The organism is Sphingomonas sp. Leaf33, assembly GCF_001421785.1.
Classification (GTDB): Bacteria; Pseudomonadota; Alphaproteobacteria; order Sphingomonadales; family Sphingomonadaceae; genus Sphingomonas.
Genome location: NZ_LMLB01000001.1, coordinates 188,793 through 243,808, shown reverse-complemented (window position 1 = coordinate 243,808; position 55,016 = coordinate 188,793). Strand labels below are relative to the sequence as shown.

Annotated in this window: 58 protein-coding genes and 1 tRNA gene; 31 read left to right on the top strand and 28 right to left on the bottom strand. The window is 68.3% G+C overall.

The genetic code is table 11. The features are described from left to right. The first annotated feature begins 23 nt into the window (after nucleotides 1-23). Nucleotides 24-623 (top strand): ankyrin repeat domain-containing protein, encoded by a 600-nt coding sequence (locus ASE86_RS01250; RefSeq protein ID WP_056421706.1) that lies wholly within the window; start codon nucleotides 24-26, stop codon nucleotides 621-623. Nucleotides 624-701: 78 nt separating this feature from the next. On the opposite strand, the gene ASE86_RS01245 is transcribed toward ASE86_RS01250, so the two are convergent. From ASE86_RS01245 to ASE86_RS01195, 11 genes are all read right to left on the bottom strand, one after another. Then, nucleotides 702-1,208: an MmcB family DNA repair protein gene (locus ASE86_RS01245; protein ID WP_056421705.1), complete on the bottom strand. Its 507-nt coding sequence runs from the start codon at nucleotides 1,206-1,208 to the stop codon at nucleotides 702-704. A 37-nt stretch (nucleotides 1,209-1,245) separates the two neighbouring features. After that, nucleotides 1,246-1,923: a cell wall hydrolase gene (locus ASE86_RS01240; protein ID WP_082441590.1), complete on the bottom strand. Its 678-nt coding sequence runs from the start codon at nucleotides 1,921-1,923 to the stop codon at nucleotides 1,246-1,248. Nucleotides 1,924-2,101: 178 nt separating this feature from the next. Then, a complete protein-coding gene (locus ASE86_RS01235; RefSeq protein ID WP_056421704.1) occupies nucleotides 2,102-2,431 on the bottom strand; it encodes a DUF1491 family protein in 330 nt (109 codons plus the stop codon). Continuing rightward, a complete protein-coding gene (locus ASE86_RS01230) occupies nucleotides 2,428-2,901 on the bottom strand; it encodes a PaaI family thioesterase (protein ID WP_056421703.1) in 474 nt (157 codons plus the stop codon). Before ASE86_RS01230 ends, ASE86_RS01235 begins: the two co-directional genes overlap by 4 nt. Then, entirely contained in the window at nucleotides 2,888-3,361 is a 474-nt protein-coding gene (locus ASE86_RS01225) for a PTS sugar transporter subunit IIA (RefSeq protein WP_056421702.1), read from the bottom strand. The genes ASE86_RS01230 and ASE86_RS01225 overlap by 14 nt, the downstream gene beginning before the upstream one ends. A gap of 21 nt (nucleotides 3,362-3,382) precedes the next feature. Further along, nucleotides 3,383-3,976 (bottom strand): ribosome hibernation-promoting factor, HPF/YfiA family, encoded by a 594-nt coding sequence (gene hpf / locus ASE86_RS01220; RefSeq protein ID WP_056421701.1) that lies wholly within the window; start codon nucleotides 3,974-3,976, stop codon nucleotides 3,383-3,385. Nucleotides 3,977-4,033: 57 nt separating this feature from the next. Continuing rightward, nucleotides 4,034-4,723: a DNA polymerase III subunit epsilon gene (gene dnaQ / locus ASE86_RS01215; protein WP_056421700.1), complete on the bottom strand. Its 690-nt coding sequence runs from the start codon at nucleotides 4,721-4,723 to the stop codon at nucleotides 4,034-4,036. A 7-nt stretch (nucleotides 4,724-4,730) separates the two neighbouring features. Continuing rightward, on the bottom strand, nucleotides 4,731-5,327 hold the full coding sequence (gene coaE, locus ASE86_RS01210; RefSeq protein WP_056421699.1) for a dephospho-CoA kinase: 597 nt from the start codon (nucleotides 5,325-5,327) through the stop codon (nucleotides 4,731-4,733). Further along, on the bottom strand, nucleotides 5,324-6,187 hold the full coding sequence (gene aroE, locus ASE86_RS01205) for a shikimate dehydrogenase (protein ID WP_056421698.1): 864 nt from the start codon (nucleotides 6,185-6,187) through the stop codon (nucleotides 5,324-5,326). The genes coaE and aroE overlap by 4 nt, the downstream gene beginning before the upstream one ends. Further along, on the bottom strand, nucleotides 6,184-6,780 hold the full coding sequence (locus tag ASE86_RS01200; protein ID WP_082441588.1) for a Maf family protein: 597 nt from the start codon (nucleotides 6,778-6,780) through the stop codon (nucleotides 6,184-6,186). The genes aroE and ASE86_RS01200 overlap by 4 nt, the downstream gene beginning before the upstream one ends. Then, on the bottom strand, nucleotides 6,777-7,601 hold the full coding sequence (locus ASE86_RS01195) for a pyruvate, water dikinase regulatory protein (protein WP_056426399.1): 825 nt from the start codon (nucleotides 7,599-7,601) through the stop codon (nucleotides 6,777-6,779). Before ASE86_RS01195 ends, ASE86_RS01200 begins: the two co-directional genes overlap by 4 nt. Before the next feature lie 280 nt (nucleotides 7,602-7,881). Between ASE86_RS01195 and hemE the strand changes: the two genes are divergently transcribed. The 5 genes from hemE to ASE86_RS01170 all read left to right on the top strand — a co-directional run bounded on the left by hemE (nucleotide 7,882) and on the right by ASE86_RS01170 (nucleotide 12,034). Next, nucleotides 7,882-8,940, top strand: coding sequence for a uroporphyrinogen decarboxylase (hemE, locus tag ASE86_RS01190; protein ID WP_056421697.1), 1,059 nt, complete (start codon nucleotides 7,882-7,884; stop codon nucleotides 8,938-8,940). Beyond that, entirely contained in the window at nucleotides 8,937-9,392 is a 456-nt protein-coding gene (locus ASE86_RS01185; RefSeq protein ID WP_056421696.1) for a CopD family protein, read from the top strand. The genes hemE and ASE86_RS01185 overlap by 4 nt, the downstream gene beginning before the upstream one ends. Before the next feature lie 158 nt (nucleotides 9,393-9,550). After that, nucleotides 9,551-10,807 (top strand): transcription termination factor Rho, encoded by a 1,257-nt coding sequence (gene rho, locus ASE86_RS01180; RefSeq protein ID WP_056421695.1) that lies wholly within the window; start codon nucleotides 9,551-9,553, stop codon nucleotides 10,805-10,807. Between the two features lie 168 nt (nucleotides 10,808-10,975). Next, entirely contained in the window at nucleotides 10,976-11,332 is a 357-nt protein-coding gene (locus tag ASE86_RS01175) for a PilZ domain-containing protein (protein ID WP_082441586.1), read from the top strand. A gap of 54 nt (nucleotides 11,333-11,386) precedes the next feature. After that, nucleotides 11,387-12,034: a TerC family protein gene (locus tag ASE86_RS01170; protein WP_056421693.1), complete on the top strand. Its 648-nt coding sequence runs from the start codon at nucleotides 11,387-11,389 to the stop codon at nucleotides 12,032-12,034. 39 nt (nucleotides 12,035-12,073) lie between these two features. Here the strand turns inward: ASE86_RS01170 and ASE86_RS01165 are convergent, their stop codons facing one another. Next, a complete protein-coding gene (locus ASE86_RS01165; protein ID WP_056421692.1) occupies nucleotides 12,074-12,769 on the bottom strand; it encodes a dienelactone hydrolase family protein in 696 nt (231 codons plus the stop codon). 94 nt (nucleotides 12,770-12,863) lie between these two features. Here ASE86_RS01165 and ASE86_RS01160 point away from each other — a divergent pair, with 94 nt between their 5' ends. From ASE86_RS01160 to ASE86_RS01135, 6 genes are read left to right on the top strand one after another with little or no spacing between them, the layout of a single operon-like run. After that, complete coding sequence (locus tag ASE86_RS01160; RefSeq protein ID WP_056421691.1) at nucleotides 12,864-13,097, top strand: DUF6489 family protein; 234 nt, start codon at nucleotides 12,864-12,866, stop codon at nucleotides 13,095-13,097. Then, nucleotides 13,094-14,392 (top strand): tRNA uridine-5-carboxymethylaminomethyl(34) synthesis GTPase MnmE, encoded by a 1,299-nt coding sequence (gene mnmE / locus ASE86_RS01155; protein WP_056421690.1) that lies wholly within the window; start codon nucleotides 13,094-13,096, stop codon nucleotides 14,390-14,392. Before ASE86_RS01160 ends, mnmE begins: the two co-directional genes overlap by 4 nt. Before the next feature lie 58 nt (nucleotides 14,393-14,450). Next, nucleotides 14,451-16,289, top strand: a complete 1,839-nt coding sequence (gene mnmG, locus ASE86_RS01150; RefSeq protein ID WP_056421689.1) for a tRNA uridine-5-carboxymethylaminomethyl(34) synthesis enzyme MnmG — start codon at nucleotides 14,451-14,453, stop codon at nucleotides 16,287-16,289. Beyond that, nucleotides 16,286-16,903, top strand: coding sequence for a 16S rRNA (guanine(527)-N(7))-methyltransferase RsmG (gene rsmG / locus ASE86_RS01145; RefSeq protein WP_056421688.1), 618 nt, complete (start codon nucleotides 16,286-16,288; stop codon nucleotides 16,901-16,903). The genes mnmG and rsmG overlap by 4 nt, the downstream gene beginning before the upstream one ends. After that, on the top strand, nucleotides 16,900-17,682 hold the full coding sequence (locus tag ASE86_RS01140) for a ParA family protein (protein ID WP_056421687.1): 783 nt from the start codon (nucleotides 16,900-16,902) through the stop codon (nucleotides 17,680-17,682). Before rsmG ends, ASE86_RS01140 begins: the two co-directional genes overlap by 4 nt. Next, nucleotides 17,679-18,590, top strand: a complete 912-nt coding sequence (locus ASE86_RS01135; RefSeq protein ID WP_082441584.1) for a ParB/RepB/Spo0J family partition protein — start codon at nucleotides 17,679-17,681, stop codon at nucleotides 18,588-18,590. Before ASE86_RS01140 ends, ASE86_RS01135 begins: the two co-directional genes overlap by 4 nt. Before the next feature lie 94 nt (nucleotides 18,591-18,684). Here the strand turns inward: ASE86_RS01135 and holA are convergent, their stop codons facing one another. From holA to ASE86_RS01115, 4 genes are read right to left on the bottom strand one after another with little or no spacing between them, the layout of a single operon-like run. Next, nucleotides 18,685-19,710: a DNA polymerase III subunit delta gene (holA, locus tag ASE86_RS01130; RefSeq protein WP_056421686.1), complete on the bottom strand. Its 1,026-nt coding sequence runs from the start codon at nucleotides 19,708-19,710 to the stop codon at nucleotides 18,685-18,687. Next, nucleotides 19,707-20,201 carry an LPS assembly lipoprotein LptE gene (lptE, locus tag ASE86_RS01125; RefSeq protein WP_056421685.1) on the bottom strand — a complete coding sequence of 165 codons (495 nt, stop codon included), beginning with the start codon at nucleotides 20,199-20,201 and terminating at the stop codon, nucleotides 19,707-19,709. The genes holA and lptE overlap by 4 nt, the downstream gene beginning before the upstream one ends. Then, complete coding sequence (leuS, locus tag ASE86_RS01120) at nucleotides 20,198-22,720, bottom strand: leucine--tRNA ligase (RefSeq protein ID WP_056421684.1); 2,523 nt, start codon at nucleotides 22,718-22,720, stop codon at nucleotides 20,198-20,200. The genes lptE and leuS overlap by 4 nt, the downstream gene beginning before the upstream one ends. A 19-nt stretch (nucleotides 22,721-22,739) precedes the next feature. Next, nucleotides 22,740-23,174: a DUF3576 domain-containing protein gene (locus ASE86_RS01115; RefSeq protein ID WP_056421683.1), complete on the bottom strand. Its 435-nt coding sequence runs from the start codon at nucleotides 23,172-23,174 to the stop codon at nucleotides 22,740-22,742. Nucleotides 23,175-23,354: 180 nt separating this feature from the next. Between ASE86_RS01115 and ASE86_RS01110 the strand changes: the two genes are divergently transcribed. Further along, on the top strand, nucleotides 23,355-24,071 hold the full coding sequence (locus ASE86_RS01110) for a hypothetical protein (RefSeq protein ID WP_235523950.1): 717 nt from the start codon (nucleotides 23,355-23,357) through the stop codon (nucleotides 24,069-24,071). Nucleotides 24,072-24,250: 179 nt separating this feature from the next. On the opposite strand, the gene ASE86_RS01105 is transcribed toward ASE86_RS01110, so the two are convergent. Beyond that, on the bottom strand, nucleotides 24,251-24,790 hold the full coding sequence (locus tag ASE86_RS01105) for a thiamine phosphate synthase (RefSeq protein ID WP_056421682.1): 540 nt from the start codon (nucleotides 24,788-24,790) through the stop codon (nucleotides 24,251-24,253). 22 nt (nucleotides 24,791-24,812) lie between these two features. Between ASE86_RS01105 and ASE86_RS16385 the strand changes: the two genes are divergently transcribed. Together ASE86_RS16385 and ASE86_RS16380 are read left to right on the top strand one after the other, a co-directional pair. Then, the gene (locus ASE86_RS16385) at nucleotides 24,813-25,481 is read left to right on the top strand and encodes a YggS family pyridoxal phosphate-dependent enzyme (protein ID WP_056421681.1); all 669 of its coding nucleotides are present in this window, start codon (nucleotides 24,813-24,815) and stop codon (nucleotides 25,479-25,481) included. An 11-nt stretch (nucleotides 25,482-25,492) separates the two neighbouring features. Next, nucleotides 25,493-26,155 (top strand): HAD family hydrolase, encoded by a 663-nt coding sequence (locus tag ASE86_RS16380; RefSeq protein WP_056426392.1) that lies wholly within the window; start codon nucleotides 25,493-25,495, stop codon nucleotides 26,153-26,155. Here the strand turns inward: ASE86_RS16380 and ASE86_RS01090 are convergent. Next, nucleotides 26,144-26,947 carry a DUF72 domain-containing protein gene (locus ASE86_RS01090; protein WP_056421680.1) on the bottom strand — a complete coding sequence of 268 codons (804 nt, stop codon included), beginning with the start codon at nucleotides 26,945-26,947 and terminating at the stop codon, nucleotides 26,144-26,146. The genes ASE86_RS16380 and ASE86_RS01090 overlap by 12 nt on opposite strands. Before the next feature lie 161 nt (nucleotides 26,948-27,108). Next, nucleotides 27,109-27,183: transfer RNA gene (locus tag ASE86_RS01085), tRNA-Gly, on the bottom strand. A 148-nt stretch (nucleotides 27,184-27,331) separates the two neighbouring features. Between ASE86_RS01085 and ASE86_RS01080 the strand changes: the two genes are divergently transcribed. The 3 genes from ASE86_RS01080 to ASE86_RS01070 are packed head-to-tail and all read left to right on the top strand — an operon-like array spanning nucleotide 27,332 to nucleotide 29,267. After that, the gene (locus ASE86_RS01080; protein ID WP_235523949.1) at nucleotides 27,332-28,243 is read left to right on the top strand and encodes a tetratricopeptide repeat protein; all 912 of its coding nucleotides are present in this window, start codon (nucleotides 27,332-27,334) and stop codon (nucleotides 28,241-28,243) included. Continuing rightward, nucleotides 28,240-28,872, top strand: a complete 633-nt coding sequence (locus ASE86_RS01075; RefSeq protein ID WP_268795300.1) for an LON peptidase substrate-binding domain-containing protein — start codon at nucleotides 28,240-28,242, stop codon at nucleotides 28,870-28,872. The genes ASE86_RS01080 and ASE86_RS01075 overlap by 4 nt, the downstream gene beginning before the upstream one ends. Next, on the top strand, nucleotides 28,869-29,267 hold the full coding sequence (locus ASE86_RS01070; RefSeq protein ID WP_056421678.1) for a hypothetical protein: 399 nt from the start codon (nucleotides 28,869-28,871) through the stop codon (nucleotides 29,265-29,267). Before ASE86_RS01075 ends, ASE86_RS01070 begins: the two co-directional genes overlap by 4 nt. Here ASE86_RS01070 and ASE86_RS01065 read toward each other — a convergent pair. Continuing rightward, nucleotides 29,264-30,481, bottom strand: coding sequence for an FAD-dependent monooxygenase (locus ASE86_RS01065; protein ID WP_056421677.1), 1,218 nt, complete (start codon nucleotides 30,479-30,481; stop codon nucleotides 29,264-29,266). The genes ASE86_RS01070 and ASE86_RS01065 overlap by 4 nt on opposite strands. Before the next feature lie 10 nt (nucleotides 30,482-30,491). Continuing rightward, nucleotides 30,492-31,070: a hypothetical protein gene (locus ASE86_RS01060; protein ID WP_056421676.1), complete on the bottom strand. Its 579-nt coding sequence runs from the start codon at nucleotides 31,068-31,070 to the stop codon at nucleotides 30,492-30,494. Between the two features lie 110 nt (nucleotides 31,071-31,180). Between ASE86_RS01060 and ASE86_RS01055 the strand changes: the two genes are divergently transcribed. The 4 genes from ASE86_RS01055 to ribA all read left to right on the top strand — a co-directional run bounded on the left by ASE86_RS01055 (nucleotide 31,181) and on the right by ribA (nucleotide 36,475). Further along, on the top strand, nucleotides 31,181-33,526 hold the full coding sequence (locus ASE86_RS01055; RefSeq protein ID WP_056421675.1) for a DNA translocase FtsK: 2,346 nt from the start codon (nucleotides 31,181-31,183) through the stop codon (nucleotides 33,524-33,526). A 179-nt stretch (nucleotides 33,527-33,705) separates the two neighbouring features. After that, nucleotides 33,706-34,317, top strand: a complete 612-nt coding sequence (locus tag ASE86_RS01050) for a LolA family protein (RefSeq protein WP_056421674.1) — start codon at nucleotides 33,706-33,708, stop codon at nucleotides 34,315-34,317. A 323-nt stretch (nucleotides 34,318-34,640) separates the two neighbouring features. Continuing rightward, complete coding sequence (locus ASE86_RS16375; protein WP_056421673.1) at nucleotides 34,641-35,429, top strand: exodeoxyribonuclease III; 789 nt, start codon at nucleotides 34,641-34,643, stop codon at nucleotides 35,427-35,429. After that, nucleotides 35,426-36,475 carry a GTP cyclohydrolase II gene (gene ribA / locus ASE86_RS16370; RefSeq protein WP_056421672.1) on the top strand — a complete coding sequence of 350 codons (1,050 nt, stop codon included), beginning with the start codon at nucleotides 35,426-35,428 and terminating at the stop codon, nucleotides 36,473-36,475. The genes ASE86_RS16375 and ribA overlap by 4 nt, the downstream gene beginning before the upstream one ends. 146 nt (nucleotides 36,476-36,621) lie before the next feature. Here ribA and smc read toward each other — a convergent pair whose 3' ends face one another. The 4 genes from smc to ASE86_RS01020 form a co-directional block, all read right to left on the bottom strand. Continuing rightward, nucleotides 36,622-40,059, bottom strand: a complete 3,438-nt coding sequence (smc, locus tag ASE86_RS01035) for a chromosome segregation protein SMC (RefSeq protein WP_056421671.1) — start codon at nucleotides 40,057-40,059, stop codon at nucleotides 36,622-36,624. Between the two features lie 125 nt (nucleotides 40,060-40,184). After that, the gene (locus ASE86_RS01030; RefSeq protein ID WP_056426386.1) at nucleotides 40,185-40,931 is read right to left on the bottom strand and encodes a thioredoxin domain-containing protein; all 747 of its coding nucleotides are present in this window, start codon (nucleotides 40,929-40,931) and stop codon (nucleotides 40,185-40,187) included. Between the two features lie 25 nt (nucleotides 40,932-40,956). After that, a complete protein-coding gene (locus ASE86_RS01025) occupies nucleotides 40,957-41,628 on the bottom strand; it encodes a DsbA family protein (protein WP_056421670.1) in 672 nt (223 codons plus the stop codon). Then, on the bottom strand, nucleotides 41,628-42,158 hold the full coding sequence (locus ASE86_RS01020) for a DUF721 domain-containing protein (RefSeq protein WP_056426383.1): 531 nt from the start codon (nucleotides 42,156-42,158) through the stop codon (nucleotides 41,628-41,630). Before ASE86_RS01020 ends, ASE86_RS01025 begins: the two co-directional genes overlap by 1 nt. A gap of 28 nt (nucleotides 42,159-42,186) precedes the next feature. Between ASE86_RS01020 and ASE86_RS01015 the strand changes: the two genes are divergently transcribed. The 3 genes from ASE86_RS01015 to nudC are packed head-to-tail and all read left to right on the top strand — an operon-like array spanning nucleotide 42,187 to nucleotide 45,406. Then, nucleotides 42,187-43,215, top strand: a complete 1,029-nt coding sequence (locus tag ASE86_RS01015) for an A/G-specific adenine glycosylase (RefSeq protein ID WP_235523948.1) — start codon at nucleotides 42,187-42,189, stop codon at nucleotides 43,213-43,215. A 2-nt stretch (nucleotides 43,216-43,217) separates the two neighbouring features. After that, nucleotides 43,218-44,543, top strand: a complete 1,326-nt coding sequence (locus ASE86_RS01010; protein ID WP_056421669.1) for a serine hydrolase domain-containing protein — start codon at nucleotides 43,218-43,220, stop codon at nucleotides 44,541-44,543. After that, entirely contained in the window at nucleotides 44,540-45,406 is an 867-nt protein-coding gene (gene nudC, locus ASE86_RS01005; RefSeq protein ID WP_056421668.1) for an NAD(+) diphosphatase, read from the top strand. The genes ASE86_RS01010 and nudC overlap by 4 nt, the downstream gene beginning before the upstream one ends. Nucleotides 45,407-45,438: 32 nt before the next feature. Here the strand turns inward: nudC and ASE86_RS01000 are convergent, their stop codons facing one another. Further along, nucleotides 45,439-46,329, bottom strand: a complete 891-nt coding sequence (locus ASE86_RS01000) for a prephenate dehydratase (protein WP_056426377.1) — start codon at nucleotides 46,327-46,329, stop codon at nucleotides 45,439-45,441. Between the two features lie 91 nt (nucleotides 46,330-46,420). Here ASE86_RS01000 and ASE86_RS00995 point away from each other — a divergent pair, with 91 nt between their 5' ends. After that, complete coding sequence (locus tag ASE86_RS00995; protein WP_056421667.1) at nucleotides 46,421-47,113, top strand: c-type cytochrome; 693 nt, start codon at nucleotides 46,421-46,423, stop codon at nucleotides 47,111-47,113. Nucleotides 47,114-47,524: 411 nt separating this feature from the next. Here the strand turns inward: ASE86_RS00995 and ASE86_RS00990 are convergent, their stop codons facing one another. Continuing rightward, entirely contained in the window at nucleotides 47,525-48,400 is an 876-nt protein-coding gene (locus ASE86_RS00990) for an LOG family protein (protein ID WP_056421666.1), read from the bottom strand. Between the two features lie 25 nt (nucleotides 48,401-48,425). Beyond that, complete coding sequence (locus ASE86_RS00985) at nucleotides 48,426-49,091, bottom strand: extensin family protein (RefSeq protein WP_056426374.1); 666 nt, start codon at nucleotides 49,089-49,091, stop codon at nucleotides 48,426-48,428. Nucleotides 49,092-49,255: 164 nt separating this feature from the next. Here ASE86_RS00985 and ASE86_RS00980 point away from each other — a divergent pair, with 164 nt between their 5' ends. The 5 genes from ASE86_RS00980 to ASE86_RS15570 form a co-directional block, all read left to right on the top strand. Further along, nucleotides 49,256-50,386 carry a phosphoserine transaminase gene (locus ASE86_RS00980; RefSeq protein ID WP_056421665.1) on the top strand — a complete coding sequence of 377 codons (1,131 nt, stop codon included), beginning with the start codon at nucleotides 49,256-49,258 and terminating at the stop codon, nucleotides 50,384-50,386. Between the two features lie 118 nt (nucleotides 50,387-50,504). Beyond that, nucleotides 50,505-52,082 (top strand): phosphoglycerate dehydrogenase, encoded by a 1,578-nt coding sequence (gene serA / locus ASE86_RS00975; RefSeq protein ID WP_056421664.1) that lies wholly within the window; start codon nucleotides 50,505-50,507, stop codon nucleotides 52,080-52,082. Between the two features lie 145 nt (nucleotides 52,083-52,227). Continuing rightward, a complete protein-coding gene (locus tag ASE86_RS00970; RefSeq protein WP_056421663.1) occupies nucleotides 52,228-53,328 on the top strand; it encodes an ATP phosphoribosyltransferase regulatory subunit in 1,101 nt (366 codons plus the stop codon). A gap of 90 nt (nucleotides 53,329-53,418) precedes the next feature. Beyond that, complete coding sequence (locus ASE86_RS00965; protein WP_056421662.1) at nucleotides 53,419-54,300, top strand: Ku protein; 882 nt, start codon at nucleotides 53,419-53,421, stop codon at nucleotides 54,298-54,300. A gap of 90 nt (nucleotides 54,301-54,390) precedes the next feature. Continuing rightward, nucleotides 54,391-55,016 (top strand): DNA polymerase ligase N-terminal domain-containing protein (locus ASE86_RS15570; RefSeq protein ID WP_321162976.1); only part of this gene is annotated, 626 nt, incomplete at its 3' end.

Sequence of the window (55,016 nt, the reverse complement as noted above, 5' to 3'; positions counted from 1 at the left end):
ATCGTCCAGAGGCCCGTCTGCCCATGATCCGCCCGCTCGCCATCCTGCTTGCCGCCACCGTCGCCACCCTGCCCGCCGCCGCGCCGGCGCAGCGGATGTCCGACAGCTACGAGTTCCTGAAGGCGGTGCGCGACGCCGACGGGACCAAGGTGACGCAAATGCTCGACAAGCCGGGCTCGACGATCGTCAACACCAAGGATTCGACGAACGGCGATACCGCGCTGCACATCGTCACGCGCCGCAATGACGCCACCTATATCCGCTTCCTGCTGAGCCGTGGTGCCGCGATCAACGCGCAGGACGCGCGCGGCAACACCGCGCTGCTGCTGGCGATCAACGGCAATTGCGACGAGTGCGTCGACACCCTGCTGAAGAGCAAGGCGAACGTGAACATGGCGAACACGTCGGGCGAAACCCCGCTGATCCGCGCCGTGCAGCTGCGCAATCGCGACCTGGCCGACACGCTGCTGAAGGCCGGTGCCAACCCCGACCAGGCCGATCGCGTCGCCGGCATGACCGCGCGCGATTACGCCAAACAGGACAATCGCACGCCTGCGCTGACCAAGCTGCTGACCGACGCGCCAAAGCCCGGATCGCGCGGAGTGTCGGGGCCGAAGCTCTGAAAGTCATCTGACCCCGTCCCGCCGTCAGACGGATCGGCTATGCCGATCCGCTGCCCGCCGCGACGAGTCTTCGTCCGGCTAACGCCGGCCGACGCCGTCCGCACCGAACGCTTCAGGATCGACCAGACCCATAACCCGCCGCGCGGCACGCCGCGCCAGTGCCGTCGTGCACTTGCGCCGCGCCGTCGCCGGCATCGCGACCACCGCGGCCTCCCGCACGATCGCAGCGTCATAGCGGTCGGCGACGATGACACCGGCCCGCTCGGGCAGGAACGCTTCGCCTTCCAGCGGTGACGCATCGAATCCGGACGGTACCGCCCAGAAGAAACGGTCGCAGTGCGGCAGATACTCTGTCCACTTGGCATCGCCCAGCAGGTCGGCGCGCGAGACCTTGATCTCGACGATCACCAGTTCGCCCTTCGGCCCGATGGCCATCAGGTCGGCCCGCCGCCCGCCGTCGAGCGGGACTTCGGCGATGGCGACGATATCATGGCGCAGCAGCATCCGGCACACGCCGCGCGACACGTCGGTCGCGACCAGCCGTTCGCAGGTGTCGGATATGACAAGGGGCGCGACGGAAACCATCGCGCCCCTTTAGAACATCTCGCGAACGCTGGAAAGATCAGCGATAGAAGACGTGATTGCCGATCGCGGCGATCTTCGTCATGCGCCAGCCCGGCGAGACGCGGCGGGCGTGGAAGAACAGCGCCTTGTCGGCGGCGCCGTCCCACAGCTGGTTGGCGGCGACCTTGGCGACGGCGACCGCGGTCTGCCAGCCGTTACGCCCCTCGGCCGACGGCACCGTGCCGCCGCGGACGAACGAGAACTGGCCAGCCTGGGTCAGCACGCCGCAGACCGACTTGGGGAAGCGGCCCGACTTGGTGCGGTTGAGGATGGTCTGCGCAACCGCGAGCTGGCCGGCAAGCGGCTCACCCTTCGATTCGAAGAAGACGCCGGCGGCCAGGCAGCGCAGCTCGGCATCGTCGAGCGCACCCGACTGGTCGGCGACGGCGTCGGCCAGGCTGTCGTAATCCTCCTCGTCACTCTGGACGACGGCGGGGGCGGGTTGGGGGAGCGACTGGACCGTCTGGAGGACGGCAGGCTGGAAAGTGGCCTGGGGGGCGGCTTCGCTGTCCGGCGCGGTGGGCGTCATCGGGACCTGGGGAAGCGCCAGGGCATTGAGCGTCGAGACATGCGCGGACGGAACTTCCTGCGCGAAACCCGGCGTGGTGGTGCCCAGCAGAAATGCGGCACACAAAGAAACGGCCGCAACGGATGCGGCACGGGCGAACAGCAACATTCAACTTCGATATTATGCGGTTGGTACGCGAGACGACGGGATCGGCAGCGGCGTTGTTCGCCTGACTGGCCGAAGTCGTCCGGGTAGGCCCCCCGACTGCGTAACCGATTGGGATCGCACCCCACGCGGCACAACGCGAACTTAGGAAGCCCGCGTCTCGTTCATCGGGCCTTCAGAGTCAAACCGACGTGATCGTTTCAGCGGCGAACCGTTCGGCTGATGCGATATCCAGTTCGACGACCCATAAATCCGGATCGTTTCGTCGCCGTCGATGCCAATAGTCGTCCACATCTTGGGGGGAGCCATCGGCCGGACCACAACGGGTGAGACCCTTGCCCGTGACATCGCGCTCCCAACAAACCGGCCCCGCCCCGCGCTCCAGCGCCACGACCAGGATCGTACCGGACATCGCATCCCCCCTGGCCAGCACCATCGCCGATCCGCCGGCGGCGTGGACCCGGCGGAGCAGCGCCTTGACCTGGAAGTCCGCCGTCAGCCGCGGCGTCACGGCGCGCTGCTGCGGTAGCCGTCGAGCCCGGCGAGCGGGATGCGCGATTTCATGAAAGTGCCGGTGCCGCGCGCGACCTCCTCGCCCGATGCGTCGATCATCCGCGCCTCCGCGATCAGCACGCGGCGATGACCGCTGACCCACCGCCCCTCCGCGGTGACCGCACCCGGACCGAGCGGCCGGGTGAACAGCAGGTTGAACGCAGTCGTTAGCAGGAAGCGGTCGGTGACCAGGCTGTTCGCGGCGTAGAAGGCGGCATCGTCGAGCATCTTGAAATAGGCGGTGCCATGGACCGCACCGGCGGCGTGGAAATGCCGGGCGTCGAGCGTGAAGGCGATCCGGCTGATTCCGGCAGCCGGGATCGCCAGCCGCGATTCGAACAGCGCGTTGATCGGCGCCGAGGCATAGAGCGCTTCGAGCGACCGGTAATGTGCCTCCGCCCCGGACGGCCCGGCGTCAGGCGGCGTCACGCGTCTCGGCCGCGGTCAGTAGCGCGTAGAGTGCATCGGGCGAGCCGGCTCCGCGCAGCTTCTCGGCGAAATTGCGGTCGCGCAGCCGCCGCGACACGCGGGCCAGTGCCTTCAGATGGTCGGCGCCGGCCTCCGGCGGCGACAGCATCATGAAGACGAGATCGACCGGATGCGAATCCACCGCGTCGAAATCGATCGCCCGCGGCAGGCGGATGAAGACGCCGCGCACCGCCTCCAGCCCGTCGATCCGGGCATGGGGCACCGCGACGCCGCCGCCGAAGCCGGTGGTCCCGAGCTTTTCGCGCGCGGCGAGCGCGGCGGCGACGACCGTCTCGTCCAGCGACCACACTTTCGCCGCGGCAGCGCCAAGCGCTGCGAACAGCGCCCGCTTGTTGCCCGCCGCGACATCGGCCAGCACCGCTTGCGGAACCAGCAGGTCGCCGAGATCGGCCGTCGTCATGATGCCCCTTTCGTGTCCGGATCAGCCGGCCCGGTTGGGCTCGACCCACCCGATCGTGCCGTCGTGGCGGCGATAGACCATGTTGAAGTTGCCCGTCCCGCTGTTCTTGAACAGCAGCGCATTTGTGTTGCGCAGATCGAGCATCATCACCGCATCCGATACGCTGGCATCCGGCACGTCGACGCGCGTCTCGGCGATGATCAGCGGCGCGTCGGCGACCTCCGCTTCTTCCTCGGGACCGCCGTTGAACACGGTGTAGCCGGCGTTGTCATAGCCGTTGGCCTCCGCAAAGTCGGCGGCCTGGCCGGCGTTGCGGTCCTTCAGGCGGCGCATGTAGCGACGCAGCTGCTTCTCGATCTTGTCGGCGGCGCCGTCGAACGCCAGGCGCGCTTCGTCGCCCGACGTCTCGTGATGGCCCTTCAGCACCAGGCCCTGCATCACGTGCGCGACGATGTCGCACTTGAACCCGTGGTCGTGGGGCCCCTTGCCGAACGTCACCTGCGCTGAAATCGCGCGGGAGAAATACTTGTCGGCGATACCCTGGAGGCGGTCCTCGACGTGGGCTTTCAGCGCCTCGCCGGTGTCGACCTGATGACCCGAAACCCGGATTTCCATGAGCATCTCCTTTTTGTTTTCTGGGGTGCGGGGACCTAGGTCTGGCCCCGCTGTCCGTCAACCGAACGCAGCGCCCCCCCACAGCGGTTCCTTGACCCCGCGCATAAACTCGGCGTGTGCGGCGAGTTCTGCAGGGGTTGCGGCATGCGGCCGGGGCGGGCGCATTTCGGCACGGACGGCAGCCAGGGCGGCGGGGGCGTCAGTGACCGTATCGACCGCCAGGCCGAGGCCGATCTGACGCCCGCCGGTCAGCTCGACATAGACCTGCGCGAGCAGTTGCGCGTCGAGCAGCGCGCCGTGGACGATACGGTGGGAACGGTCGATGCCGTAGCGGACGCACAGCGCGTCCAGCGTATGCTTGGCGCCGGGATGCCGGGTCCGCGCGATCATCAGTGTATCGACCATGCGGCTGCGGCAGATCTCGGTGCGGCCGTGCTTCAGCAGTTCGCCGTTCAGGAAGGAGAAGTCGAACCCGGCGTTGTGCGCGATCAGCGGTGCGTCGCCCAGGAACTCCAGCATATCCTCGACGACATGCGCGAACAGCGGCTTGTCGGACAGGAAGCGCGCCGACAGGCCGTGCACCCGCTCCGCTTCCTCGGGCATGTCGCGCTGGGGGTTCAGATAGGCGTGATAGGTCCGTCCGGTTTCGACCCGGTTGACCAGCTCCACGCAGCCGATTTCGACCAGGCGGTCGCCCCCGGCGAAGCTGAGGCCGGTGGTTTCGGTATCGAACACGATTTCGCGCATGAAGGACTTATCCTCCTGCCGCGCCGTTCACGCAAGCGATGACGCGTGCGACCGCTGTCCGCGTCGCGTCGAGCGAAACGTCGGTCGGAATGACGAAGTCGGCGCGCGCGCGCTTCTCCGCATCCGGCCATTGTTTGGCCAGGATCGCATCGAACCGCGCCGCGCTCATTCCCGGCCGGGCGAGCACGCGCGCGCGCTGGACCTCGGGCGCGGCCGAGACGACCGCGATCCGATCCACCGCCTGCCAGCCCCCCGCCTCGAACAGCAAAGGTACGTCGAGCACGACCAGCGGCGCATCGGCGTGGGCGGCAAGGAACGCCTCACGCTCCGCGGCGACAGCGGGGTGGACGATCGCCTCCAGCGCGGCGAATTCCTCGCGGTTGCCGATCACTGCCTCGCCCAGCGCCGTGCGATTCACCCCGCTCGACCCGGTGGTACCCGGAAACCGTGCCTCGATCGCCGCGACGACTCGCCCGCCCGGCCCTTGCAGGGCGTGGACGGCGGCGTCGGCGTCGAACACCGGCACGCCGGCATCGGCGAACATCGCCGCGACTGTGGACTTGCCCATCCCGATCGAACCGGTGAGGCCGAGAATGATCGTCATGCCGTCAGCAGCGCACGCAATTCGACGTCGCGCTCGCGCGGCGGCTCGGTCCCGAAGAACAGCGCGAACGCCAGCGCCGCCTGCCCGATCAGCATCTCCAGCCCATCGACCGTCCGCAGCCCCCGCGCCCGCGCAGCAGCCAGCAGCGGCGTTTCCAGCGGCGCGTAGACCGCATCGAACACGATCGTGTCCGGATAATATGAATCCAGGTCGATCGGGACGGGCGGCTGCCCGATCATGCCCATCGACGACGCATTGAAGACGACGTGGCTATAGCGCTGATCGTCCGGCCCATCGTCGGCATTGCGGATTGGACCAACCCTGTCGAGGCCCATTCCAGAATGCGACGGAAATCCGAAAAGCTCGGCCAACGCAACCGCCTTGTCCGGCGTGCGGTTGTAGAATTCGACATCGTACAGCGACGCCAGAGCGACACCCGCCGCGCGGGCGGCCCCACCGGCGCCGATGACCTGCGCGTAGGTCGCGACATGGTTCGCATACTCTCCGATCCGCCGATCATGCCGCTTCAGCGGTTCGATGATCCCGCCGACATCGGTGTTGTAACCGATGAGCCGGCCCTCGTGCGGAACGATCGTGTTGACCGCCCCAACCCGCTCCGCGATCGGATCGACTGCATCGACCAGATCCATTACCGCCAGCTTGTGCGGCATGGTGACGTTGCACCCGCGCCAACTCGGATCATGCCGGCGCCGCTCGATGTAATCGGTCAGTATTTCCGGCGTGACATGGACCCGTCGATAGTCCCCGACGATACCCAGCGCGTCGAGCCAGAACCGGTGGATCACCGGCGATTTCGATTGCGCGATCGGGTCGCCGATCACCTCGGCGTACGGCGTCATGACATCAGCATGCCGCGCACGCGCAGGTAATCCAGCACCGGCAGCAGCGGCAGGCCGAGCACGGTGAACTGGCTGCCGTCGATCCGTGAAAACAGTTGCGCCCCCGGCCCCTCGATGCGGAAGCAGCCGACGCAGCCCGAAATCGCGGGCCATTCGACGTCGAGATAGGCGTCGATGAACGCCTCCGACACAGGCCGCACGAACAATTGCGCGGTATCGACCTCGCGCCAGACCGGGCGCCCGGCCTCGACGATCACCGCCGCGCTGTGCAGCCGGCTGCGCTTGCCCGACATCCGGCGCAGGTGATCGGCAGCGTTCTCGCGCGAGGTCGGCTTGTCGAGCATCGTCCCGTCGGCCAGTTCGACGACCGAATCCGATCCCAGCACCAGCGCGGCAGGATCGCGCGCCGACACCTTGACTGCCTTCAGTTGCGCCAGCGCATCCGCGACGTCGCGCGGCGCTGTGCCGGCGGACAGCAGCGATGCCTTGGCGGCATCCTCGTCCACGTTCGGCCGCTCGATCGCAAAGGTCACGCCGGCTGCGTCCAGCATCGCCCGGCGCGAGGCACTGCCGGAGGCCAGGATCAGTCTCATGTCTCGACCTTCGGCAGATTGCGTTCGCTGACCAGCGCGATGATCGCGGCGGCGGTTTCCTCGATCGATCGGCGTGTCACGTCGATCACCGGCCAGCCGTTGTCGGCGAACAGGCGGCGGGCATAGGCGATCTCGCGCGTCACCGCTTCCTGCTCGACATAGGCCGTCTCCGTCCGCTGGTTGAGCGACAGCAAACGGTTGCGGCGGATCTGGACCAGCCGGTCGGCACTCGTCGTCAGGCCGACGACCAGCGGTTTCTTCAGCCGGTAGAGGATCGGCGGCGGCGGGCTTTCGACGACGATCGGGATGTTCGCCGCCTTGTATCCGCGGTTGGCGAGGTAGATCGACGTCGGCGTCTTGGACGACCGGCTGACGCCCGCCAGCACGATATCCGCCTCTTCCCAATCGTCCGATGCGATCCCGTCGTCATGCGCGATCGTCCACTGAATCGCCTCGACCCGGGCAAAATACGCCGCATCGAGCATGTGCTGGCGCCCCGGCCGCGCCTTGGCTTCCTGTCCGAGCAACCCCGACAGCGCGTCGTTCACCCCGTCCAGCGGCGCCACCGCGGGCAGGCCCATCGCGCGACACCGGTCCTCCAGCATCATGCGGATGTTCGGGTTGACCAGGGTGAACAGCACGAGGCCCGGATGCTGGCCGATCTCGGCGAGCACGCGTTCCAGATGCGCTTCGTTGCGGATCATCGGCCAGAAGTGGCGCTGGGTATCGACATCGTCGAACTGCGCGAGCGCGGCCTTGGCGATATTCTCCAGCGTCTCGCCTGTCGAATCCGACAGCAGATGAAGGTGCAGACGCATCAGTGGGAGCGATCTGTGGACAACATGGGGATGGCGGATAGCGTAACTCGGGGCCGCCGCCAAACCGCCGAGAACCGGTCGATTCATCCACGGATATCCACAACGCACATCACATTTCCGCTTTCCGCGCACAGGCTGTGGATAACGGGGATGGCGGAATCGAATCGCGCAGGGATCTGAGGTTTTCGAGCGTCAATCTGTTGGCAGAGTCTGGACGCCGCAAGAAACCCCGCTACCCACGCGCCAACAACCTTCAACAACCTATATATTCTCTTCTTATTTTATGTTGGGACGTGACGTGACCGGATCAGCGCCTTCGAAACCGCTCCTTTCGGTGCTCCGTGGGGATATGCCGTCGGTGCCGCCGATGTGGCTGATGCGACAGGCAGGACGGTATCTGCCGGAGTATCGTGCGCTTCGGGCGGAGAAGGGCGGGTTCCTGGCACTCGCGACCGATCCGGAAGCGGCGACCGAAATCACACTCCAGCCGATCCGCCGCTTCGGCTTCGACGGGGCGATCCTGTTCAGCGATATCCTGATGGTGCCGTGGGCGCTGGGCCAGGACCTGTGGTTCGAAGCCGGGGAGGGGCCACGCCTTGCGCCGAAGCTGACGACCCGTGAGGCGATCGATGCGCTGGGTGAGCCGGACACGGCCAAGCTCCAGCCGATCTACGACACCTGCACCCGTGTATCCGCAGGCCTGCCGCCGGAGGTGACGTTCCTCGGTTTCGCGGGATCGCCCTGGACGGTCGCGACCTACATGATCGCAGGGCAGGGGTCGAAGGACCAGGCGGAGGCGCGGACGCTCGCCTATGCCGACCGCGGCGCGATGGCGGCGCTGGTCGATCGTATCGTCGATCTGACCGTCGAGTATCTCGCGCAGCAGATCGCGCACGGCGTCGAGGCGGTGCAGTTGTTCGACAGCTGGGCCGGCAGCCTCAGCCCGACGCAGTATGAGAATTGGGTCATCGCGCCCAACGCCCGCATCGTCGAACGCCTGCACGCACGGTGTCCGGGGACTCCGGTCATCGGCTTCCCCAAGGGATCGGGCGCGAAGCTGGTCGATTATGTCGCGGGGGTCCGGCCGGATGCGGTCGGGCTGGACGAGACGGTCGATCCCGCCTGGGCGAACGCGGTGCTGCCGACCGGCCTGCCGGTGCAGGGCAACCTCGATCCGATCGCGCTGTTCGCCGGCGGGGCGGCGCTGGACGCTGGTATCGATCGCATCCTGGACGCGCTGGCCGGACGTGCGCACGTCTTCAATCTGGGCCACGGTATCGGCCAGTTCACGCCCATCGACCATGTCCAGCGGCTGATCGATCGCGTACGGTCGCGCGCATGACCAATCTCCTCGGGGCATCCTATCTGTGGGTAAAGGCGGCGCATGTCGTCTTCGTCATCTTTTGGATGGCGGGCCTGTTCATGCTGCCGCGCTATCTGGTCTATCACCAGGAAGGGCTGGGCGACGCGGCCGAGGAAGCCCGCTGGACGAAGCGGGAAGGCGTCCTGCGCCGCATGATCCTGACGCCGTCGCTCGTCATCGTCTGGGTGCTCGGGCTGCTGCTCGCGGCCAATGCCGGATTGTTCGACGGTGTGCCCGGGCTCGGCTGGCTGCATGCCAAGCTGCTCGTGGTCGTGCTGCTCAGCGGCTATCATGGCTGGGCGGTCGGCTATGCGCGCAAGCTCGGCACTGGCCACGCCACGCTGACCGGCCGCCAGCTGCGCCTGATCAACGAGGTCCCGGCGCTCGCCGCGATCCTGATCGTCGTGCTGGTGGTGGTGAAACCGTTCTGACGGGTTGACTTGGTCCCGGCCCAATCCTAACCCGCCTCCCGAGCGCGACACCGCAGTCCAGCGGGCGCGTCTTACCTCCTCTCTCGTTCGCGCCAGCGTCGGTTCCTGACCACTCCGCGCCCGAAATCCCCCGACAGCCTCCCATCCGGACGCCACAGATGCATTTCAAAGACCTGAAGAAGAAGAGCCCCGCCGAGCTGGTCAGCATGGCCGAGGAGCTGGGTGTCGAAAGCGCATCGACCCTGCGCAAGCAGGATCTGATGTTCGCGATCCTGAAGGTGCTGGCGGAAAACGGCGAGCAGATCATGGGTCTGGGCACGATCGAGGTGCTGACCGACGGCTTCGGCTTCCTGCGCTCGCCCGAGGCGAACTATCTCGCCGGGCCGGACGACATCTACATCTCGCCCAACCAGGTGCGGAAGTACGGCCTGCGCACCGGTGACACGGTCGAGGGCGAAATCCGCGGGCCTAAGGACGGCGAACGCTATTTCGCGCTGACCAAGCTGCTGAAGGTCAATTTCGACGACCCCGACGCCGTGCGCCACCGCGTCAACTTCGACAATCTGACTCCGCTGTACCCGGAATCGAAGCTGATCCTCGATCAGCTCGACCCGACGCAGAAGGACAAGTCGGCGCGCGTCATCGATATCGTCAGCCCGCAGGGCAAGGGCCAGCGCACGCTGATCGTCGCGCCCCCGCGTGTCGGCAAGACGGTCATGCTGCAGAACATGGCCAAGGCGATCACCGACAACCATCCGGAGGTCTTCCTGCTGGTCCTGCTGATCGACGAGCGGCCGGAAGAAGTCACCGACATGCAGCGCAGCGTAAAGGGCGAGGTGGTCAGCTCGACCTTCGACGAACCCGCCACGCGCCACGTCCAGGTCGCCGAAATGGTGATCGAGAAGGCCAAGCGCCTGGTCGAGCACAAGAAGGATGTCGTCATCCTGCTCGATTCGATCACGCGTCTCGGTCGCGCCTACAACACGGTCGTGCCGAGCTCGGGCAAGGTCCTGACCGGCGGTGTCGACGCCAACGCCCTCCAGCGCCCGAAGCGCTTCTTCGGTGCGGCGCGCAATATAGAGGAGGGCGGCTCGCTCTCGATCATCGCCACCGCGCTGATCGATACCGGCAGCCGCATGGACGAAGTCATCTTCGAAGAGTTTAAGGGCACCGGCAACTCGGAAATCGTCCTCGACCGCAAGGTGGCGGACAAGCGCATCTTTCCCGCGCTGGACGTCGGCAAGTCGGGTACTCGCAAGGAAGAGCTGCTGGTCGAGAAGGACAAGCTCACCAAGATGTGGGTGCTGCGCCGCATTCTGATGCAGATGGGCACCGTCGATGCGATGGAATTCCTGCTCGACAAGATGAAGAATTCGAAGACCAACGACGATTTCTTCGACAGCATGAATCAGTAACCGCGTGCGGCCCGCGCCACACTGGCGCGGGCCTCGCACCGGTTCGGCCGGCGGGTGCAACCCGGCCGACGGCGTGGGCTTTGCCCACGCCTTTTTTGTGCCCCCCGGTCTGCGCCCATTCCACGTCGTTAAACGTGAATTAGGGTTCCGCTGCTATCCCGCGGAGCCATGGAACAGCCGTCCCGCCCGTTGAGAGCCGATCGTACCAGCGTGATGCTGACCGGCGTCCTGCATCGGCAGAACCAGTCCCACGCGACCACGCACCGAGTGGTCAATCTGTCGGCGACCGGGCTTCGTCTGTCGGGGGTCGAGGGTTTGCGGATCGGCGAGATGATTTCGGTCACGGTCGGACTGGTCGAGAATGCGCTGGCCCGGGTCGTGCGCGTCGATGGCTCTTCTGTCGCGATTGCCTTCGTCGATCCGATCGATGTCGAGATAGCGCGCAAGCGGCGTCGTGACGTCGGCGCGGTCGTGCCGCGTGCGGGCTGGCTCGGCGAAATGCAGGACGCTTACGGCAAGCACTGACCTCGCGCGTTTGACGGCTATGCTGCGCCCGCGAACCCCGCTATCGCGGGTCGCATGACCGAACTTTGGCAACATATCGTCGCGGATTTCAGCAATATCGGCTCGCCGGCCGCGCTCAGCGCGTTCCTGCAGGTGCTGCTGATCGACGTCATGCTGGCGGGCGACAATGCAATCGTCGTCGGCGCGCTCGCCGCAGGCCTGCCCGCCGATCAGCGCAAGAAGGTCATCCTGATCGGCATCATCGCCGCGCTGGTGTTGCGGATCATCTTTGCGCTGGCGGTGACGCAGCTGATGCAGGTGGTCGGGCTGATCTTTGCCGGCGGCCTGTTGCTGCTGTGGGTATCGTGGAAGATGTGGCGTGAGCTGCGCCAGGACGGCGGCCACGCCGACGAACTGGGCAATCTGAAGCCCGCCAAGAGCTTTGCCGGCGCGGCTTGGGCGGTCGCCGTCGCCGACGTGTCGATGAGCCTGGACAACGTCCTGGCGGTGGCAGGGGCAGCACGCGAGCATCCCGGCATCCTGGTCATCGGCCTGCTGCTGTCGGTCGCGCTGATGGGCCTCGCCGCCAACATCATCGCCAAGTATATCGAGCGCTTCCGCTGGATCGCCTATGTCGGCCTGCTCGTCATCCTCTACGTCGCCGGCAAGATGATCTACGAAGGGTTCGTCGACCCGCAGGTGGGTCTGGGGACCTTGTTCTGAACGACACAGGGGCGGCCTTCGGGACCGCCCCTTTTCGTATCAGCCGAGGTGTTCTGCGAAGAACGCCTTGGTCGCGGCATCGGCCCGGTCGGCGGCTTCGGGCGAGCGGCGGTCACCCATCTCGGTCGCGAAGCCATGGTCCTCGCCCGGATAGTCGCGCAAGCTGACCTTGGGGTGATCGTCCAGCCCCTCGTGCATCTTTGCCTGGGTCTCCTTGTCGACGAAGCCGTCGTCGCCGGCGATGTGCAGCAGCAGCGGGTGCGCGATCGCCTGCGCCTCGTGCAGCAGGTCGGGGATGCCCACCGCATAGTATCCGACGCTGGCATCCACATCGGTACGCGCCGCGGTCATGTACGCGAGCCGCCCGCCCAGGCAGTAGCCGACGCACCCGACCTTGCCGCCTTCGACTTCCGAGCGCGCCCAGCGGATCGTCGCTTCGATGTCGCGGATACCGGCATCCTGGTTGAACTTGCCCATCAGCCCCAGCGCCTGCTGCATCTCGTCCTCGACGTCCGGGTCGAGCTGGATGCCCGGCTCGATCCGCCAGAACAGGTCGGGCGCCACCGCCAGATAGCCGTCCTCGGCCAGGCGATCACACTTCCGGCGGATGCCGGGGTTCACGCCGAAGATTTCCTGGATGACCACGATGGCCGCGCGCGGCGTGCCGGCGGGGCGGGCGACATAGGCGGCAAACTGGCCGTCACTGTCCAGCGTGGGGATCGTCGTATCGCTCATTCGAAGGGCTCCAGTCAGGGAAGGATTGCAGACCACCGCGCAACGCGCGCATAGCGTGGTGACTAGCGGAACGCCGGCATGGGGGAAAAGGCGCATGAAGATCAACGTCGAGATCGATTGTACGCCGCACGAGGCGCGCGCCGCGATGGGCCTGCCCGACCTGACGCCGCTGCACGACCGCTATGTCTCGATGATGCTCGAGACGATGCAGGGCGGGGTGCCGCCCGAGATGATCGAGACGATGATGAAGAGCTGGGCGCCGATGGGCGAGGCCGGCATGGCCTTCTGGCGGCAGATGTTCGAGGCGGGCACCAAGAGCGGGGGATGACCGACACGATCTTTGCGCTGTCGAGCGGGTCGCCGCCGGCCGCGCTGGCGGTGATCCGGATCAGCGGCCCGCAGGCGTTCGCCGCGGTGCGGGCGCTGACCGGCGGTGCATCGCTCCACCCGCGCCGCGCGAGCCTGCGCCGGCTGCGCGATCCGTCGAGCGACGAAGCGATCGACCGCGCACTCGTTATCCTGTTTCCCGGGCCGCAGACCGCGACCGGCGAGGATCTGGCCGAACTCCACGTCCACGGCAGCCGCGCGGTCGTCCGGCGGATGGAAGCGGTCCTGAGCGCGCAGCCGGGTTTGCGCGCTGCCCAGGCGGGGGAATTCACCCGCCGGGCACTCGAAAACGGTCGGATCGACCTGACCGAAGCCGAAGGGCTCGCCGACCTGCTGGCGGCGGAGACGGAGGGCCAGCGCCGCGCGGCTCTGCGTGCTGCCGAGGGACATCTGCGCCAGCGGATCGAGGCGTGGAACGACACGCTGCTCGGCCTGTCGGCGATGATCGAGGCGGCGATCGACCATAGCGACGAACCGGATGCGGTGGACGAGGACGGGATCACCGCGACCGTGCGGGCCGGGGCGGGGCAGTTGGCCGACGCCATCGCCGCGATGCTGGCACAGCCGCCGGCCGAGCGCCTCCGCGACGGCATCCGCGTCGTGCTGGCGGGGCCGCCCAACAGCGGCAAGTCCACACTCCTCAACCGCATGGTTGGACGTGATGCCGCGATCGTCTCGCCGATCGCCGGCACGACGCGCGATCGCATAGAGGCGCCCGTGGTCCGTGACGGTATCGCGTGGCTGTTGACCGATACTGCTGGCCTGGCCGAGGCGACCGACGATCCCATCGAGGCGATCGGTATCGCTCGCACGCACGAAAGCGTTGCAGCGGCCGATATCGTGCTGTGGCTCGGCGACGCGAATCCGGTCGGTATCGCGAGCGATGTTATCCTGGTCCACCCGCGCGGCGACGTGCCGGGCAGGGCGGTCGTACCGCCGGGGCGCGTCGCAGTGTCGGCACTGGCGGACGATGGCGATGCGGCGCTGTGGGGCGCGTTGACAGCGCGGGCGAAGGAGTTGCTGCCATCCGGCGACGTGCCGACGCTCAATCAGCGACAGCGACAGCTATGCGGGACTGCACATCAATCATTGTGCGTCGCAGCAGGGATTGGCGATCCGCTTGTGATCGCGGAAGAATTTCGCCTCGCGCGCGCCGCGTTCGACGCCATCACCGGGCGTTCGCATGTCGAGGACGTGCTGGACGCGCTGTTCGGACGGTTCTGCATCGGAAAGTGACGTTCCACGTGGAACGCCACTTTGACCTTTACCGGGTGGCGGCATACATCGCGGGTCTGTGAACAGTTTCGATGTCATCGTGATCGGCGGCGGACACGCCGGAACCGAAGCGGCTGCCGCGGCGGCGCGGCGGGGTGCGCGTGTCGCGCTCGTCACTTTCGACGCCACGCGGATCGGCGCGATGTCATGCAATCCCGCGATCGGCGGGATCGGCAAAGGGCATCTCGTGCGCGAAGTCGATGCCTTCGATGGCCTGATCGCACGCGCGGCGGATGCGGCGGCGATCCACTACCGGATGCTGAACCGCAGCAAGGGCGTGGCCGTGCAGGGCCCGCGCATCCAGGCCGACCGCAAGCTGTACGCCGCCGCGATCCAGCACGCGATTGCAGGCGAGCCGAACATCACGATCGTCGAGGGCGAGGCGGATGCGCTGGTCTGCACGAATGGCATTATCGCCGGCATCGATCTGGCGGGTGGACGCAGGCTGGCGGCTCCGGCGGTGGTGCTCGCGACGGGCACGTTCCTGGGCGGGCGTATCTTCCGCGGCGAAATGCGCGCCGAGGGCGGCCGGGTGCACGAACGCGCCGCCACGCGACTAGGCGAGCAGTTGCGCGCGCTTGGCCTGCCGCTTGGGCGACTGAAGACGGGGACACCGCCGCGGCTGGATGGCCGCACGATCGATTGGGCGCGGCTGGACGAGCAGGCGAGCGACGTCGAGGTCTGGACGATGTCGCCGATGACGCGTGGCCCCCGGCTGCCGCAGATCGCGTGCGGGGTGACACGGACCACATCCGAAACGCACGACATTATCCGCGGCGGGCTCGATCGCTCGCCATTGTTCAGCGGTGAGATCGAAGGCGGCGGCCCGCGGTACTGCCCGTCGATCGAGGACAAGGTCCACCGCTTCGGCGACCGGGACGGACATCAGGTGTTCCTCGAACCCGAAGGGCTCGACGATGCCTTGGTCTATCCCAACGGGATTTCGACCTCGCTGCCCGATGATGTCCAGACCGCGCTGATCGCATCGATCCCGGGTCTGGAGCACTGTCGCATCGTCGAGCCCGGCTACGCGGTCGAATATGACTATCTCGATCCGCGCGCCTTGGGCACCGACCTGCAACTGCGCGCGATGCCGGGGCTGTTCTGTGCCGGCCAGATCAACGGCACGACCGGCTATGAGGAAGCGGCAGGGCAGGGGCTGGTCGCCGGGCTGAATGCCGCGGCGGTGGCGTGCGACCTGTCGCCGGTGCTGCTGGATCGGGCCGACAGTTATCTGGGCGTCATGATCGACGACCTGACCTTGCAGGGTGTTACCGAGCCCTACCGAATGCTGACTGCCCGCGCCGAGCATCGCCTGTGGCTGCGCGCCGACAATGCCGGGACACGGCTGTCGGGGATCGCAGACGCCGCCGGCTGTCTCTCGCCCGATCGGTTGGCCCATGTCGCGCATCGCCGGGATACGCGGGCGACGGTCGATTCAGCGCTGGCGGTGGTTGCGACGTCGGACGACATGCGACGGCGCGGCGCCATCGTCGGTGCGGATGGCGCGCGGCGACCCTTGCGCGACTGGCTGCGCTTTCCCGGTGTGGGTCGCGCGCACGTGCTGGATGCCGACACCGCCTATGACGACGCGGCTGTCGAGGAAGCGATCGAGGATGCGCGCTACGCGCCCTATCTCGAACGCCAGGCGCAGGACGTGGCCGAGCGCCGCCGTGCCGCCTCGACCCCGTTGCCGCCGGCGCTCGACTATCGATCGGTGCCGGGGCTTTCGAACGAGATGATCGAACGCTTGTCGTCCGCACGTCCGGAAACGCTCGACGCAGCGTCGCGCATCCGCGGCATCTCACCCGCGGCTCTGTCGGCCATCCTGCTTCACGTGAAACGGCAGGCGGCATGACCGAGGAGGAGGCCAAAGGCTGGCTGAGCGAGCGTTTTGACGCTGCCGGTGTCGCGCGGGTCGAGCGTTATGTGGCGCTTTTGCTGCAGGAAGCGGAGCGGCAGAACCTGATCTCGGCGGCGACGATTCCTTCGCTCTGGGCTCGCCATATCGTCGACTCCGCGCAACTGCTCAACCATGCACCGGATGACTGGCGCCACTGGGTGGACATCGGCGCAGGCGCAGGATTGCCGGGCGTGGTGGTCGCAGCGCTCACCGGACGGCAAGTGACGCTCATCGAGCCACGTAGGCTCCGCGTCGCATTTCTCGAACGCTGTGCAGACAGCCTGGGTCTCGACCGGATGGACGTTGTCCACGCCAAGGCCGAGCGTGTCGAGGGGATCGGTATCGCCGACGTGGTGTCGGCGCGCGCGGTCGCCAAGCTCGACGCACTGCTCGCGGCATCGCAGGGCTTTGCCGGCAAGGCGACGACCTTCGTCCTGCCCAAGGGCGAAAGCGCACATTCGGAAGTGGCGGCTGCCCGGCCGACGTGGCATGGTCGGTTCCACGTGAAACACAGCATCGTCGATCCGGTGTCCGGTATCGTCGTCGCCAGCGGAGTTGCCGCGCGATGAAAGTCATCGCTATCGCCAATCAGAAGGGTGGGGTGGGAAAGACCACTACGGCGATCAACGTCGGGACGGCGCTTGCCGCGACCGGCTCGCGCGTACTGCTGATCGATCTCGATCCGCAGGGCAATGCCTCCACCGGCCTCGGGATCGGCCGCAACGACCGCCACACCTCCAGCTACGACCTGCTTGCTGGCGAAGGTACGCTCGCGGATGCGGCGATGCCGACGCAGGTGCCACGGCTCGATATCGTCCCCGCTACGGTTGACCTGTCGGGTGCCGAGATCGAGCTGATCGATTTCGAGGCGCGCACGCATCGGCTGGATCGCACCGTCCAGCGTAGCGAGGAGCAGTGGGACGTTGTCCTGATCGACTGCCCGCCGTCGCTCGGCCTGCTGACGATCAACGCGATGGTCGCCGCACACGCGCTGCTGGTGCCGCTGCAGTGCGAATTCTTCGCATTGGAAGGGTTGAGCCAGTTGCTCAGCACGGTCGAGCGCATCCGTTCGCGGTTCAATCCGGGCCTGTCGATCCTGGGCGTCGTGCTGACCATGTTCGATCGCCGCAACCGCCTGACCGACCAGGTGTCGGACGACGTGCGTGCGGTGCTGGGCAAGGTCGTGTTCGACACCGTCATCCCGCGCAACGTCCGCCTGTCCGAGGCACCCAGCCATGGGTTGCCGGCGCTGATCTATGACCACCGCTGCTCGGGCTCGCAGGCCTATATCGCGCTCGCCCGCGAACTCATCCTCCGCCTCCCCAATGTCGCCAAGGCCGCCGCATGATCGACGACACGCCCTCCGCCGCCCGCAAGCCCCGCTCGGGTCTCGGCCGCGGCCTGAGCGCGCTGCTCGGCGATGCCGTCGTCGAAGCACCGGTGAGCGGCGAGGGCGGGGCGGTCGTGTCCGGCGTGCGGACGTTGCCGGTCAGCGCGATGAAGCCGCACCCCGGCCAGCCGCGTCGGCATTTCGACGAGGACAAGCTGGAGGAACTTTCGCGCTCGATCAAGCAGCGCGGGCTGATCCAGCCGATCGTGGTGCGTCCGCACGGCCACGACTATCAGATCGTCGCGGGCGAGCGCCGGTGGCGTGCCGCCCAGCGCGCGCGGCTCCACGAAGTCCCGGTCATCGTTCGCGAACTGAGCGACGCCGACACGATGGAAATCGCGCTGGTCGAAAACATCCAGCGCGCCGACCTGAACGCGATCGAGGAGGCCGAGGCCTATCGCCGCCTGATCGACCAGTTCGGCCACACCCAGGAAGCGCTTGGCAAGCTGGTCGACAAGTCGCGCAGTCATGTGTCGAACCTGCTGCGCCTGCTCGACCTGCCCGAGGGCGTGCGGACGATGGTCGTTCAGGGCGATCTCGAAATGGGCCATGCCCGCGCGCTGATCGGCGCGCCCGATCCGGTCGCCCTTGCGCGGCGCGTGGTCGACGAAGGCCTGTCGGTCCGCGAAACGGAGAAGCTCGCCCGTTCGGTCAAGCCCGACGCGCGCAAGGGGAAGGTCGGCGCTACCGCGCAGGCTGGGCCGCCGGACGCCGACATCATGGCGCTCGAACGCCAGCTCGGCGACCTGCTCGGCCTGGGCATCCGCATCGCGCATAGTGAGAAGGGCGGCACGCTGACGCTGACCTACTCGACGCTCGACCAGCTCGACATGGTCTGCCAGCGACTGAGCGGCGAGCGAATCTAGGCCCGTCCGTGCTCCCGCGCAGGCGGGAGCCCAGAGCCGCAAGCGATGCACTTTGTAACCCTGGGGCTCCCGCCTGCGCGGGAGCGCTATGGTATCAGCGCCGCTTGGCCGCCCGTGCGATCGACAGCACGTCATGCTGCGCCGTGACCGCCGCCGGATTGCCGCCGGTCAACAGCCCCCGCTCGGCCCGGCGTACGCGCGACACCGCGGCGGCGATTTGCGGCGTGGTCCAGCGCCGCAGCGCGGTGATCGTCGCGCCGCGCTCCTTCCAGAACACGCGGTGCCGCTCCACGACCGCGTCAGGTGAGTCGCCGCGGTCCACGTCCCCGCGCATATCCGCGAGCGATATCAATCGCTTGGCCAGCCCACGCAGCATGGGGATGGTCATGCCCGCGGCATCGACGCCCATCAGTTCGCGGCCCAGCGTGGCGGCGTCGCCATCGATCGCCGCGGTGATCGCCGTCGCCATTTCGCTCTCGGCGATGTTGGCGCCGATCTGCGCGAGATCGTCCTCGCCGGCGTCGCGCGGCCGGTCGGGCGCGGCGTCCAGATACAGCGCCAGCTTCTCGATCTCGCGCGTCAGCACCGCGCGGTCGCCGCCGCTCGCCTCGAACAGCGCGGCGGCCGTGTCGCCGGTCAGGCGAACGCCGTGTTCGCGCGCGATGCCTGTGGCCAGCCGCGCGGCGTTCATCCCCTCGGGCTGGTAGCACGCGAGCGCCATCGCCGCGGGGTTGGACACAACGCCCTTGACCAGCTTGCCCGTGGCCTTGGCGCTCGGCGCGATCGCGACGACGGGGTTGCCCGCCGAGGACGCCGACAGCAGCAGTTCGACCGCCTCCACCGATTCCTCGCCCATCGCGGTCACGCGGATGTAGCGGTTGCCGCCGAACAGCGAGATCGACGCGGCTTCGTCCGCCAGCCGCCCCGGATTGGCCTTCAGCGCGGCGCCGTCCAGGTCGATGCGCTCGGCATCCGCCCCCATCGCGCGCCCCAGGCGGGCGGCATATTCCATCGCGCCGGCCTCGTCGGGGCCGTGGAGCAGGAACAAGCGCGGGCCGGTGGCGCCGCGCTTTGCGGCATCGTCGATCGCCGCGGCCATCCCGGCGGCGGTGGCCTTCACTGCGCCTGGGACCGCTGGGCGTAGAGCGCGATGCGGGCGACGATCTTGTCGGCGAGGATGGACGACAGCCGCTCCAGCGCGCTCTGTTCGGCGGCGATCGTGGCGTATTCGGACCCGACGACATCGACGCCGGCGTCGGAGCCCGCGGTATCGTCGACGACGGTCAGGCCGGTCGACAGATCGACCAGTTGATAGCGCGCGCGCAAGGTTCGCCGCTCGCGCGTGATCGAATCGTCGCGCCGGACGCCCAGGCCGATGATCGAGTCGTCGAGCGCGATGTCGAGGCGGTAGCGTGGCGACGATCCCTCGACCGCTGCCAGCCGGTCTTTCAGCGCGCTGCCGACCAGCCAGCCGGACTGCCCCGCGATCGGCGTGATCTGCACCTGCGACAGGACGCTGCGTGCCGGGCTGGCCGCTCCGCCGTACAGCGGGCGCAACCCGCAGCCGGCAAGCGTCAGGGCCAGGGCGAGCGAGGCGGCGATGCGCTTCATGCGACGATGTTCACCAGACGGTCGGGCACGACGATGACCTTTTTCGGGGACGCGCCTTCCAGAATGCGCTGAACGCCGGCCGATGCAAGCGCTGCGGCTTCCAACGCGTCCTTGGCCGATCCCTTGGGCACGGTCAGCGTATCGCGCAGCTTGCCGTTGACCTGCACCGCGATGGTCACCGAATCGTCGACCAGCAGCGCCGGATCGACCTCGGGCCACGCCGCGTCGGCGACCAGGCCGTCCTGGCCCAGTACAGCCCAGGCCTCCTCCGCCATATGCGGGATCATCGGTGCGACCAGCAGAACGAGCGTCGCCACGGCTTGCGCGCGCGATGCCGACGGCTTGGCCTTTTCGATCGCGCTGGTCAGTTCGTACAGCTTGGCGACGGCTTTGTTGAACGCCAGCGCCTCGACATCCTCGGCGACGCCGGCGATCGTCCGGTGGAGCTTGCGGTCGAGATCGGCGTCTGTCCCTTCGGCCGCCTCGACGCCTTCGACCAGCCGCCACACGCGCTGGACGAAGCGCCATGCGCCCTCGATGCCCGCTTCGCTCCACGGCAGGTCGCGCTCGGGTGGTGAATCCGACAGCATGAACCAGCGCACCGCGTCCGCGCCGTAGCGATCGACGATCGGCGACGGGTCGACGGTGTTCTTCTTCGACTTGGACATCTTCTCGACGCGGCCGACGCTCACCGGCTCGCCGGTCGCGATCACCTTACCGTCCGCGACCTGCTCGGGCGCCAGCCAGGTGCCGGCGGGGTCTTTGTACGTCTCGTGCGTCACCATGCCTTGGGTGAACAGGCCGGCGAAGGGCTCCGCCACGTCGATCTTGCCGATCCGGCGCAGCGCACGCGTCCAGAAGCGCGCGTAGAGCAGGTGGAGGATCGCGTGCTCGACCCCGCCGATATATTGCCCGACCGGCAGCCAGCTCTCGGCCACCGCCTTGTCGAACGGCTTGTCGTCGGGCTGGCTGGCGAAGCGGATGAAATACCAGCTCGAATTGACGAAGGTGTCGAGCGTGTCGGTTTCGCGCCGCGCGTCGGCGCCGCACGACGGGCAGGCGACATGCTTCCACGTCGGATGGCGATCGAGCGGGTTGCCCGGCACGTCGAACGTTACGTCCTCGGGCAGCACGACCGGCAGCTGGTCCTTCGGCACCGGCACCACGCCGCAGGCGTCGCAGTGGATGACCGGGATCGGCGTGCCCCAATAGCGCTGGCGGCTGACGCCCCAGTCGCGCAGGCGCCACACCGTCGTGCCCTTGCCCCAGAAACCCTCTTCGGCGCGGCTGATGACGGCACGCTTGGCGTCGGCGACGTCCAGCCCGTCCAGGACGTCCGAATTCACCAGGCGGCCGGGGCCGGTGTACGCCTCATCGCTCGCGAAGACCGGATCGGTCATATCGCCTTCGGCAACGACCCGGCGCACGTCCAGGCCGTACTTGCGCGCGAAATCCAGGTCGCGCTGGTCGTGCGCCGGCACGCCCATCACCGCGCCGGTGCCGTAATCCATCAGCACGAAATTCGTGATGTAGACCGGCAGGGTCCAGTCCGGGTCGAACGGGTGGCGTACGGTCAGGCGCGTGTCGAACCCGAGCTTTTCCTGCGTTTCCAGTTCCGCCGCGGTCGTGCCGCCAGCCTTGCACCGTTCGATGAACGCGGCGGCATCCGGATCGACCGCGGCCAGTTCCTGCGCGATCGGATGATCGGCGGCAACCGCGACGAAGCTCGCGCCGAAGATCGTGTCCGGCCGCGTCGAATAGACCGCGATCCGCCGCTCGTCCGCAATCGGCGATGCCGGACCGACGGCATCGTTCACGGTGAAATCGAACGTCAGTCCTTCGGACTTGCCGATCCAGTTTTCCTGCATCAGCCGCACCTTGTCGGGCCAATGCTCCAGCGTTCCCAGGCCGTCGAGCAATTCGTCGGCGAAGTCGGTGATCTTCAGGAACCACTGGTTCAGCTTGCGCTTCTCGACCAGCGCGCCCGATCGCCAGCCGCGACCGTCGATGACCTGTTCGTTGGCCAGCACGGTCATGTCGACCGGGTCCCAGTTGACCGCCGATTCCTTGCGATACACCAGGCCCGCCGCCAGCAGGTCGAGGAACAGCGCCTGTTCGTGCCCGTAGTATGTCGGATCGCAGGTCGCGAACTCGCGGCTCCAGTCCAGCGCGAAGCCCAGCCGCTTCAGCTGCGCCTTCATCGCGGCGATATTGTCGTAGGTCCAGGCGCCCGGATGCACGCCCTTTTCCATCGCGGCGTTCTCGGCGGGCATCCCGAACGCGTCCCAACCCATCGGATGGAGCACTTCGTGCCCGGTCATCCGGCGGAAGCGCGCCAGCACGTCGCCCATCGTGTAGTTGCGGACGTGCCCCATGTGGATCTTCCCCGACGGATAGGGGAACATCTCCAGGACGTAGCTCTTAGGCTTTGCGCTCGAATCGTCCGCGGCGAAGGTGCCGCGCTCGTCCCACGCCGACTGCCACTTGGCGTCGGCGACGGACGCGTTGAACCGCGACACTGACACTGTCGAACCCTCTTTAGTTGGCGATCGCGCCGCGACGCAGGTCGCGCGCACGCGTCAGGATGATGTCTTCCAGCTTCTGGACGCTTGCGGCGAGCACGGGCGCTGCGACCCACTGGCCGCCCTGGTTGGTCTGGCGGAGCATCGCCACACGCACGGCGTCGGCGCGCAGGTCCTGGTCCAGGATCGACACGGTGATCTTCACCCGCTCGGTCTGGCTGGTCGGATTCGTGTACCAGTCGGTCACGATGACGCCGCCGTTCGAATCGGTCTGAAGGAGGGGCATGAAGCTCAGCGTGTCGAGCGACGCACGCCACAGATAGCTGTTCACGCCGATCGTCGTCACCTTCGACGCGGCCAGATCGGCGTTGGGACGATCGCCACCCCGGCCGCAACCGGCAAGCGCGATCAGGGTCAGGCTCACGAGGGCGATACGCGAACGCGAAATCATGGGGCAGTCCTCAATGGGTACGACAAAGGCGTCAGGCGACACGCCTCTATAGACCTCAGGCGCCACGCCGCAAGCACGGCCAATCTGTGGATATGCTGCAACACTCAGACATAAAAGATTCTCGGCGGTGGAACATCGGGGCCATTGCATGGTAGCGCACGCATCAGGAGTGGGACTCACATGATCGCGATGCGCATCATTGCCGGTACCGGGCTCGTCGCAGCGATCGCTGCGGCGTGTGCCGTGGCGCCTGCGATCGGTGCCGAGGACGGTCGGGTCGCCCCGCGCCGGATCATTCCTTCGGTCGAGGGCCTGGGGTCCTTCACGCCGGCCTCGGGCGATCCGCGCCTTGCCGCCGCCCTTGCGCGCGCCGGCATTTCGACCAACGGGTTCCGTTTCACGCCGTCGAGCGCCGGTCGTCCCGGCTCGCGTGCGGTGACGGTTGCGGTCCAGGTGCAGTCGAGCCGTACCGCGGCCGCGGTCGGTGCGGACCGCGTGGCATCGAACCTGTCGTCGGCGTCGGCCGCACCGATCGCCTATAACCTGGGCGTGGCAGTCGGCTGGAAGCGCTTCGCGATCTCGGGCGACCTCGCCAAGATCGACCTCGCCGGTCAGCCGGGCAGCCGCCAAGTCGCCGACCTGGGCCTCAGCTACACCGGCAAGTCGTTCTCCGGCCGGGTGAAGGCGGAAGCGGCCAAGCCCGCCGCGGACCAGCCGCGCCTGGTCGCCGACGCGCCGAGCTACTCGCTCGACTTGGGCGGCGCCTATTCGATCGCGCGCAACCTCGATCTGACGGCGGGCGTCCGCTACAAGACCGAACGCGATCGCCTGCCGCAGTTCAACGAACAGCGCCGCGACAGCCAGTCGGTCTACGTCGGGACGGCGTTCAGGTTCTGAGGTTTGCTCAGCGATTTAGCGGCACGCTAAATCGCGTCTCGAAGCGAACCCCGGCCGGCATCGCGCCAGCGATGACCGACGACGCGAATTCACTTCGCGTCGCGCGTCCCGAAGTTCTCGAAATCCTTCACGGTGCTCCCGCCTCCGCGGGAGCACGACTCGTAGATTGCACTCGCAGCTCAACGCCGGCGTTTCACCCAGGCATCGATCCCGGCCCACCCCCAGACTCCCATCGCCCGCAGTCGCCGTACCCGCCGCGCATCCATCCCGCCCAGCGCGATCACCGGCACGCGAGCCCCCCGCATCAGCAGCCCGAATCGAACGACCCCCAGCCCCCGCGCGCCGACATGCGACCGCGTCGCGAACACCGGCGACACGAACACCGCGTCCACACCCGCGCGCACCGCCGCGACGATCTCCGCGCGATCATGCGCCGCCGCCGTCCGCAGCCCGCGTGAAGCCCGCCCGTTATGCACCCCGCCGCTGCCGACCAGCCCACCGGCCCCCAGCACCACCAGCCCGCGCGCCCGCGCGATCCGCTCGACCCGCGCAAGCACCGCGCGCCGCTCGACCAGCGGTAACCCATAATGCCGCACCACCACACCGGCGCCGCGCGGCAACCGCGCCAGCGCATTCCACAGAGCGTCGCCCATCCGCTCGTCGGTCATCATCCAGACACGGGGCAGGCAGACACGGGGCAGGGGGTGGCGGCGGCGCATCGGCGCTTCTATAGCGCGCGCCATGCCCAACGACGATCCCGCGAGCCGCCTGGCCGCGATCCACGCGACCATTGCCCATGGCTGCAAGCTGGCCGGGCGCGCGCCTGCCGATGTCACGCTGATCGCAGTGTCGAAGATGCACGACGCCGACGCAATCCGCCCGCTGATCGCGGCAGGACAGCGCGTGTTCGGCGAGAACCGCGTGCAGGAGGCCGCCGAGAAATGGCCCGCGCTGCGCGAGGAGACGCCGGGCATCGCGCTGCACCTGGTCGGACAGCTCCAGTCGAACAAGGCGACCGACGCGGTCGCGTTGTTCGATGCGATTCATTCGGTCGATCGCCCGTCGCTGGTCGGCGCGCTGGCCCGTGCGATGGACGCGCAGGATCGCCGGATCCCGTGCTTCGTCCAGGTCAACATCGGCGACGAACCGCAGAAGGGCGGCTGCGCGGTCGCCGACCTGCCCGCGTTGCTGGCGGATGCGCGGGCCGCCGACCTGCCGGTGGTCGGGCTGATGTGCGTGCCCCCCGCCGACCTCGAACCGGCACCCTATTTCGCGCTGCTGGCCAGGATCGCGCGGGACGAAGGGTTGGACGGCCTCAGCATGGGGATGAGCAGCGACCTGGAAACCGCCGTCCGCATCGGCGCGACGCACGTCCGCGTCGGCACTGCGCTGTTCGGGGCGCGCGCGTGACGGTGTCGCCGATCCGCGTCGCGGCACTCCTGTTCGATTTCGACGGCGTGCTGGTCGAGACCGAATATGACGGCAACAGGCATATCGCCGAGTATCTGACCGGGATCGGCCATCCGACGACCGCCAAGGATTCGATGGCTAATTTCATGGGCCTGTCGGGCGGCGCGTTCACCGATGCGATCGAACGCTGGATCGGCGCTCCGCTGCCGGCGGAGTTCTGGACCGTGCGCGAGGCGGAGAATGCCCGGGCCCTGCGCGACGGCGTCGATGCGGTGGCCGGCGCGGTCGATTTCGTCCGCTCGCTCCCCGCCGACCTGCCGCGCGCGATCGTCTCGTCGAGCACCACCGCATGGATCCGTGCGCACCTCGACCATATCGACCTCGCGAACGCGTTCGGCGACCACATCTATTCCGGCAAGGAGCATGTCGCCCGCGGCAAGCCCGCGCCCGACCTGTATCTCCACGCCGCCGATCGACTGGGCGTCGCCATCACCGACTGCGCGATCCTGGAGGATTCGCCGGTCGGCGTGACCGGTGCGGTCGCATCGGGCGGCTATGTCATCGGGCTGTGCGCGGGCACGCATTGCGGCATCGGCCACGCCGACCGGCTGGAGGCGTTGGGTGTCGATGCGGTCGCCGATGACTATGCAGAGGTCGCGCGCTTACTCGCCTAACCGCGCTATCAGCGCCTGCGCGGCCGCCGGATTGCGTTCCTTCGCGCCCGAGATGAAGAAGACGAACGTCTCGCGCGGGGCCTTCGGGGCGTCCTGCGTGACATAGGGCAGTCCGGCCGGCTCGATCCCGCTCGCCCAGTCGCGCGCGGTCGCGGCGATCGCGTCGAGATCGCTGTCGGCATAGCCCGCAGGCTCGTCGGCCACGGCGGTTTCGTAGCGGGCGTAGACGAAGTCGGCGGTCACATCGGCGATCGCCGGATACTCGTCCGACCGCGCATGGACGATCGCGACATTCGCCGCCCGGCACATCGCGACGAATTCGGGGACCGCGAAACTCTCATGCCGCACCTGTACCGCGTGGCGCAGGGCGATACCGTCCTGCTTGGCCGGCAGCAGGTTCAGGAACGCTGCGAAGTCCTCCGCGTCGAATTTCTTTGTCGCCATGAACTGCCACAGGATCGGACCCAGCTTGTCACCCAGTCCGGTGATGCCCTGGCTCACGAACTTCTGGATCGACGGGCCCGCCTCGGCCAGAACCTTGCGGTTGGTGCAATAGCGTGACGCCTTCAGCGCGAAGACGAACCCGTCCGGCGTCTCGTCGCGCCATTTGGCGAAGGTTTCGGGCTTGAACCCGGAGTAATAGGTGCCGTTCACTTCGATCGCGGTCAGCGTCGACGCGGCATATTCCAACTCGCGCTTCTGCGGCCATTTCTCGGGATAGAATACGCCGCCGCGCCAGGGCTCGAAGGTCCAGCCGCCGATGCCGGCGCGAATCGGGGGGAGTTTTGGCATGGGCCATCTACACCCGTTCGTGCCGAGCTTGTCGAGGCACGTGTTCCGTGCGGGAAGCAGTGAACGCGCCGCGGCAAAGCCGCGTCGTCGGTCGCCACAAGTGGCGCCGGCCGTCGTCGCTGCGATGTCGTGAAATAGCGCCGCTATTTCGCGGCAGCGACTGGAGCGGGCGAAGGGATTCGAACCCTCGACCCCAACCTTGGCAAGGTTGTGCTCTACCCCTGAGCTACGCCCGCTCTGGCGTTGCCGGAAAACCAAGCTTCCGGCGGGTGGAGGCGTGCCATTAGCGACCGAATCACAGGCGCACAACCCCTGAAAACACTTGGCGTGCGGTTTCCGAGCGCCCACATGGACGCGAACCGATTTTTCGTTGAGGAGCCGCCCTTGGCTACGCTTGGACTCTCGCCTGCCGACAAGGACGCCGTGGAGGCGTTCCGTCGCGATGTCGTCGAACCGTCGATGACGAACCTGGTCATCATCGATTTCTGGGCGGAATGGTGCGGGCCGTGCAAGCAGCTGGGCCCGGTGCTCGAAAAGGTCGCCGCCGACTATGCCGGCAAGGGCGTCGTGCTGAAGAAGATCGATGTCGATGCGAACAAGTTCATCGCCGCGCAATTCCAGGTCCGCTCGATCCCGACCGTCTATGCGATGTTCCAGGGCCAGCTGGCCGCCGACCTGACCAGCGCGCGCACCGAATCGCAGCTGAAGGCGATGCTCGACCAGTTGCTGCGACAGCTGCCGGTGCAGAGCGACGAGGCTGCGCAGGAGGCCGAGCTGGAGCCGCTGATCGCCATGGCGGAGGGCGTGCTGACCGAAGGCGACGCCGAACGCGCGCTGTCGATCTATGACCAGCTTGCCGAAATGGCACCGGACCACCCCGCCGTCGCCGCCGGCCGCGCGCGCGCGCTGGTCGCGGCGGGGCGGGTGGACGAGGCCGCCGCCGCTCTCGATGCGCTGCCGGAGGATGCCGCCAAGGCGCCCGAAGTCGCGCGCGCGCGCTCGGCGATCGATCTTGCCCGCACCGCGACGCCGGTCGCCGATCTGTCGGGGCTGGAAGCGCGCGTCGCCGCCAATCCGCAGGATCACGAGGCCGCGATGGAGCTTGCCGGCGGCCAGATGGCGGCGGGCGACCGCGATGCCGCAGCGGCCACGCTGCTCCGCTCGATCGCCACCGACAAGAACTGGAACGAGGGGGCAGCGCGCGCGCAACTCTTGAAGCTGTTCGAAGCGGTCGGGCTGGAGGACCCTTGGGTCTCGGCGCATCGCCGAAAGCTGTCGGCGATCCTGTTCGGGTGACCGACGCTCCCGCCTCGACCCGCCTGTCGATCTTCCCGCTGCCGGGTGCGATCCTGTTCCCGCGGATGCACCTGCCGCTGCACATCTTCGAGCCGCGGTACCGCGCGATGGTCGGTGACGCACTGGCCCGCGACCGGCGCATCGGGATGATCCAGCCGCGCGGCGTCGCCACCGTGCAGGGCGGCCGGCCGCCGCTGTTCGACATCGGCTGCGTCGGCAAGATCGCCGATGTCGAGGCGATGGACGACGGGCGATACAATATCGTGCTCGAAGGCCTGTCGCGCTTCCGCATCGTCCGCGAGCTCGACGTGACGACCAGCTTTCGCCAGGTGGAGGCAGTGCTGGAGCCGACGCCGGCGGGGGAAATCCTGAATCTGGGCGAACGCGCCGCGCTGGAGGCCGAATCGCGCAAGTTCGCCGACATCCACGGCTATGCGGTCGACTGGGAAGGCGTGTCGCGGCTCGACGACGAATCGCTCGTCAACGGCATCGCCCAGATCGCGCCCTTCGACCCGGCATCGAAGCAGGCGCTGCTGGAGGCGCAAGGCCTGTCGGAGCGTGCCGAGCTGATCGTCCAGCTGATGACCTTCTTCGGCCATCACGAAGAGGATTCGGGCACGCTCCAGTGACCAATGCGGCCGCCGACAATCTCACCGGGCGATGGCATGGCCGGTACACCTACGTGGAAGATGGGTGGTCAAACGATTTTGCGGCCGAGTTGCACGATGTCGGCGGCGTCCTGGCAGGCGAAACGCGCGAGGCGAGCGATCAGCCCGACGACCTACATCCCGAGCAGACCGCCTTCATTACGGGCAGCCACGTCGGGTCGAGCGTGACGTTCATCAAGCGCTATGACGAAATGCACCGCGACGCGGTTTTCTATGACGGGACGGTCGATGCCGATGGCGACGAGATATTCGGGCGCTGGAATATCGGTGAGGACCTGAGCGGAACCTTCATCATGATCCGACCGCTTGCCGAAGAGGTCGAACAGCGAGAAGCGATAGCGGCGCCGATCGCTTAAATCATCAAGCCCGACAGCAATTTGGGCACCTGCCCGCTCTCGCCGCGCGCTTCGGCCATGAAGCGGTCCTTCAGCGCCGGCATCCGCTGGACCGCCGACAGGCCGAATCGCCGCACCGCGCTCGCGGTCTTGCCGGGGATGCCGAACAGCCGGTTCAGGCCGTCGGTCGCGACCGACACCATGAACGTGTCGAGACTGCGCCAGCGCTCGTATCGCGCGAGCAGTTGCGCGTCGCCCAGGTCCATCCCGGTGCGCTTGCCCTCGACCAGCACCTCGACCAGCGTCGCCACATCGCGAAAGCCCACGTTGACGCCCTGGCCCGCGATCGGGTGGATGCCGTGCGCGGCGTCGCCGACCAGCGCCAGCCGTTCGCCGGTGATCGTGGCGGCATGGTGGAATCCGAGCGGGTAGCTCTGCCGCCGCGTCAGCCCACGGAGCGGGCCCAGGAAGCCGCCCATCCGCTTCTCCGCCTCATATAGCCAGGCGCGGTCGCCGAGCTTCATCATGCCCGGCGCATCGCCCGCCTTCACCGACCAGACGATCGCCGAGCGATGCCCGTCGGCATCGTCGACCAGCGGCAGCAGCGCGAAGGGGCCGGTCGGGTAGAAGATTTCGTAGGCGATGTTCTCATGGGGGTCGGCGTGGTGGAACGACGACACCATCGCGGCATGGTCGTACGTCCAGCGCGCCACCCGCAGACCCGCCGCTTCCCGTGTCGGCGAATTACGACCCTCGGCAGCGATCAGCAGGGCTGCGTGGACGGTCGACCCGTCGCTCAGCGTCGCGGTGACGCCGAACGGCCCGCGATCGACCGTCACTGCGTGCGTCGTCATGCGCAGGTCGACGTGGCTTGCCGCTTCGGCCGCCTCGAGCAGCGCGCGGCGCAGGTGGCGGTTCTCGAACATCGTGCCCAGCGCATCGCCAGGCGTATCGGGTTCGAAATCGAGCGCGCCCGGCTCCAGTCCGTCGCTCACCCGGATGCCCTCGATCGGGCAGCCGACCCCGGCCAGCCGGTCGATCACGCCGATCGCCGACAGCATCCGGTACGGGGCACTGGCGATGGCGGAGGCGCGGCCGTCGAAGCCGGCGGCAAGGATCGTGTCCTTGTCGGCGATATCGACGATGATGCTGGTCAGGCCATGCGCCGACAGCGCGACACCCAGCGCACTGCCGACCAGCCCGCCGCCGAGGATGAGGACGTCTGCACGGTTCATGCAGACCGCCCTACCGGGGCGCGGGCGCCGTGCCAACCGTGGGCGGACAGACATAGGCCGTCTTGTACGGTTGGTCCCAGCACCGCTGGAAGCCATCGAGCACGGCGAGGTTCATCGGCCAGCGCACCGCGATCGGCTTGCCGTCCGGTCCGCGCGGATCGAAGCCGGCCGGGCGCGGGACGGCGGCGAGCGCGGCGCGTGCCGTGTCGAGCGCTGCGCGGTCGCGCCGCAGGAACGCGATGCTGCCATCAACATACAGGTTCCAGCCGAAGCCGCGGTCCTGTTCGGGCGTCTTGTAGGCCTTTTCGAACAGCGCGATCGCTGCGGCGGTCTGGCCCAGGTTCGCCCGCAGCTGGCCTTCGTGCCAGTACAACAGCCCGACTCGCTCCGGCGGAACGGCATTCGCCGACCGATAGTCGCGGATCAGGTCGGCGGCCTGCGTTTCGCACCCGCGCATCGACAGGCTGCGCCAGCCGACGGCCATGTCCTGGTCGAAGCTGCTGAAATCGCGCTTCAGCATCGCGTCGCGATCATGGGCGCACGTCGGGGCGGCGGCCTGGGCGAGGAGCAGGGCAATGGCGGTCAGCATGGGTCTCACCGTCCGGCATCTCCATGGCGGGAAGAAGGCACTGCCGCTGCCTTGACGTCGAGTCCGCGGGCGCGGACAATGGGCACCTGCTTTTTTGGGGGGTGTGACTCATGGCGAGCCGGGCTGCGCCGTATCTGTGGCGGGACACGGTAAAGGCTGGCGCCCGCCGATCGGGCGCGATGCTGGCCGCGGTGCTGCTGATCGTCGGTACCATCGGCCTGGGCTTCGCGCTGGCGAGCTATCATTCGGGCGATCCGTCGATGAACACCGCGGCCGGCGGCCCGGTGCGCAATCTGTTGGGGGTGCCGGGTGCCTATGCGGCGGACGCGCTGTTCGCGCTGTTCGGACCGGCGGTCGCGCTGGCCCTGCCGCTGGGGCTGGTCTTCGCCTCGCGTCTGTGGCGCGACGTGCCGCTGGGGCGCTGGGGCCGGATGCTGCGCACGACGCTGGTCGGCGTTGCGCTGATGGCGAGCGCCTTTGCCTTTCTGTCGTCGGAAGCGGTGATGACCCTGCCCGGCGGCTGGGGCGGGATCGTCGGGCTGGCGGTGGCGGATGCGTTTCGCTGGTGCATCGCGCTGATCGGCAACGCGAATGCCGAGCTGTGGGCGATGCGGATCGTCGGCGTCGCGCTCGGGCTGATCGGCGTGTTCGTCTGGACGCGCGGCGTGAACCTCGACCTGCCCGAGGCGCGGCTGTCGCTGCCGCGCCTGCGCCTCCCGACCGCGACGCGAACCCGTGGCAAACCCGGCGGCGTCGACGCCGACGATGTATTCGACGTCGATGACGAAGCGGACGCGGGCGACGACACGCCCGTCACGGCCGGCCCGGCCCCGCGCAAGGTCGCCGTGCCGATCGACCGACCGGGCCCGCTGATCGCCGATCGCCAGGTGCCGCCCGCCCCGGCGGTGAAGAAGGAAGCGCGCCAGCAGAGCCTGGACCTGCGCGACAACTACACGCTGCCGCCGCTCGACCTGCTGAAACCCCCGCCGCCCAACGCCAACCCGACGATCGACAAGGCCGCGCTGGAACGCAACGCCCGCCTGCTCGAAAGCGTGCTCGACGACTTCAAGGTGAAGGGTGCGATCGTCGAGGTTCGCCCCGGCCCGGTCGTGACGATGTACGAACTGGAGCCCGAACCCGGCATCAAGGCCACCCGCGTCATCGCGCTGGCCGACGACATCGCACGCAACATGTCCGCCATCTCGGCACGCGTGGCGACGATTCCGGGCCGCACCGTCATCGGCATCGAACTGCCCAATGCCCGGCGTGAAGCCGTGGCGTTGCAGGAACTGATCGGCAGCGACGCGTTCGACGCCGCTCAAGGGTTGCCGCTGGTGCTGGGCAAGAACATCGCCGGCGATCCGGTCGTCGCCGATCTCGCGCCGATGCCGCACCTGCTGGTCGCGGGCACCACCGGCTCGGGCAAGTCGGTCGGCCTGAACAGCATGATCCTGTCGCTGCTCTACCGGCTGACCCCGGACCAGTGCCGGATGATCATGATCGACCCCAAGATGCTCGAACTCAGCATCTACAAGGGCATCCCGCATCTGCTGGCCGATGTCGTCACCGATCCACCCAAGGCCGTCCGTGCGCTGAAATGGGCGGTCGAGCAGATGGAGGACCGCTATCGCATGATGGCGAGCGTCAACGTCCGCTCCCTCGCCAGCTTCAACGACAAGGTCCGCGCCGCGAAGGCCAAGGGGCAGGAGTTGGGGCGCAAGGTCCATGTCGGCTACGACGACAACGGCAAGCCGATGTACGAGGAAGAGACGCTCGACCTCAATCCGCTGCCGCAGATCGTCATCATCGTCGACGAGCTCGCCGACCTGATGATGACCGCGGGCAAGGAAGTCGAATTCCTGATCCAGCGCCTGGCGCAAAAGGCGCGCGCGGCCGGCATCCACCTCATCATGGCGACGCAGCGTCCGTCGGTCGACGTCATCACCGGCGTCATCAAGGCGAACCTGCCGACGCGCATCAGCTTCCACGTGACGAGCAAGATCGATTCGCGCACGATCCTCGGCGAACAGGGCGCCGAACAGCTGCTGGGCAAGGGCGACATGCTCTACATGCCCGGCGGCCGCGGCACCGCGCGCGTCCACGGCCCCTTCGTGAGCGATGACGAGGTCCAGGCCGTCGCCGATTTCTGGCGCGCGCAGGGCGAGCCCGAATATATCGACGCCGTCACCAACGATCCCGAAGAGGGCGGCTTCGCGCTCGACGGCGCGCCGATCGGCGACGACACCCCGGAAAATGCGCTGTATCGCCAGGCGGTCCAGCACGTCGCACAGAGCCAGAAGGCCTCGACCAGCTGGCTCCAGCGCCAGCTGCGCGTCGGCTACAATTCGGCCGCGCGCCTGATCGAACGGATGGAAAAGGACGGCCTGGTCGGCAAACCCGACCACGTCGGCCGCCGCGAAGTGCTGATGGACGAGGACGGGCGGCCGTTGGCTTAGCCCCCGCACCCCGGTCGTGCCGAGCTTGTCGAAGCACCGTTCTTTGTGCCGCAAGCGACGGACGAGCGTATGGAAGTACGGGGCTTCGACAAGCTCGGCACGAACGGGGTGCGGAACCGCCTCCCGCGGAACGGCCGGGGTTCACGCCGCGTTCAACGCGGCGCTTTCATGAGGTTCAGATGTTCAAGTCACTCTACCTGACCGCCGCGGCGGTCGCCATCGCCGCGCCCGCCGTTGCCCAGACCGCGCCCGAGATCGGCCAGGTGCAGCGGCATCTGCAGGCCGTCTCGACGATGACCGCCAATTTCAGTCAGACCGATCGCGCGGGCAAGGTGCTGACCGGCACGCTGACGCTGAAAAAGCCCGGCAAGATCCGCTTCCACTATGAGAAAGGCGTGCCGATCCTGATCGTCGGCGACGGCAAGGATCTCTGGTTCCTGGACTATTCGGTCGGACAGAAGTCACGCTGGCCGGTCGGCAATTCGCCGCTGGGCGTGCTGCTCGACCCGACCAAGGACATCTCGCGCTTCGCGACCGTCCAGCCGAGCGCGAACCCGAATGTCGTCAGTGTCGAGGCGCGCGATCCCAAGCGGCCCGAGTTCGGGCGAATCACGCTGGTCTTTGCCAAGCAGGCGTCGGCGCCCGGCGGGTTGATGCTCCAGGGCTGGGTCGCGCTGGACAGTCAGGGCAACCGCACCTCGATTCGCCTGTCGAACCAGCAGTTCGGCGTGCCCGTCAGCGACGGAGCGTTCAAATGGCGCGACCCGAAGAGGGGTTCGGTCCGAAACTGACGGTTGCTGAATGAAACTGTTCATCTGAGCGACAGGATTAGCCGGCTATTCATTTGGTGCGGAGGCGGGGGCTTTCCAGTTCGGGATTCCCCCTGTTGCCCGGACGACATCCGGTCCCCCCTCCAGCCTGCGTGACGAACGACAGGTCGGCCCTCGCTCCATGCCCCCGGAGCGGGGGCCATTTCGTTTGTGGACCGCGGCGTTCCGCCGCGAGCACACAAACGAAACGGCCGACGCGGCGCTGCCGCGTTCGACGTCACGGCTTTGCCGTGACGGGCTTCCGGCTTTGCGGACCAGCAGCAAACCCCCTACATCCCGCCGGCATGACCCTCAGCATCGCGTCCTGGAACATCAACTCCGTCCGCTTCCGCATCGGCATCGTCGAGCAGTTCCTGACGCAAGAGTCGCCCGACATCCTGTGCTTGCAGGAAACCAAGGTCATCGATGCCGACTTCCCCGCCGCCGCCTTTCGCGCGATCGGCTACACCCATGTCATCATCCACGGCCAGCGGATGCATCACGGCGTTGCGATCGTCAGCCGCGTGCCGCTCATCGAGGACGATCGGCTCGACTGGCAGTCGAACGGCGAGGCGCGGCATGTCGGGGTGCGATTGCCAAACGGCCTGCGGCTGGAGAACGTCTACGTCCCCGCCGGCGGCGACGTGCCCGACCGCGATGTGAACCCGAAGTTCGGCCAGAAGCTCGATTTCGTCGAGCGGATGACGCGCTGGTCGGAAACGCTCGACGTGCCGACGGTGCTGACGGGCGACTTCAACATCGCGCCGCTGCCCGAGGACGTGTGGAGCCACAAGGCGCTGCTCGACGTGGTCAGCCATACGCCCATCGAGGTCGAAGCACTCGCCCGCCTGCAACGGGCGCACGACTGGGTCGACCTCGGCCGCAAGTTCCACCCCGCGCCGGCGCGGCTCCACACCTGGTGGAGCTACCGCGCAAAGGACTGGGCGGCATCCGATCGCGGGCGGCGGCTCGATCATATGTGGGCGAGCCCCGCGGTCGCCGAGAACGCGGTGTCGCACCGCGTGTGCGAGCCGGTTCGCAGTTGGCTGAAACCCTCCGACCACGTGCCCATCATCACCGAGTTCGACCTTTGAGCGACGCCAAGGCGACGGCGCGCGCGGTCGATGCGCTCAGGCGCGGCTGGCCGGTGTCGGTCGGCGCGCTGACGCTGCTGGCGATCGAAACGGCGGACCCGGCGCGGCTGGCGAACTTCGATCCCGTGGCCCAAGCCCCGGTGCTCTTGTCGGCTGGCCGCGCGGCGACGCTGAAGCTTGCCAACCAGCGCGATGCCGCGGTGCCCGATGCGCCGGTGCTGGTCGATCGTGCGCCGTGGCTCGATTTCGCGACCGCGACCGCGCTCGCCGACCCGCAGCGCGATCTTGCGACGCCGATGAAGGGCCCGTTCCGCGCGATCGCCGTGCCCCATGCCGGGGATGCCGCCGCCGCGCTGCTGCTCGCGCGCGTCGCCGGCATCCTGCCCGCCTATTTCCTGCGCGAAGGGACGGGCGGCGACGTCGCGATCACGCGCGCCGACATCGCAGCGCATGAGGACGCCACCCGTCTCGCCATCGCCACCCGCGCCCGCCTACCCGTCGCGGCGTGCGAGGATGCCGAGATCGTCGCGTTCCGCACGCCGGAAGCAGCGGGCGAGCATGTCGCGCTGATCCTCGGCCGCCCCGACGGCACCCCGCCGCTCGTGCGGCTGCATAGCGAATGCCTGACCGGCGATGTGCTCGGCAGCCTGAAATGCGACTGCGGCCCGCAACTGCATGAGGCGTTGGCGCGTATCGCGGGCGGCGGCTGGGGCATCCTGCTGTACCTGCGGCAGGAAGGGCGCGGGATCGGTCTGGTCAACAAGCTGCGGGCCTATGCGCTGCAGGACCAGGGGTTCGATACCGTCGATGCGAACACGCGGCTGGGCTTCGCGATCGACGCGCGCGATTTCCGGGTGGCGGCGCGGATGCTCGATCTGCTCGGGCAGCGCGACGTGCGGTTGCTGACCAATAATCCGGCGAAGGTCGCGGGGCTGGAGGCGGCAGGGATTGCGGTCGCCGAACGGGTGCCGCTGATGCTGCCGGCCAACCCGCATAACGCGAAGTATCTGGAAACCAAGCGGGACCGGACGGGGCACCAGCTCTGACGCTTTGCCGTCACTTCCACTCCTAATCGTCATCCCCGCGAAGGCGGGGATAAATTCTGGCTGGCCTCGGTGAGTCTCATCACGTTCGGCGACTATTGATGCCCGCCTTCGCGGGGATGACGACTGTTAGGGGGGGCGGGGGGGCGCTACTCCGCGGCCAGCAAGCCCTCCGCGCCGCCCAGGTCGACCGACACCAGCCGGCTGACGCCCTTCTCGACCATCGTCACGCCGAACAGACGGTGCATCCGGCTCATCGTCGCGGCATTGTGGGTGACGATCAGGTAGCGGGTGTCGGTTTCCTGGACCATCCGGTCGAGCAGGTCGCAGAACCGATCGATGTTGGCATCGTCCAAAGGCGCATCGACTTCGTCGAGGACGCAGATCGGGGCGGGGTTGGTCAGGAACAGCGCAAAGATCAGCGCGACCGCGGTCAGCGCCTGTTCGCCGCCCGACAGCAGCGTCAGCGATTGCAGCCGCTTGCCCGGCGGCTGGGCCAGAATCTCCAGCCCCGCCTCCAGCGGATCGTCCGAGTCGACCAGCGCGAGGTGCGCCTGGCCCCCGTCCTTTCCATCGGCGTTGAACAGCGTCGTAAACAGCCGCCGGAAATGCCCGTCGACCGCCTCGAACGCGGCGCGCAGCCGTTCGCGACCCTCGCGATTGAGCGTCCCGATCGACCCGCGCAGGCGATTAACGGCCAGCGCCAGCTCGTGGCGTTCCTGCGCATTGGTCAGCGCGCCCGCTTCCAGTTCGGCGAGTTCGCTCTCCGCGACGAGGTTCACCGGCCCGATCCGCTCGCGATCCTGGGTCAGCCGTTCGTGGCGGATGGATTCGTCGGCCGGCGATCCGACCTCGCCCGCGTCGAACCCGGCGCGTTCGGGCAGCAGCGGCGGCGGACATTCGAAGCGTTCGCCCGACAGGCGTCCCATCTCGACCCGGCGCAGGTCCTGGTTTTCCGCCCGTGCGACGGCTCCGGCCCGCGCCTCGCGCGCCACCGACAGCGCTTCGGCGGCGACGCGCGCGTTGCTTTCCGCGGTGCGCAGCGTCGCCTCCGCCGCGCGTTCGGCCGCGGCGAGCGAATCGGCCTCGGCCCGCGCCGTCGTCGCCTCGCGATCGGCGCCCGCGATACGCTCGGACAGCAGGCCCGGTCGCGCGGCAAGTCCGGTGCGCTCCTCGGCCAGCGCCGATTCGCGTGTCGCCATGTCGGCGATCCGCCGTGCGGCCTCTCCGGCGCGCGCCTTCCAGCCCTTCGCTTCCGCCGCCGCCGCCGCGGCCCGCTCGCGCGCGGATGCCGCGTCGCGATCGATTCCGGCGCGGTCGGCCCGCGCCGTCGCCACTGCGCCACGCGCCGCGTCCGCGACGCTGCCGAGTGCGGCGACCCGCGCCCGCGTCTCGTTCCCGTCCGGCAGCGCCGCTACCAGCGTCTCGGCGCGCGCCAGATCGGCCTCGGCCTCGCGCAGGTCGTCCGCCAACCGCGTGGCCCGCGCGTCGAGATCGCCGCGCTGCGCCGCCAGCCGTTCGAGCGTCGCTGCCGCACGATCCTCGGCACGCGTCGCTTCGCGCGTGGCGAGCTCGGCGGCATCGATCGTCCGCCGCGCCGCCGCCGCGTCGCTGCGCGCCTGCGTCACCGCGGTATCGATGCCGCCGAGCGTTGCATCGGCCACGCTCACTGCCGCCTCGGCCGCCGGGCGTGTGGCCGTCAGCGCCCGCAACCGGTTGACGCGCTCCAGCCGCTCTGCCGCTGCCGCCCCGTCGCTGCGGGCAACATAGCCGTCCCAGCGCCGCAGTTCACCCGCGCGCGTCACCAGCCGCTGCCCGACCGCCAGCGGCTGGCCCGCGTCGGTGTCGCTCACGAACACCTGCGCCAGCCGCCGCGCCAGCGCTGGCGGTGCGGCGACATGATCGGCAAGCGGCGTCGTATCGGCCGGCGGTCCGGGATCCCCCGGCTGCGGTGCGGCGCCCGCCCAGCGCCGCTCGGCCGCCGTATCTAGCCCGGCGTTCAGGTCGTCCCCAAGCGCCGCCGCCAGCGCACGCTCATATCCGGGGGCGGGTCGAACCCGGTCGAGCAGGCGATCGCGCGGGCTCGGCTGAACCGCCTTGGCGAGCGCGCGCATCTCGCCGTCGATCGCGGTCAACTCGGCGTGGGCGGCGGAGCGCGCCGCTTGAGCGGCATCGCGTCCGTCCTGTGCGGTGCGTTCGGCGGCGATCGCAGCCTCCAGCGAAGCCCGCGCCGCGGCCCCGTGCGCTGCCGCCTCGACGCGCGCGGCGACGGCGCGGTCGCGTTCGGCCGCGATCGGCGCGGCATCGGCCAGTCCCGCGCGATCGCGATCGAGCAGCGCGACGTCGCGCCGCACCCGCTCGGCCCGCCCCCGCGCTGCGTCGCGCGCGGCGGCGGCGACCCGCGCCTCGGCCGCCTCGCCCGCCTGCGCCGCGAGTGCCTGCGCCAGCGCCACGTCGGCATCGCGCGCGGCGCGCTCGGCATCGGCGAGGTGCGCGTCGATCTGCGGCAGGCGCGCCGCGGCATCGGTGATCCGCGCATCGAGCGTCCTGCCCTCCGCCGTCAGCCGCGCGATCGCCTCCGCCGCGTCGTGCGCGAGCGCCCCTTCGCGCGCGCGATCGTCGCGCAATCGCGCCATCTGTTCGTCGAGCTCGCTCAGCCGGCGCTCGGCCGCCGCCTTCTGTGCACGCAGGGCCGACAGCGCATGGCCGACCTCGCTCGCCCGGTCGCGCGCCACGAGCGCCGCGGTCCGCGCGTCCCCCAGCGCCCGGGTCGCCGCGTCCCGTGCCGCGCTCGTCTGCGCCACCGCTGCGGCGCGCTCGGCGACCAGCGCCTCGGCCGCCCGGCTTTCCGCCTTCGCTGTGTCGGCCGCAGCGGCGGCGTCGCGCCACCGGGCAAAGATCATCCGCCCCTCCGCGACCCGGATCTGTGATGACAGGAGTCGATAGCGTTCGGCCTGCCGCGCCTGGCGCTTCAATTGTCCGGCACGAGCTTCCTGGTCGGTGATGACCTCGTCCAGCCGGGCGAGGTTCGTTTCGGTCGCGCGCAGCTTCGCTTCGGCATCCTTGCGGCGGACGTGCAGTCCCGCAATGCCGGCGGCTTCCTCCAGCATCGCGCGGCGTTCGGCCGGCTTGGCGGCGATAATCGCGCCGATCCGCCCCTGGCTGACCAATGCCGGCGAATGCGCACCGGTCGCGGCATCGGCAAAGGCCAGCGCCACGTCCTTCGCGCGCACGTCGCGGCCGTTGATCCGGTACGCGCTGCCCGCCCCGCGTTCGATGCGGCGGACGACCTCGAACTCCTCGGCTTGGGCCCCGCCGACGTCGATCATCTGGTCGGCCAGCACCGACACTTCGGCGAAGTCGCGCGCCGGGCGCGCCTGGGTGCCGGCAAAGATCACGTCGTCCATGCCGGCGCCGCGCATCGACCTGGCGCTGGTCTCGCCCATCACCCAGCGCAGCGCTTCGAGCAGGTTGGACTTGCCGCAGCCGTTCGGGCCGACGACGCCGGTCAGCCCGGGTTCGATGCGAAGGTCGGCGGGATCGACGAAGCTCTTGAACCCGGTCAGGCGCAGGCGTTTGATACGCATCGGGCTATACTAGGACCGTTCGCCCTGAGCCCGTCGAAGGGCTGCCCTTCTTCGTCGCAGAAGAAGGACAGGGCTTCGACAAGCTCAGCCCGAACGGTCTGTCATGTGTCCCCCCGCCGCGAATTTCAGGCCCCCGCAGCCTTCAGTGCGGTTTCGACCTGTTCCCAGCTCACCGTGTTTTCCAGCATCTTGCCGTTCAGGATGAAGGTCGGCGTACCGGGGATCGGGTAATCCTGGTTGGCCTTTTCGTTCATCTTCTGCAGGCGCGTGGCCTCGGCGGTGTCGGCCAGGCACTGGCGTGCCTTTGCCTCCGGAATGCCGCGCTGTTTGACGAAATCGAGGTAGCCCGCGCTCTCGGCGAACTTCGTCGCCTGCTGGCCGAGCGGCAGCTTGCCCAGTTCCTCGTAATAGCTCTGCGGCAGCTTTTGCAGCACATCCAGCACACGCGGCTGGTCGGCGTACATCTGGTTCAGGATGGTGAAATACGGCCCCGTCCCGCCGCAACCGCCGACGAGTGCGGCCGAGATGTCGGCGCCGTTGCGCAGGTAATCCCGGAATTCGTAGCTGACCTTGCCGGTCGACACGTACTTCTGGGTCAGCGGGCCAAAGCCCTTTTCGTCGAATTCGCGGCAGACGTGGCAGGTGCGGCTGCCATATTCGACCAGCTTGACCGGCGCATCCGGGTTGCCCATCAGCCAGCCGCCGTCGGGCGTGCGGGTGACGGTGTCGACCCAGCTGGTCCCCGCCGGCGCGGCCTTGCCGGCGACCGGCGCGGCCGCGGTCACGTTATCGACAGTCATCGTGTTGCTGCTGTTGCCGCCACCGCAGGCGGTGAGCGCGGTGGCAAGGGCCAGGACGGTCAGGAAACGCATCGTCGGGATCACTCCTAGGACTGGATTACTTGGCACCGGCGGCGACGAGCTGGGGCGACAGCACCGCCCAGCTCGCACCCTCGGCCATCTTGCCGTTGATCTCGAAGCCCGGCGTGCCCGGGATCTTCTTGAATGCGGCTTGCGTCATCTTGATCAGCTGGTCGCGCTGCGCGGTGGAGGCTAGGCAGCGGTCGAGCGCGGCAGGCGTCACGCCGTGCTGCACACCGATCGCGCCCAGCCCGGTGTTGTCGATCACCGCGCGCAGCTGCTGCGGCTGCGACATCGCTTTCAATTTGGGCAGGTTGGCCTGGGCATAGGCATCGCCCTTCGCCGTCCAGTCTTCGCGCGCGGCGAAGATCGCGCTCGCCAGCGCCGGGAATTTCTGCGGGGCTGCGCATTTGGCGAGGCTCCAGGCGGCAAGGTCGAACGGATCGCGCACCGCGGCGCGCGTCTCCACCGATACCTTGCCCTGGCGGACCAGCGTGTCGTGCAGCGGCGCCTTCGATTCGGCGACGAAATCGCCGCAGTGCGAACAGGTGAAGCTCAGATATTCGACCAGCTTCGTTTTCGCCGCCGGATTGCCGACCAGCACGCTGCCGATCGGCGTCACCGACGCGGTCGTGCGCCAGTCCTTGGCGGCAGGCGGCGCGGCGGCGGCCAGCACTGTGGCGGCGGCGAGCGCGATGAGGCTACGCATCAACTGATCTTTCCGAGGAAGGGGACGGGGATGGCCGGCGCGCTTTCGACGCCGGCGGCAAGCGCTGCCAGCACCTGTTTCAATTCGGGGTCGGCGATGGTGCGCAGCGATTCGCCCAGTTCGTGACTGACCGGGCGGACCGCGGGCGGCGCCCGGCGGACCTCGCGCTTCACGTCGCCCTGGCGGATCGTCAGCCTGCCGACCGCAGGATAACCGAAGAAGCGGTTCACCCGTTCGACGATCTCGGGCGCGATGTGCTGCATCATCGTCGCGTGCGCGCCCTGCACGACCAGCGTCAGCACGCCGTTCGCGCGCTCGCCGTGCGGGAAGCGGATCGATTCGGGCGACGACACGCGGGCATAGCGGTCCCCGACGATCTCGCCCCAGCGGGTGACGACCGACGACTGGACGAAGCCGAAACGGCGGAACGCGGCGCGGCCGACATCGGGCAGCAGTTCGCTGACCTGTTGCGCGCGGTTGGCGCGCACCGGTTCGACTTTGACCGGTTTCGGCTGGGGGGGCTTCGGCATGTTCGGCGATCCATGCCATAGAGCCGCGGTGTCCGCAAAGGTCTCCGCATCCATCGCCGCGCGCCTGCTCGCCTGGTACGACGTCAATGCCCGCTCGCTGCCGTGGCGCAGCCCGCCGGGCAACCCGCCGCCCGACCCGTACCGGGTCTGGCTGTCGGAGGTGATGCTCCAGCAGACGACGGTCGCCGCGGTGCGCCCGCGGTTCGAGGCGTGGGTCGCGCGCTGGCCGACGCTTGCGCGGTTCGCGGCGGCATCGGACGAAGACGTCATGGCGGCGTGGGCGGGGCTTGGCTACTACGCCCGCGCCCGCAACCTGTTGAAATGCGCGCGCGCGGTCGTCGCCGATCATGGCGGGCGTTTCCCCGATACCGAAGCGGCGCTGCGTACGCTGCCGGGCCTGGGCGACTATACCGCCGCCGCGATCGCGGGAATCGCGTTCGGGCGGCGCGCGGTGGTGATCGACGCCAATGTGAAGCGCGTCGTCGCGCGGCTGTTCGCCGACGACGGCGCCAATATCCGCACCCACGCCGATTCGATCACGCCGGACGCGCGCGCCGGCGATTTCGCGCAGGCGATGATGGATCTGGGCTCGGCGATCTGCACGTCGCGCGCGCCAAAATGCCTGCTCTGCCCGCTGCGGGCGGATTGCGCGGGCTTTGCGACCGGCGCGCCCGAGGCGTTTCCCAAGAAAAAGGCGAAGACGGCCAAGCCCACTCGCCACGGCACGATCTTCTGGCTGGCGCGCGGCGACGACGTCCTGCTCGTCCGTCGCCCGGACACAGGCCTGCTCGGCGGGATGCGCGCGCTGCCGACCGGGGCGTGGGGTGACAACGATCCCGCCCTTGCCGATGCCCCCGCCCAGGCCGACTGGCAGTGGCTGGACGGCGCGATCGTCCATGTCTTCACCCACTTCCGCCTGATCTGCCGGCTTGCCGCCGCGCGCGTGGAGGCGCAGGAAGCAGGCGCTGGCGGCGAATGGTGGCCGGTCGAACGGCTTGCCGAGGCAGGCCTGCCGACCCTGTTCGCAAAGGCGGCGGAGAGATTTCGGAAGGGATAGTGATGCGGTCCAAGGCTTTGATTGCGCTGGCACTCGCGGCCGGCAGCGCGTTTGCGGCACATGCTTGGGAAGGACAAGCCAGCCCGCAGCCGATGCCCCAGCCTGCGCAGGCCGCAACCCGCGGCCATCCCGCGATGCAGGCGCTGTTCGACGGATACGTCGCGGACAAGAAGATGCCCGGCATCGTCGGCGCGTTCGGTCGCGGCACATCGCCGACCCTGTTCGTCTCGGCCGGCACGATCTCGCTCGATCCCGGCGCGGCGAAGGCCGGTCCCGACACGCTCTGGCGCGTCTATTCGATGACCAAGCCGATCACCGCGATGGCGGCGATGCTGCTGATCGAGGACGGCAAGCTGAAGCTCGACCAGCCGCTCAGCGACATCTACCCCGAATTCAAGCAGATGCGCGTGCTGACCAGCCCCGACACGTCGCTCGATTCGGTGCCGGCGACGCGCCCGATCACGATCCGGATGCTGCTGACCCACACCGCCGGGCTCAGCTACAACATTTCGGCCAAGGGGCCGCTGCTGAAGGAATATGAGCGCCTGGGGCTCCTGCCTGGCGCGGTCAACGCCGCGGTCGAGGCGCAGGCGAAGCTCGTCCGACCGAAGTCGCTCCAGGAATTCGCCGCCCGCGTCGCGCAGGCGCCGCTGATCGCGCAGCCGGGCACGAAATGGAGCTATTCGATCGGTCTCGACCTGACCGCCGCCGTGGTCGAGAAGGTGGCGCGCATGCCCTTCGAACGCTTCGTCCAGACGCGGCTGTTCGATCCGCTGAAGATGCGATCGAGCTACTGGACAGTCCCGCAGTCGGAGGTCGGGCGCTTTGCCGACAACTACCTGATCGCCGGCACCACGCTGACCCCGCTCGATCCGGCGAAGGCGTCGGCCTGGCTCCAGCCGCCGAGCTTCCCCTACGGCGGCGCCGGCCTCGTGTCGTCGGCGCGCGACTACGACCGGTTCCTGCACATGCTGGTCGATGAGGGCACACTCGACGGCGTCCGCGTCATGAAGCCGGCGACGGTGCGCCTGGCGCTGTCCAACCTGCTCCCGGCGGGCGTGACCTTCCAGGGTGTCGGCGGGTCGACCGGCGGCACGCAGGGGCCGCCGATGGGCTATGGCGCGGGCGGGTCGGTCTATCTCGCCGACGTGCCGGGTGGCGCCAGCAAGGGCACCTATGGCTGGGGCGGGGCGGCCGGCACGATCGCCTGGGTCGATCCGGTGAAGAAGGTCCGCGGCACAGTGATGGTCAACTACTTCCCCGCCGATCGCTGGCCGGTGCGCAGCGACGTGGTGAAGGCGCTCTACGCGGACGCAGCGCCCAAGTGATCGAAACCGGCTTCACCGGCGCCTGGCTCGACCGCGCGGATGCCGTCCGGGGCGACCCGGATGCGCTGGCGGCGGTGCTCGCCGATCCGCGCGCGCGGCTGATGCGGCTGGCGAATGGCGATCCGGCGGTGGACGACCATGGCGCGATCGCCTGGACGTCGATCGCGGAGGTGGAAGGTACGCCGATCTTCCTCGGCTTCGATTCCGAACGGCGGCCCTATTTCGCCGAGACCCGTCCGGGCGACGCCGCGGGGCCGGCGCGATCGGGCCCGCTGATGCGGATGCTCGACACCATGCCGCCGGGCGACGCGGCGATCTTCGGCATGGTCCGCAGCGTCACCGGCTGGCACGCGCGGAACGGCTATTGCGCCAACTGCGGCACCGCGACCGACATCATCCGCGGCGGCTGGGCGCGGGCCTGCCCGTCGTGCGGCGCCGAACATTACCCGCGCGTCGACCCGGTCGTCATCATGCTGGCCGAACACGACGGCCGCGCGCTGGTCGGGCGGCAGGCGGCGTGGCCGGCGGGGCGCTATTCGGCGCTGGCCGGGTTCGTCGAACCGGGCGAATCGCTGGAGGAAGCGGTCGCGCGCGAACTGTTCGAGGAAGCCGGCGTCCGCGTATCGAACGTCCGCTACCTCGCCAGCCAGCCCTGGCCGTTTCCGGGGCAGCTGATGCTGGCCGCGATCGGCACCGCGGACAGCGACGCGTTGACGATCGACGCAAAGGAGATCGAGGACGCATTCTGGGTGACCCGCGACGAGGTACGCGCGGCGCTGGCGGGCGCGGCCGATGCCCGCTTCCTGCCGCCACCGTCCTACGCGATCGCGCGGACGCTGCTGGAAGAGTGGGCGTCAAGTTAAGCCCTCTCTCCTTCAGGGGAGAGGGTTACCTGCTACCCCCGCACCCGCGCCTGCGGGTAGGTCCCTAACACCCGCACCCATTTCGAATGATAGCGCAGTTCGTCCATCGCCCGGTCGACCGCTGCATCTCCCGGCATCCCGACGATGTCCGCGTAGAATTCGGTCGCCGAGAACCGCGCCTCGCGCTGGTAGCTTTCCAGCTTGGTCATGTTGACGCCGTTGGTCGCAAAGCCGCCCAGCGCCTTGAACAGCGCGGCAGGGATGTTCTTCACCTCGAACACGAACGTCGTGATGAACGGCCCCGTCCCCGCCAGCGGCCGCCCGGCGCGCGCCAGCGTCACGAACCGCGTCACGTTATGCGCCGCATCCGACACGTCGGTTTCCAGCACGTTCAGCCCGTACAGTTCCGCCGCCGCCGGCGGAGCGAGTGCGGCAATCGCCGGATCCTTCAGGTCCGCGACCACCGCCGCCGCGCCGGCGGTGTCGGGATAGGCGACCGGCTTGATCCCGGCGTCGCGCAGCCAGTGGCGGCACTGGCCCAGCGCCTGCGGGTGGCTCATCGCCTCGCGCACCGACGCGCGCCCGTCGACCGCCAGCAACGCGTGGCGGATATTCAGGAAATGCTCGCCGGTGATGCTCAGCCCCGATTCCGGCAGCAGGAAATGCATGTCGGCGACGCGGCCGTGCAGCGAATTCTCGATCGGGATGATCGCGCAGTCGGCCGCGCCGGTCTGCACCGCCTCGATCGCGTCGGCGAAGTCGAAGCACGGCAGCGGCAGGCCGTCCGGAAACGCTTCCATCGCCGCGACATGGCTGTTGGCGCCCGGCGCACCCTGGAACGCGACAGCGCGGTTCGGCTCGCTCGCCGCGGCCTTCGTCATCCGTGCGACGATCGGGCGGGCGGGGGGTGCGTAATTGTCCATGTCCTGCGACCGCGTAATCGCCATGCTTGCGATGGGCAATCCTGCGCTTTAAGGGCAGAGGGACTTACAACTCTTTTCCAAACGGGCGGCAATGGACAATCGGAGCAACACCATCGCGGGCTGGGTGCTGGCAGGCTGCGTCTGCGCACTCGGGCTGTCGATCGCGAGCGGCATGGCCTTCCACGGCGGTCGCCCGGAAAAGATGGGCTATCCGATCGAGGGCGTGGAAGAAGGCGGCGGCGGCGGTGCGGCGGCCGAGGCTCCCATCGCCACGCGTCTTGCCACCGCGGACGTCGCCAAGGGCCAGGCGAGCTTTGCCAAGTGCGCGGCGTGCCACACCATCACCCAGGGCGGCGCCAACGGCGTCGGCCCGAACCTGTATGCGACGCTGGGTGAAGCGATCGCGCAAGGGAAGGGCGGCTTCGCCTTCTCCGAAGCGCTGAAGGCCAAGGGCGGTACCTGGGGCTTCGACAACATGGACGCCTGGCTGAAGAGCCCGCGCAAGTTCGCCGACGGCACCAAGATGACCTTTGCGGGGCTCGGCAATGCCGAGGAACGCGCGAACGTGATCGCGTATCTGAACGCTCAAGGCTCCAACCTGCCGCTCCCGGCCGCTCCGGCGGCAGGCGCAGCTCCGGCCGCAGGCGCCCCGGCGGGCGATGCGGCGACGAACAAGGACGGCGCGGCCACGCTCGGCAACACCGCCGACGTCCAGAACGCCGCCACTCCGGCCAGCGGCGCCCCGTCGGTCGACCCGGCAGCGGCGGAACGCGCGCCGAAGTGATGGGCGGCCGTCGGATTTGCGCAAGCAAATCCGCGGACTCGCCACGACGGACAGCGGGGCGGCGCAGCCGTCCCGTCTGACGACGTGGCGGGAGGACTTGGAAGAACCGACACGCCGCGGCACCCCCGCGGCGTTTTTTTTGCCTGAACGCCTGCGGCGTCGGGGGCGTCCGATTCTTCAAGTAAAGTTGGAAATCGCGCGCTACGCTCCGCAGCGAATCGCGCTCTTTGGCATCGTCGGGATTTTGGTTCGCGCCACCGGAGAGGCGCACGAGAAACCACGCCCATAGTGTGACCCTGGTGTGACCTTCGGGGGCCGCCACGCCGTCAGACGGAGCCGGCTGTGCCGGCACCGCTGCCCGACGTGGCGAGTCCGCGGGTTTGCTTGCGCAAACCCGACGGGCGCCCGCGCCTACAACGTCGGGTCGTGGTCCGCGTAATGCTTGCGCACGACCTCCCAGCCGTCCTCCGCCGTCTCGCAATAGGTGAACAGCGACAGGTCCTTTTCGGAAATCACGCCCTCTTCCACCAGCGCGGGGAAGTTGACGACGCGTTCCCAGAAGGCGCGGCCGTACAGCAGGATCGGCATCGGCTTGATCTTGCCGGTCTGGATCAGCGTCAGCAGCTCGAACAATTCGTCGAACGTCCCGAACCCGCCGGGGAAGGCGGCGAGCGCGCGGGCGTGGAGCAGGAAGTGCATCTTCCTGAGCGCGAAATAGTGGAACTGCATCGACAGCGCAGGCGTGACGTACGGGTTCGGCGCCTGTTCGTGCGGCAGGACGATGTTCAGCGCGATCGATTCGGCGCCGACGTCCAGCGCGCCGCGGTTGGCCGCTTCCATGATCGACGGGCCGCCGCCCGAGCAGACGACGAAGTGGCGCATGCCCGATTCGTCCACGGGGAAGTTGCTGACCTTCTGCGCCAGCTCGCGCGCGACGTCGTAATATTTCGACTTCTCGACCAGCTTCTCGGCGATCTTGCGCGCGGGACCGTCTGCGGGCGCGGCGTCGAGCAGCGCTCTGGCCTTTTCGGGCTCGGGGATGCGTGCCGAGCCGTAGAAGACGAAGGTCGAGCCGATCTTGGCTTCCGCCAGGATCAGTTCGGGCTTCAGCAGCTCGAGCTGGAAGCGAACCGGCCGCAGGTCCTCGCGCAGCAGGAAGTCCATGTCCTGGAAGGCGAGCTTGTAGGAAGGATGCGCGGTCTGGGGAGTGGTTACGCCCTGCTTGGCAGTCTCGGCATCCTGTTTCGCGCGCGGAAAGACGCGTTCTGGCACTTTGGTATCTGTCATTTTTTGAGGGACTACGCGCGTTTCGTTACCGGCACAATGCAGCGCCGCCGAGATCGAGGTGCAGATGGTTGTAATGCGCCGCGTTATAGTCGGGCGACAGGACGGTCCGGAACCGGCGGCAGGCCGACTGGCGGATGGTGGCCAGGAACTGCTGCACGTCCGGGTCCGCCGTCCGCCAGTCGCGCTCGATCGTGATGCGGCGTCCATCGGCCAGCACGAAGGCGGCGATATCGACCGCGTTGCCGGTGGCGTGTTCGGAGAGGCGCGCGGTCGCGGTGCCGATGCGGTTGCGGCAGGCAAAGGTCCCGAACGTCTCAACCTTGCGCACCTCGCTGCCCAGGATCTCGCGGCCCGCGGGCACCACGCCGTTGCGGACCCAGGCGGTAAAGGTGCGGGCCAGCGGGCACCCCATCGCCTTCAGGTTGGTCGTCGGCACGCCGTAATCGAGCAACTGCACCGTACCGACGAGCAGGCACCCGCCGCCGAAATCGCGATCCGGGAGCGGCGAGTAGCGGACATCCTCGCGCGTCAGATCGGCGAAACATTGCTGCGTCGCGCGGCTCGGCGGCTGGTTCAGCGTGACCGGCGGCGCACCGGTCGGGCGCGACGGCTGTTCCGGGCGACCGCCTCCGCAAGCGGCCAGCAGCAGGGCGAGGGCAGGCGCGGCATGGCGGAACACAGGCGCGATCATCCCCGCGCCGGGCGGGTTTGTCACGCGGGCTTCGTCGCACGACGCAACCGCCCCGACGCAACCGTATCCGATGTTACGTTTGACAGGCCCTCTCGCAGCGTTAGGGCCGTCGACGGGCCACGCGGTCCCAACGCCGCGCGTGCTCTCTGCAAGGAGAGACTGACATGACTGAACTCCCCCTCGCGCCTGCGGCAAAGCCGGCGCGTCCGTATTTTTCCTCCGGCCCCTGCGCGAAGCCGCCGGGCTGGGCCGCTGAAAACCTCGCCACCGAATCGCTCGGCCGCTCGCACCGGTCCAAGATCGGCAAGGCGCGCTTGCAATATTGCATCGACCTGATGCGCGAGCTGCTGCGCCTGCCCGACACGCACCGCATCGGTATCGTTCCGGGCAGCGACACCGGCGCGTTCGAAATGGCGATGTGGACGATGCTGGGCGCGCGGCCCGTCACGACGCTGGCGTGGGAAAGCTTCGGTGAAGGCTGGGTCACCGATGCGGTCAAGCAGCTGAAGCTCGATCCGACCGTCCTGCGCGCCGATTACGGCCAGCTGCCGGACCTGGCCGCGGTCGACTGGGCGACCGACGTGCTTTTCACCTGGAACGGCACCACCAGCGGCGTGCGCGTGCCGAACGGCGACTGGATCGCCGACGACCGCGAAGGCCTCTCGTTCGCCGACGCGACCAGCGCGGTTTTCGCCTACGACCTGCCGTGGGACAAGATCGATGTCGCGACCTTCAGCTGGCAGAAGGTGCTGGGCGGCGAAGGCGGCCACGGTGTCCTGATCCTTGGCCCGCGCGCGGTCGAGCGGCTGGAGAGCTACACCCCCGCCTGGCCGCTTCCGAAGGTCTTCCGCCTCGTCTCCAAGGGCAAGCTGGCCGAAGGCGTGTTCAAGGGCGAGACGATCAACACGCCGTCGATGCTGGCGGTCGAGGACTGTATCGCCAGCCTGGAATGGGCGAAGTCGCTGGGCGAGGGCGGGCTGATCGCGCGCTCGGACGCGAACGCGGCAGCGCTCGACCGGATCGTCGCCGAACGCGACTGGCTCGGCCACCTGGCGCAAGACGCGGCTTCGCGGTCGAAGACCAGCGTGTGCCTGACCGTCGCCGGTGCCGACGAGGCGTTCATCAAGACGATGGCCGGTGCGCTCGAAAAGGCCGGTGCGGCCTATGACGTCGCCGGCTATCGCGACGCGCCGCCGGGTTTGCGAATCTGGTGCGGCGCGACCGTCGACACCGCCGATATCGTGGCGCTCGGCCCATGGCTCGACTGGGCCTACGAAGTCGCGAAGGCCGGCTGACCCCACCCCTGCCGTTCGCCCTGAGCTTGTCGAAGGGCCGTACTTCTTCTCAACCGTTCAAAGAAGGGCAGGGCTTCGACAAGCTCAGCCCGAACGGTTTCTTTAGGACGCCGAACTCATGCCCAAAGTCCTCATCAGCGACAAAATGGACCCCAAAGCCGCGCAGATCTTCCGGGAGCGCGGGCTGGAGGTCGACGAGATCACCGGCAAGACGCCCGAGGAGCTGATCGCCATCATCGGCGACTATGACGGCCTCGCCATCCGCAGCTCGACCAAGGTGACGAAGGCGATCCTCGACGCCGCGCCCAATCTGAGGGTCGTCGGCCGCGCCGGCATCGGTGTCGACAACGTCGATATCCCCGCCGCCTCGGCGAAGGGCGTGGTCGTGATGAACACACCGTTCGGCAACTCGATCACCACTGCCGAACACGCGATCGCGCTGATGTTCGCGCTTGCCCGCCAGTTGCCCGAAGCCAACGCGCAGACGCAGGCGGGGACATGGCCGAAGAACGGCTTCATGGGCGTCGAAGTCACAGGCAAGACGCTGGGCCTGATCGGTGCGGGCAACATCGGCTCGATCGTCGCCGACCGCGCGCTGGGCCTCAGGATGAAGGTCATCGCCTTCGATCCGTTCCTGTCGCCCGAACGCGCCGTCGAACTGGGCGTCGAGAAGGTCGAGCTCGACCAGCTGCTCGCGCGCGCCGACTTCATCACGCTGCACACGCCGCTGACCGACCAGACCCGCAACATCCTGTCGGCCGAAAACCTCGCCAAGACCAAGAAGGGCGTGCGCATCATCAACTGCGCGCGCGGCGGGCTGATCGACGAAGCTGCGCTCAAAGCTCTGCTTGATTCGGGCCATATCGCCGGCGCAGCGCTCGACGTGTTCGTGACCGAACCGGCCAAGGAACACGCGCTGTTCGGCACGCCGAACTTCGTGGCGACGCCGCATCTGGGCGCCTCGACCAGCGAAGCGCAGGTCAACGTCGCGATCCAGGTCGCCGAGCAGATGGCCGACTTCCTGATGACCGGCGGCGTCACCAACGCCCTCAACTCGCCGTCGATCTCGGCCGAGGAAGCGCCGCGGGTGAAGCCGTACATGGCACTCGCTGAAAAGCTCGGCTCGTTGGTGGGCCAGCTCTCGACCGGCGCGACCCCGCGCATCTCGATCCACAGCGAGGGCGCCGCGGCCGAGGTCAACCAGAAGCCAATCGTCTCGGCCGTGCTCGCCGGGTTCCTGCGCACGCAGACCGACACGGTGAACATGGTCAACGCACCCTTCCTGGCGAAGGAACGCGGCATCGAAGTACGCGAGGTCCGCACCGAGCGCGAAGGCGATTACCACACGCTGCTGCGCGTGTCGGTGAAGACCGATGCGGGCGAACGCTCGGTCGCCGGCACCCTGTTCGGCAACCGCGCACCCCGCCTGGTCGAGCTGTTCGGCATCAAGGTCGAGGCCGATCTGGCCGGCCATATGCTCTACGTGGTGAACGAGGACGCGCCGGGCTTCATCGGCCGCCTGGGCTCGCTGCTCGGCGAATCGGGCGTCAACATCGGCACCTTCCACCTCGGCCGTCGCGAGGCGGGTGGCGAAGCGATCCTGCTGCTAAGCGTCGATGACGCGGTGACGCCGGACCTGCTGGCCAAGGTGAAGGCGCTGGGCGGCGTGAAGACCGCGATGGCGCTGTCGTTCTGACCCACACACCGTTCGTGCTGAGCCTGTCGAAGCACCGTTCTTTTAGCCGCAAGCGACGCGCACGCGGATCGAAGAACGGCCCTTCGACAAGCTCAGGGCGAACGGATATGGGGCGCGGCATGTCCTTTTTCGCTCTCAAGCTCGCATGACCGGCCTCCTTCCCGAAGGGTTCGACGATCGCCTGCCGCCGCTCGCCGATATCGCCGCGCGGATCGAGCGCGGCGTGCTCGATGTGGCGCGCGGCTATGGCTATGAGCAGGTCGATCCGCCGCTCGCCGAGTTCGAGGATGAGCTCTCCGCCCGCCTGAAGGCCGGTGGTGCGCACGGCGCGGTGCGGTTCGTCGATCCTGTCTCGCAGCGCAACCTGGCGATCCGGCCGGATATCACCGCGCAGGTCGGGCGGATCGCGGCGACGCGCATGGGCCACCACCCGCGCCCGCTCAGGCTCTCCTACGTCGGCCCGGTGCTGAAACTGCGCGGCAGCGACCTGAACCCCGCGCGCGCGATGCGCCAGTTGGGGATCGAGCTGATCGGCCTCGATTCGGTGGCCGCGGCGCGCGAAGTCGTGTCGGTGGCGGTCGAGGCGCTGGCCGAGGCCGGGATCACCGGCGTGTCGGTCGACTTCACCCTGCCCGACCTCGTCCCGACGCTGGCCGAAAACTGGCCGGACGCGCGGCTGACCGAGCTGCGCGATGCGCTGGACGCCAAGGACGCCGGCCGCGTCGCCGCGATCGATGCGAGGTATCTGCCGCTGATCGAGGCCGCCGGGCCGTTCGATGCCGCGATCGCTCGCCTCCGCGCGCACGACACCGGCGGCGCGCTCGCCGGGCGGATCGACGGGCTGGAGCGGATCGTGGCGGCGCTGCCGGCCGGCACGCAGCTGACGCTCGACCCGACCGAACGCCACGGCTTCGAATATCAGAGCTGGTTCGGCTTCTCGATCTTCGCGGCCGGCGCGCTGCGCGAGATCGGGCGTGGCGGCTCCTATGTCATCCTCCACGCCGATGGGCACGAGGAACCGGCGGTCGGCATGTCGCTGTTCCTCGACCCCGTACTCGGGAGTCTCGCCCGCACGCCCGAACGGCGGCGACTGTTCCTCCCCGTCGGCACCGATCCGCAAGAGGGCGCGAAGCTGCGTCGCGACGGCTGGGTGACGGTAGCCGCGCTGGAGGCGATCGATACGCCGGAGGCGCAGCTATGCACCCACGTCTGGCTGGGCGGTCGCGCCGAACTCGCCGGGAGTTGATCTGGAGCAGCGAGTCCGCGCTCGCTCCGACGGAACCCGAATCGACGCCCGGCAATTGAATCGACCTCGCAACGACACGGGGACGGTTCGATGGCCGCACGCGCCTATTGGCAGGGACAGATCCGGCTCGCGCTCGTGTCGATCCCGGTCGAGATCTATTCGGCGACCAAATCGGGCGCGCAGATCGCGTTCCATCAGGTCCACGAACCCAGCGGCAAGCGGGTAAAGTACGAGAAGGTCGTCCCCGGCCTGGGCGCGGTCGATACCGACGAGATCGTGAAGGGCTTCGCGCTGTCGAAGGACGAATATGTCCTGCTCGACCAAGACGAGATCGACGCGGTGAAGCTTGAATCGAAGAAGACGCTGGAGCTGACCCAGTTCGTCGACGCCGACGAGATCGACGTGCTCTATTACGAACGCCCGTATTTCGTCGTGCCGGCCGACGACCTGGCCGAGGAGGCGTTCATCGTGCTGCGCGAGGCGCTGCGCAAGGCGCGCAAGGTGGGGCTGGGCCAGCTCGCCATGCGCGGCCGCGAATATGTCGTCAGCCTGAAGCCGTGCGGGCGCGGCATGGTGCTCGAAACGCTGCGCTACGCCGACGAGGTCAACAAGGCGCAGGGCTATTTCCGCGACATCCCCGACGACAAGCCTGATGCCGATCTGCTCGACCTGGCGTCGTCGCTGATCGAGAAGAAGACCGCGAAGTTCGATCCTGCGGGCTTCCACGACCGCTATGTTGATGCACTGAAGGATCTGATCGAGCGCAAGAAGAAAGCCAAGGGTCGCAAGATCATCGAGGACAAGGACGGCGGCGCGCGACCGTCGGGCGGCAATGTCGTCGACCTGATGGCGGCGCTGAAGAAGTCGCTGGAAGGGAAGGGAACCGCGGCTCCTGCTAAGAAAGCGCCCGCGCGCAAGGCTGCGACCAAGAAGGCACCGGCGAAGCGCACCCCGGCGAAAAAGCGTGCCTGATCCCGCCCGTGCTCCCGCGCAGGCGGGAGCCCAGAGCCACGGGCGTCGCGCTCGCCGCCCTAGGCTCCCGCCTTCGCGGGAGCACCGGTGATGGGTACAAACCCGCTCGAAACCTACAACGCCAAGCGGAACTTCGCGAAGACCGCCGAGCCTGCGGGCGAGATCGCACCGGGCACCGGCCACCGCTTCATGGTCCAGAAGCACGACGCGACGCGGCTGCACTGGGACTTCCGGCTGGAGATCGACGGTGTGCTCAAAAGCTGGGCGGTGACGCGCGGGCCGAGCCTCGATCCGGCGGAAAAGCGCTTGGCCGTGCGGACCGAGGATCATCCGCTGTCCTATGCCGATTTCGAGGGGACGATTCCGCAAGGCGAATATGGCGGCGGCACCGTCATGCTGTGGGACGACGGATTGTGGGCGCCGATCGCGGGCAAGAGCGCAAAGGATCTCGACAAGGGCCACTTGCACTTCGTCCTGCAGGGGACACGGATGCGCGGCGAATGGCTGCTCATCCGCCTGAAACCGCGGGGCAAGGAACGCCGAGAGAACTGGCTGCTCCGCAAGATCGACGATGCCGATGCCGGCGGCGCGGACGAACTGGTCGAGGCCGGGCTGACCAGCGTGAAGACCGGCCGGACGATGCAGGAGATCGCCGAGGGCAAAAAGACCATGGAGCTGAAGACCTGGCCACCCCATAAATTCCTCCCCGGCACGGG

Bases quoted from the DNA above. Each gene is read 5' to 3' on its own strand.
- ASE86_RS01175 (WP_082441586.1), top strand. From the start codon at position 10,976: ATGGAACAGCCGTCCCGCCCGTTGAGAGCCGATCGTACCAGCGTGATG.
- ASE86_RS01250 (WP_056421706.1), top strand. From the start codon at position 24: ATGATCCGCCCGCTCGCCATCCTGCTTGCCGCCACCGTCGCCACCCTG.
- hpf (WP_056421701.1), bottom strand. From the start codon at position 3,976: ATGGAAATCCGGGTTTCGGGTCATCAGGTCGACACCGGCGAGGCGCTG.
- ASE86_RS01170 (WP_056421693.1), top strand. From the start codon at position 11,387: ATGACCGAACTTTGGCAACATATCGTCGCGGATTTCAGCAATATCGGC.
- smc (WP_056421671.1), bottom strand. From the start codon at position 40,059: ATGCGTATCAAACGCCTGCGCCTGACCGGGTTCAAGAGCTTCGTCGAT.
- ASE86_RS01135 (WP_082441584.1), top strand. From the start codon at position 17,679: ATGATCGACGACACGCCCTCCGCCGCCCGCAAGCCCCGCTCGGGTCTC.
- ASE86_RS01200 (WP_082441588.1), bottom strand. From the start codon at position 6,780: ATGAGACTGATCCTGGCCTCCGGCAGTGCCTCGCGCCGGGCGATGCTG.
- ASE86_RS01185 (WP_056421696.1), top strand. From the start codon at position 8,937: ATGACCAATCTCCTCGGGGCATCCTATCTGTGGGTAAAGGCGGCGCAT.
- ASE86_RS01105 (WP_056421682.1), bottom strand. From the start codon at position 24,790: ATGCGCCGCCGCCACCCCCTGCCCCGTGTCTGCCTGCCCCGTGTCTGG.
- ASE86_RS01115 (WP_056421683.1), bottom strand. From the start codon at position 23,174: ATGATTTCGCGTTCGCGTATCGCCCTCGTGAGCCTGACCCTGATCGCG.
- ASE86_RS00970 (WP_056421663.1), top strand. From the start codon at position 52,228: ATGACCGGCCTCCTTCCCGAAGGGTTCGACGATCGCCTGCCGCCGCTC.
- ASE86_RS16385 (WP_056421681.1), top strand. From the start codon at position 24,813: ATGCCCAACGACGATCCCGCGAGCCGCCTGGCCGCGATCCACGCGACC.
- ASE86_RS00995 (WP_056421667.1), top strand. From the start codon at position 46,421: ATGGACAATCGGAGCAACACCATCGCGGGCTGGGTGCTGGCAGGCTGC.
- ASE86_RS01160 (WP_056421691.1), top strand. From the start codon at position 12,864: ATGAAGATCAACGTCGAGATCGATTGTACGCCGCACGAGGCGCGCGCC.
- ASE86_RS01110 (WP_235523950.1), top strand. From the start codon at position 23,355: ATGATCGCGATGCGCATCATTGCCGGTACCGGGCTCGTCGCAGCGATC.
- aroE (WP_056421698.1), bottom strand. From the start codon at position 6,187: ATGACGCCGTACGCCGAGGTGATCGGCGACCCGATCGCGCAATCGAAA.
- ASE86_RS01245 (WP_056421705.1), bottom strand. From the start codon at position 1,208: ATGGTTTCCGTCGCGCCCCTTGTCATATCCGACACCTGCGAACGGCTG.
- ASE86_RS01010 (WP_056421669.1), top strand. From the start codon at position 43,218: ATGCGGTCCAAGGCTTTGATTGCGCTGGCACTCGCGGCCGGCAGCGCG.
- ASE86_RS01025 (WP_056421670.1), bottom strand. From the start codon at position 41,628: ATGCGTAGCCTCATCGCGCTCGCCGCCGCCACAGTGCTGGCCGCCGCC.
- rsmG (WP_056421688.1), top strand. From the start codon at position 16,286: ATGACCGAGGAGGAGGCCAAAGGCTGGCTGAGCGAGCGTTTTGACGCT.
- ASE86_RS01065 (WP_056421677.1), bottom strand. From the start codon at position 30,481: ATGAACCGTGCAGACGTCCTCATCCTCGGCGGCGGGCTGGTCGGCAGT.
- ASE86_RS01060 (WP_056421676.1), bottom strand. From the start codon at position 31,070: ATGCTGACCGCCATTGCCCTGCTCCTCGCCCAGGCCGCCGCCCCGACG.
- ASE86_RS01055 (WP_056421675.1), top strand. From the start codon at position 31,181: ATGGCGAGCCGGGCTGCGCCGTATCTGTGGCGGGACACGGTAAAGGCT.
- coaE (WP_056421699.1), bottom strand. From the start codon at position 5,327: ATGACGATCATTCTCGGCCTCACCGGTTCGATCGGGATGGGCAAGTCC.
- ASE86_RS01020 (WP_056426383.1), bottom strand. From the start codon at position 42,158: ATGCCGAAGCCCCCCCAGCCGAAACCGGTCAAAGTCGAACCGGTGCGC.
- ASE86_RS01050 (WP_056421674.1), top strand. From the start codon at position 33,706: ATGTTCAAGTCACTCTACCTGACCGCCGCGGCGGTCGCCATCGCCGCG.
- ASE86_RS01140 (WP_056421687.1), top strand. From the start codon at position 16,900: ATGAAAGTCATCGCTATCGCCAATCAGAAGGGTGGGGTGGGAAAGACC.
- ASE86_RS01165 (WP_056421692.1), bottom strand. From the start codon at position 12,769: ATGAGCGATACGACGATCCCCACGCTGGACAGTGACGGCCAGTTTGCC.
- ASE86_RS00965 (WP_056421662.1), top strand. From the start codon at position 53,419: ATGGCCGCACGCGCCTATTGGCAGGGACAGATCCGGCTCGCGCTCGTG.
- serA (WP_056421664.1), top strand. From the start codon at position 50,505: ATGCCCAAAGTCCTCATCAGCGACAAAATGGACCCCAAAGCCGCGCAG.
- hemE (WP_056421697.1), top strand. From the start codon at position 7,882: ATGTTGGGACGTGACGTGACCGGATCAGCGCCTTCGAAACCGCTCCTT.
- ASE86_RS01090 (WP_056421680.1), bottom strand. From the start codon at position 26,947: ATGCCAAAACTCCCCCCGATTCGCGCCGGCATCGGCGGCTGGACCTTC.
- ASE86_RS00985 (WP_056426374.1), bottom strand. From the start codon at position 49,091: ATGATCGCGCCTGTGTTCCGCCATGCCGCGCCTGCCCTCGCCCTGCTG.
- ASE86_RS01240 (WP_082441590.1), bottom strand. From the start codon at position 1,923: ATGTTGCTGTTCGCCCGTGCCGCATCCGTTGCGGCCGTTTCTTTGTGT.
- rho (WP_056421695.1), top strand. From the start codon at position 9,551: ATGCATTTCAAAGACCTGAAGAAGAAGAGCCCCGCCGAGCTGGTCAGC.
- dnaQ (WP_056421700.1), bottom strand. From the start codon at position 4,723: ATGCGCGAAATCGTGTTCGATACCGAAACCACCGGCCTCAGCTTCGCC.
- ASE86_RS01030 (WP_056426386.1), bottom strand. From the start codon at position 40,931: ATGCGTTTCCTGACCGTCCTGGCCCTTGCCACCGCGCTCACCGCCTGC.
- mnmE (WP_056421690.1), top strand. From the start codon at position 13,094: ATGACCGACACGATCTTTGCGCTGTCGAGCGGGTCGCCGCCGGCCGCG.
- ASE86_RS16375 (WP_056421673.1), top strand. From the start codon at position 34,641: ATGACCCTCAGCATCGCGTCCTGGAACATCAACTCCGTCCGCTTCCGC.
- ASE86_RS00990 (WP_056421666.1), bottom strand. From the start codon at position 48,400: ATGACAGATACCAAAGTGCCAGAACGCGTCTTTCCGCGCGCGAAACAG.
- ASE86_RS01000 (WP_056426377.1), bottom strand. From the start codon at position 46,329: ATGGACAATTACGCACCCCCCGCCCGCCCGATCGTCGCACGGATGACG.
- ASE86_RS00980 (WP_056421665.1), top strand. From the start codon at position 49,256: ATGACTGAACTCCCCCTCGCGCCTGCGGCAAAGCCGGCGCGTCCGTAT.
- lptE (WP_056421685.1), bottom strand. From the start codon at position 20,201: ATGAAGCGCATCGCCGCCTCGCTCGCCCTGGCCCTGACGCTTGCCGGC.
- ASE86_RS01225 (WP_056421702.1), bottom strand. From the start codon at position 3,361: ATGACGACGGCCGATCTCGGCGACCTGCTGGTTCCGCAAGCGGTGCTG.